Below are 57,545 nucleotides of genomic sequence, written 5' to 3'. Positions count from 1 at the left end.
GATTCAGGCCAAAATCCTCGACGGTATAGCCGTCGCGATCAACATGGCGCGGCGGATCATTACGTTGCGCCACAGCCAGGCGCTGTACCAACGAATCCGCCTCATCCACATAGGCCCATACCGGCTTGGCCAGCGCCGTGGCATAGCCGACCTCAAACGCCGTCCCCGAATCGGGTTCGGCGCCGCGAAACGCATTCAGATTCGCCATCACCGCATCGGCCTGGCGAATCAGCACGACATTGGCCTCATAAATCCACTGTGCCAAAGCCCGTCCCGAGAGATCGGCCGGCGCCTGGTTATCCAGGGGGTACGACCCCTCAAAGCCATGCTGGCGGCATTGCTGTTTCAACCATGCACCGTGAGCCAGCGAGTCCGCACGAAACACATCAAAACCCGCCAGATAGATCTTCTTCATCGGTTACCTTATCGGTGTCCACACCCCACGCCGCCCAGGCCCGCGCAGCCTACACGCTCGCTGCGCGCTGTGCCTGATAGACCTGCAGATGGGTATAAGCCACTCGCAGATACGGCACGTCCAGCTGCAATACGCCAGCACGCCGCACCATATCGCCAATGATGTGATCGGCCTCGACCGGGCCATTCAAGCTCAGGTCGCGGAACATGGATGCCGTCATGGGTGACTGGCGGTCCGTCAGGATCTTCAGTGCCGACTCGTCCGCCTCGGCACGCACGGCATGCCCGGACGCCGCAGCCACCTGCTGGCATTCCCCGAGCAAGCTGCGCAGAATGTCCTCTCCCGAATCCGTCGACGCGATCTGTCCGATAGGCCCGCGCATCAAACACGTCGCCGACGCCATGGTGGTCAGGAAAACGTACTTTTCCCAAACGTCCTGCTGTATCTCCGCACTCAGTCGGCTGGTGAACGCCGCATCGGCCAATGCGGCCTCCAGTGCAGTACAACGCGCACTGCGCGGCTCGCCGGCGCGTTCGCCATACACAAACACTGCATGTTGTCCCAGATGCTTGACCTGACCCTGCGCCCCCAGCGTCGCATTGATCTGACAGAGCCCGCCCAATACGCGCGATGCGCCAAACGCCGCGTCCAGGGCATCGTATTGCAGCACCCCATTCATGATCGGCAAGATCGCCGTATCCGGCCCGACCGCAGGGCGAATTGCCTCGATCGCACTGGTCAGGTCATAAGCCTTGCAGCTGACCACCACCACGTCATAGGCCGCGGTCAATTCGTCCGCCGTGACCAACTGCGGCTGCACGACGGCATCGCCACGCGGACTTTCGATTTTCAACCCCTCTGCCCGCAGCTTTTGGGCGCGCGCCTCTCGTACCAGAAACGTCACATCGGCGCCCGCTTGTGCGGCTCGCCCGCCGAAATAGCCGCCAGTACCGCCCGCGCCTAGGAACAACAATCTCATGTGTTTCTCCAGTGAATGCTGCGCACCGCTTCAGGCCGGGCGCGTAATCTGAAATTATGCACCCATGCAGGCCTCACACCGGGCACAAGCTGCCTATAATCATCGCTACGCGCAGTAACGACACACGACAGCGCCAGCCCGTCATGTTGCACTGCGTGACTTATGCGCATGGTGCGATCTTATGCCGCAATGTTACTGGGCGATCAGGAACCTCACCCATGACTATTGGTGCTTCTTTGCCAACAACCGAACAAACCCGACGACGCGCGCTACTGCAGCTCGGCGCAGCCGTGGGCGCGATCCTGATAGCAGGAAAACTCCAGGCGCAAACCGGCGTCAAGATCAAGGTCGCCGCCGTCTACACCGTTCCGATAGTGCAGCCTTGGGTATCACGCGTGCACACAGCATTGGTGCTGGCGCGGTCGCGCGGTGAGATCGACTACCTCTATTCGGAAAACGTCGTTCCCGAAAAGTACGAGGCAACAATGCGCAAATACGCCCAGCAGGGCGTACAACTCATCATCGGTGAAGCCTTCGCAGGCGAGTCCGGCATATATCGGGTTGCCAAAGACTATCCAAATATCGCATTCCTGGTCGGCTCGACCAACCGTCCACAGCAACCCAACCTCTCGGTTTTCAATAACTACATCCAGGAACCCGTCTATCTGGCCGGCATGATTGCCGGCGGCATGAGCCAATCCGGCACCATCGGCCTGGTTGCCTGCGACCCCATCCCGGGTATCAACCGTTTGTTGCATGCCTTTATGGACGGCGTACGCGAAATCAACCCTGACGCAAAATTTCTCGTCACGTTCATCCACTCACGCTTTGATCCACTCAAAGCCAAACAAGCGGCCTTTGCTCAAATCGACCAGGGTGCCGATGTCCTTTACGCAGAACATGTCGGCGCAGCCGAGGCTGCCGAACAACGCGGCAAGCTGATCATCAGTAACACCGTGGATATGCAGGCTCAATATCCCGATACCGTTGTCGCATCGGCCATATGGGACATGGTACCCACCATCGAACGCGCGTTGACCATGGTCAGGCGAGGCACGTTCAAAGCAGACGACTACGGCAAATACTCGCAAATGCGCTATCAGGGCGCGATGCTGGCGCCGCTAGGGACCTTTCAAGACAAAGTCCCCAGCGCACTGATCGCTCGCGTAGAGGCTCGCCAGCAAACCATGCTCGATGGGCGCTTCACCATCAAACTCAACGACGCGCCACTGCCCCCGGCCGGCCACTCACCGACTCAGGCGAGCGGCAAATAAATACGCGTTTTTAGATCCGAAGCAGGGGTTGTCTTCGGATCATTGACGTATTCTTCCCACATGGGAAAATCCCGCGTTTCGTAGCCGCTATCCGGCAGCCATTGCCCGAATAACCAGTTATACGCCGACTCCAGCTCACTGTACGGTCCCGTATATTCCAATACGGCGCAACGCGTGGCAGGCAACGCAAATGGTTCAAACACCGCATCCACGACCGCCCCATCGGGCAACGTAAAACCCGCTAGCGCGCGTAACTGATCAGCCGGCACCTGTTGCGGATCGTCGAAATACACGCCAAACGACCGTGTCGCGGGCTCGATCAGCTCCCGGCTGGACGCCAACAAGAACAGGCGATCGAACGTGGTTCCGATGTGTTGATAATCGCCATGATGTGCCAGCGTTGCCAACGATGCGCCCGCGAAAGTTTCGATGCTAGTGGGATACATACCAAGCTCCTGAGGATTAAAGGGCCTGGAGCGCGCATGCCGGTAACGCCCCGGCGGTACGCCGAACGTTGTCCCGAAAGCCCGGTTGAACGCCGCTTGCGATGTATATCCCGCACGTTGCGCCACCTGCTGCATGGACCGGTCCCCCGCGAGATCTGTCGACGCACGATGCATACGCAAGCGCGACATCGTGGCGTTCACCGTCTCCCCCATCAACGCGCGATAGACACGGTGAAAATGATAAGGCGACAGGCACGCCAAGTCGGCCAGCAGGTACAAGTCCGGCGTCGCATCAGGATGCGACGCCAACCACTGCAACACGGGTTCCAGCCGCTTGGCGTAATGAATGCGGGTTTTGGCTTTCATTCGTTCTCCAGTGCTTGCACTGTAACGAGGACCCATTTGCAGATTTTGCGGTTTTGCGAGGCCTGGAGGGTGCTACGTGGGATACGTCCCCGGCAGCAACATGCTTCGATCGCCCGGCGTCAACGACTTGCGCCCGCACAGCGCCATCGTCACGTCCAGCTCCTTGTAGAGGATTTCCAGGGCGCGGGTCACGCCCGCTTTTCCATATGCCCCCAGGCCATACAAAAAAGCACGCCCGATCATGGTGCCGCTCGCGCCCAGGGACACGGCCTTCAGCACATCCTGGCCCGATCGAATGCCGCCGTCCATCCAGACCTCGATCCGTGATCCCACCGCCTCCGCAATAGCGGGCAACGCCGCGATTGACGACATCGCGCCATCCAATTGACGCCCGCCATGATTACTGACAATCAATGCGTCAGCGCCGCTATCGGCGGCCAAACGCGCATCCTCAACGTCCAGCACGCCTTTCAGAATCAGTTTCCCGCCCCAGCGCTGCTTGATCCACTCGACATCGTCCCAGCTCAAGCAAGGGTCAAATTGCTCTGCCGTCCACGACGCGAGCGACGACATATCGGCGACGCCTTTGGCATGACCAACGATATTGCCGAACGTACGGCGTGGCGTGCCCAGCATTCCCAGGCACCAGCGCGGTTTGGTCGCCAGGTTGATCAGATTCGCCAAGGTCGGCTTGGGCGGCGTCGACAGACCATTGCGAATATCTTTGTGGCGCTGCCCCATGATCTGCAAATCCAGCGTCAACACTAGCGCCGAGCAATTCGCCGCCTTGGCGCGATCAATCAGATTCCCGACAAAATCGCGATCACGCATCACATACAACTGAAACCAGAACGGCTTGCCCGTCGCGCGCGCCACGTCTTCGAGCGAGCAGATGCTCATCGTCGACAGCGTAAAAGGCACACCGAACTCGGCCGCCGCCTGCGCCGCCAGCATTTCGCCGTCCGCGTGCTGCATGCCTGTCAAGCCCGTAGGCGCGATCGCCACCGGCATGATGGCATCGGCGCCCGCCATCGTGGTGCGCAATGAACGGCCTTCCATATTGACGGCGACCCGCTGGCGCAGCTTGATTTTCTGAAAATCAGTTTCGTTGGCACGATACGTGCTCTCGGTCCATGCCCCCGAATCGGCATAGTCATAGAACATGCGTGGCACGCGTTTCTGCGCCAATACACGCAGGTCTTCGATGCAGGTCATCTTGGCAAGATTCTGGGTCATAGGACACTATTGCAAAATAGAGGGCTCCGAAAGTATACGCGTCGCTCCCGCAGCCTCGACACCAGATCAACCAGGTATCAAAGGATTCTCATGCAAGTCCCTCAACACGAAACCGTACACGCCATCATCAAGGGGGTCGTACAAGGCGTGGGCTACCGGCACGCCACCGTGCGCCGCGCCCATATGCTGGGTGTCACCGGATGGGTGCAAAACATGGAAGACGGCACCGTACAAGCCATGGTGCAAGGCAGCCCTGATCAGGTCGATCACATGCTGGAATGGCTGCGCCGCGGCCCGCCCGCTGCTCTCGTACGTGAGCTGATTACCGAACGCATCTACGCCGACAAACGCTACGTCCGCTTTGAACAGCTGTAGCCGGCAATCGCCCCCGATCTGGATTCACCAAGCCACGGCGGGCAAAGATCAATCGTCAGGCAACACCGCAAAATGATCGGCCATGAAATCGATCAGCGCCCTGACCGCCGGCAGTTGCCCACGCCTGGAAGCGAACACCGCGTGCACGATCTCGCGGCGTGGCGCCCAATCAGGCAATATCGTCACCAGCTCGCCGCGCTCGAATTGCCCGCGCAGCAACATGGTGGGCAATTGCACAATTCCCACGCCTGCTACCGCTGCAGCCCGCAGCGCCAGCATGCCGCGCGTAATCAAGCGTGGTTGATGACGGATGGCGGCATGTGCACCATTCGGCCCGAATAAATTCCACACATGCTCGCTCTGCGGTAAACCCAGCCCCAGGCTGGGCAGATTCGTCAGATCCGCAGGCGCGGCGGGCTTGCCGACACGCTGCAGCAGCGCCGGGCTGGCGACCAGGCACTGCCCCCGCTCGCAAAACACCCGCATGATCAGATCGCTGTCTTCCAATGGTGGCGGCCGCACGCGGATCGCGACATCGATGCCTTCGGCTACCACATCCACACGGCGATTCGTTTCCTCCAGGTGAATCTGGACCAGGGGATACTGCACCATAAAAGCCGCCAGCATCTCGGCCACCTGCGCGTCCAACAGCGCCACGGGACAAGTCACCCGGACCGTACCGCGCGGCTCGGCCTGCGTGAGCGCCACGGCTTCCTGCGCTGCCTCCGCCTCGACCAGCATCGCTTTGCAATGGGTATAGAACGTCTGACCGATCTCCGTCACCGCAAAATGGCGGGTCGTACGCATCAGCAATCGCGTATCCAGCCTGGCTTCCAACAAAGCAATACGCCGGCTCAGTTTGGACTTGGGCACGCCCAGTGCACGTCCGGCGGGTGCAAAGCCCCCGTAATCCACCACCTGTACAAAGTAATAGAGATCGTTCAAATCCTGCATGGTGGCTCCTCACTCCTGGCCCAGTGTTCTCATAATAGAACAGTGATAACGAATTTTGCCTACTACCGCCAAAATTGTCCCGAATCTATAGTTCTAGTCATGGCGCTGCGACACATAGCTCGCAGCCGGCACTGGAGAAAGATGATGAAGAAAGTCCTCGGCGTTTACAGCGCTCCGCGTCCCCACTGGGTTGGCGACGGCTTTCCGGTTCGTTCGATGTTCGGCTACGACAGCCACGGCAAGCATCTCAGCCCGTTTCTGCTGCTGGACTACGCCGGCCCGGCGCAATTCGCGCCAGCCGCCCGTCCCCGTGGCGTAGGCCAGCATCCGCATCGCGGCTTTGAAACCGTCACCATCGTGTACCAGGGCGAAGTCGACCACCGCGACTCCACCGGCGCCGGCGGCCACATCGGTCCGGGCGACGTTCAATGGATGACGGCGGCCGGCGGCATTCTGCACGAGGAATTTCATTCCGAAGCGTTCACCCGCCAAGGTGGCGCACTGGAAATGGTGCAACTCTGGGTCAATCTGCCAGCACGCGACAAAATGTCCGCGCCAGGCTATCAAACCCTGTTGAATCGCGACATTCCCTCGGTAGCGCTGCCCGACGGTGCAGGCCAGGTCCGTGTCATTGCAGGCGAATTCGATGGCCATCGCGGCCCGGCACAGACCCATACCCCCATGAATGTCTGGGATGTGCGTCTGAACCAGCAAGGTGTCGCGACGTTTGACGTACCAGAAGGCCACACCCTGGCGTTGGTGGTGCTGCGCGGCACAGTGATGGTCAACGGCGCTGAAATCGTTCGCGAAGCGCAGCTGGTCCATCTCGAGCGCGATGGCACCCAAGTCCAGGTCGAGGCCAATAACGACGCCACGCTGCTGCTGCTCAGCGGCGAACCGATCGACGAGCCCATCGTGGGCTACGGTCCCTTCGTCATGAATAGCGACGCCGAAATCCGTCAGGCCATCGACGATTTCAACCGGGGCCGTTTTGGCCAGATGACGCATTAGTCTTGACCGATGCGCGCCGTCCTCGATCCGACGGCGTGCATCGCCTCCCCCTCGCCCATGCGAGCCATGCTTGACCCTGCCCACCCGGGCGCCACCTGAGTGCCATTGGAGACCATCATGACCAAACCCTACACCCGTCTGGACAAGAACAACGCTGCCGTTTTGCTGGTAGACCACCAAGCCGGTCTGCTGTCCCTGGTACGCGACATCGACCCTGACAAATTCAAGAACAACGTGCTGGCCTTGGCCGACATGGCCAAGTATTTCGAACTGCCCACGATTCTGACCACCAGCTTCGAGACCGGCCCGAACGGCCCGCTCGTACCCGAACTGAAGGCCCAGTTTCCCGATGCCCCATACATTGCGCGTCCCGGCCAAATCAACGCCTGGGACAACGAAGACTTCGTCAAAGCCATCAAGGCCACCGGTAAAAAGCAACTGATCATCGCCGGCGTCGTCACCGAAGTCTGCGTCGCATTCCCTGCGCTGTCAGCCCTGGAAGAAGGCTTCGAAGTATTCGTCATCACCGATGCATCCGGGACCTTTAACCCGCTCACCCGCGATGCCGCCTGGGACCGCATGAGCGCCGCGGGCGCCCAGCTGATGACCTGGTTCGGCGCAGCATGCGAACTGCATCGCGACTGGCGCAACGACATCGAAGGCCTGGCCGAATTGTTCTCGAACCACATTCCTGACTATCGCAACCTGATCACCAGCTACAACACGCTGACGCAGGCGAAATAATCAGCTTATTGCACCGCCCGGCGGGAACCCTCGGGCGGTGCGCTACCGACGATTCGCAACGGCTTCACGCCTCATCACCAGCAGGCGTCAACTGGTCACCCAACCACAATCTGGGCCCCGGTCCCTTGCGGCCAATACAGTCGGCGCGGTTGAACACATTGCAGACCTTCATCGACAAGCAACCGCATCCTATGCAGGACTCGAGGTTGCGGCGCAATTGCTTCAGCTCCCGTATGCGCTCGTCCACGCGGCTGATCCAGACAGGCGAGAGACGGCTCCATTCTTCACCGGTAGGAGCATGATGTTTGGGTAGCCCGTCGAGCTGCGCAGCGATTTCGTCCAGTTGAAACCCCAATCGCTGGGCAAACACGATATAGGCCACTCGCCGCAGCGTCGAGCGGCGATAGCGGCGATGACCGGATCCGCTGCGAGTGGACTCGATCAGGCCGAGCGATTCGTAATAGCGCAGGGCCGAGGCATTGACCCCGCTGCGCTGCGCGATAAACCCTATTGGAAGCAAGGCATCATCCCGCTCGTCCATGTCGCAAACTCCATTTTGTCACTTGACTTAAAGTTGACTTTAACTTTGAAAATACATTCCTTCAACGAGTAAATCGGGGCGCCTTGCCCCGTGTGGCCGTTGCGGCCACGCTCATTCCTGGAATGTGAAGATGACATCGACGATCAGCCAGCGCTGGTTTATGCGACTGGGTACAGCGGCCATGACCATGGCCGCACTATTGGGCTTGAGCGCTTGCGAACAGGCTGCCGGAGGCAAGGAGCAGGCCGCGGAACCTCCCCCCGCCCAGGTAACCGTCGAACCCGTGGAACAACGTCAAATACAACAATGGGACACGTTCAACGGCCGCATTGCCGCCATGGAAAGCGTGGAGATCCGCCCCCGCGTCAGCGGCTACATTGACGCCGTGAACTTCCAGGATGGGCAGCCGGTACGCAAAGGCCAACTCTTGTTCACGATCGACGCAAGACCCTATCAGGCCGCGCTTGCCAGCGCCCAGGCACAGCTGCAGCACGCCAAAGCGGCGGCGGCCTTGGCCCGCACACAGGACAAGCGTGCCCGTGCGCTATTACCGGATCGGGCGATCTCCGCAGAAGAAGCGGACAACCGTGCCAGCACCTTGGCGCAGGCCCTCGCCAACGTACAGGCCGCAGAGGCGGCCCTTGCCACCGCGCAGCTGGACCTGGACTTTACCGTAGTACGCGCGCCGATCGACGGTATGGTCGGTCGTGCAATGCTGACGGCCGGCAATCTGGCACAGGCCAATACGAGCGTCCTGACCACACTGGTGTCACAGGATCCCGTTTATGTTTATTTCGATGCGGACGAGCAAAGTCTGTTGCGTAATAAACAGATCGCCCGCACGGCCGGCAATCGCGGCACAAACGCCACACTCGTACGGATCGGCCTGGCAAACGAAGATCATTTTCCGCACCAAGGCGCGGTGAGCTTTACCGATAACCGCCTCGATCCGCAGACCGGCACCCTCCGCGTGCGCGCCACCCTTCCCAATCCTCGGGGCCTGTTCACGCCCGGCATGTTTGCACGTGTACAGATGCAGAGCCCTGCCAGATCCAACGCCATCCTGATCGACGACAAAGCCGTCTTGACGGACCAAGACCGCAAATATGCCTACGTGGTGGGTCAGGGCAACCGCGCTGAACGTCGCGAACTGCAACTGGGCCGTCTGTTCGAGGGCCGGCGCATTGTGGAATCAGGACTCCAGCCGGGAGACCAAGTGGTCGTCGCAGGCATGCAGCGGATCTACTACCCAGGCATGCCACTGGCGCCCACCACACGCAACGACAAAGAGCCAGAAAAACCCGCTTCGACAGATCGAGATCAAACGCGAAACTCCGTCGCGCAGTTAGACGTTACGCCGTACACAGAACAAACCGCCGCCGTGCATCGGCCGTAAATCGAGGCCGCCATGGATTTCTCAAAATTCTTCATCGATCGGCCGATCTTTGCGATCGTGTTGTCCATCATCATGTTCGCCGTGGGCTTGATTGCCATCCCGCTGCTGCCCTCTGGCGAATATCCCGAAGTCGTCCCACCCAGCGTCGTCGTGCGCGCCACCTATCCGGGCGCCAATCCCAAAGAAATCGCCGAATCCGTCGCCGTACCGTTAGAAGAAGCCATCAACGGTGTAGAAGGGCTGATGTATATGAAGTCCGTCGCGGCGTCGGACGGCACCTTGCAAGTAGTCTCCACCTTTCGCCCCGGCACTGATCCCGACGATGCCACCGTACGCGTACAAAACCGCGTCAGCCAGGCGCAAAGCCGCCTGCCAGAAGAAGTACGCCAGTTCGGTATCACGACACAAAAACAGACGGCAACGCCGCTGATGTATGTGGGATTGGCCTCTACCGATGAACGCCTGGATACCCTGTACCTGCGCAACTACATCACGCTCAAAGTCAAAGATGAGCTCGCTCGTATCCAGGGTGTTGGCGATGTCGGCGTCTATGGCTCGGGCGATTATGCAATGCGTGTGTGGTTGGACCCCGACAAAATCGCTGCCCGGCAACTCACCGCAAGCGAAGTGATTGCCGCCGTACGCGAGCAAAACGTGCAGGTCTCTGCCGGCCAGCTCGGCGCAGAGCCCAGCACCAAGAACACGGACAAACTCCTGTCCATCAACGTGCAAGGCCGATTGAAAACCGAACACGAATTCGGCGACATCATTCTGAAAACCGGCGCAGACGGACAAGTCGTGCGTCTGTCAGATGTAGCTCGCATCGAGCTGGGCGCGAGCGACTACACCTTGCGCGCCTCGTTGAATGGCCAGAATATGGCCGCAATTGGTATCTTCCTCACGCCCGGCGCCAATGCCCTGAAGGTGGCAGAAGAGGTGTACCAGACCTTGGATCGCTTATCTCGCGATCTGCCCCAGGCGGCCTCGTTCGAATACCTGTGGGACCCCACCGTGTTCGTACGCGAATCCATCACGGCGGTTCAGCATACCCTGATAGAGGCAGTCATCCTGGTCGTGTTGGTCGTCATCGTGTTTTTGCAGACATGGCGCGCATCGATCATCCCACTGTTGGCCGTGCCCGTGTCTATCGTAGGCACATTCGCGTGGCTGCTGCTGCTCGGCTATTCCATCAATACGTTGACCTTGTTCGGTCTGGTCCTGGCCATCGGTATCGTTGTCGACGACGCCATCGTTGTCGTGGAAAACGTAGAACGATTTATCGAAAAGGGTCACAGCCCGCGCGATGCAGCCCACCTGGCGATGAAAGAAGTGTCCGGTCCGATCATCGCCATTGCGTTGGTACTGTGCGCCGTATTTGTACCGATGGCCTTTCTGGACGGCATCACTGGGCAGTTCTACAAACAGTTTGCAGTCACGATTGCGATCTCCACCGTGATCTCCGCCATCAACTCTCTCACGCTGTCGCCAGCATTGGCCGCAAAGCTGCTGCAAGGCCACGGCGCACGCAAGGATCGACTGGCGCGCGTCATAGACTGGAGTCTGGGTTGGTTCTTCAAACGCTTCAACCGCGGGTTTGACCGCAGCGCGCAGGCCTATGAGCACACGGTTGGCCGTTCGTTCAAAAAACGAGGGATCGTATTTGCCGTATACATCGCGCTGCTCGCAGGCACAGCGGTACTTTTTAATAGCGTGCCCGGCGGGTTCATCCCGATGCAGGACAAGCTTTACCTGTTTGCAGGCGCCAAGCTACCCGAAGGTGCCTCGTTGCGCCGCACCGACGAAGTCACGCAAGAACTCACGCGTCGCGCATTTCAAATAGACGGTGTGCAATCCGTCTCGGCATTCGCAGGTCTGAACGCCCTGCAAACCACCAACACCCCGAATCTGACCAGCGCCTATGTCACCCTAAAACCATTTGGCGAGCGCAGCCGTGACGCCACGGAGATCAGTGCAGAACTCAACAGTGCATTGGCAGGAATGGAAGGCGGCTTCGGTTACGCGCTCATGCCGCCTCCCATACAAGGCCTGGGCAATGGATCGGGCTACTCCTTGTTTCTGGAGGACCGCGCAGGCCTGGGTTACGCGGCTTTGCAACAGGCGATGAATGCCTTTCAAGCCGAGATCGTCAAAACGCCAGGCATGAGCTACCCCGTTAGCGCCTATCAATCCAACATCCCTCAACTGGAAGTCAAAGTCGATCGCACCAAAGCGAAAGCACAAGGCGTAGCGCTCAACGATCTCTTTCAAACGTTGCAGACGTATCTGGGGTCCGTCTACGTCAACGACTTCAACGCTTTCGGGCGCGTCTATCGCGTGATGCTGCAAGCCGATGCCGACTACCGTCAGACCGCCGAAGACATCGGCAAACTGCAAACGCGCAACAGCGATGGGCAAATGGTGCCGATCGCGTCCATGGTGACCGTGGTTCCCGCCTACGGCCCCGATCCGGTCATGCGATACAACGGTTTTCCTGCGGCGGACCTGATAGGAGACGCCGATCCGCGGGTCCTGTCTTCGGCTGAAGTCCTGGCCAAGCTGCAAGACATTGCGCAGAGGACATTACCGCGCGGCATTGAGCTGGCGTGGACAGAAATGAGTTATCAACAGGTTGAACAAAGCGATGCGGCGGCCGTCGTATTCGCGCTGGCGGTGATGCTGGTCTTTCTCGTACTCGCCGCACTATACGAGAGCTGGACCATGCCGCTGGCTGTCATCCTCATTGTCCCTGTGTGCATCTGCGCAGCGCTTTTCGGTGTGTGGTTATCTGGGGGCGACAACAACATCTTTGTGCAAGTCGGCCTGGTCGTCCTCATGGGATTGGCGTGCAAGAACGCCATCTTGATCGTGGAGTTCGCGCGTGAACTGGAAATGCAGGGCGCCAGTATCTGGGATGCCGCCCGCACTGCCTGCCGCTTGCGCCTGCGCCCCATCGTCATGACCTCCATTGCCTTTATCGCTGGCGCAGTGCCGTTGCTGATCGGGCAAGGCGCAGGCGCCGAGGTTCGCGCGGCGACAGGCATCACCGTGTTCTCCGGCATGCTGGGCGTAACGCTCTTTGGTCTGTTTCTCACCCCCGTGTTCTATGTCACGCTACGCAAACTCAGCGGCACTCAGCTCAGGCCGCACGACAATGCCGCCACGCCAGGCGCAGCAACCCAACGCCATCATCCAGAATCACCGGAGCAAGCTCATGGCTAAGTCCCTAACGCTGCGCAGCCTGGCCGTCGCGTGCAGTCTCATCGTAACGGGCTGCGCAGTGGGGCCGGACTTCCATAGCCCGGCGGCCTCCGTGCCCACCTCGGCGCAGTTCGCACGCTACGAGGCCGGCGACGTCAAACCATCCGGCAGCTTGCACTTACCCGTCTTCGATGTGCGCGACGCGGACTTCTGGACTCAGTTCGGCGACGAGCAGCTGACCGCTCTCGTGCAACAAGCCTTGACCGGCAATCGCGACTTGCATGCAGCCTTCGCCCGCTTGCAAGGCGCCGATGCCATGTTGAACGAGGCCCGGCTGGATCGTTTTCCCACGGTGACCATGAACGGCGAAGCCGCTCAGCAAAAACTCAGTGAGGACCAACTCAGCCCTGGTCAGCCGCGCTCTGCACGCAACTACAACGCCCAGATTCAGGCAAGTTGGGAATTGGATCTGTATGGCCGCGTACGGCGTACGGTAGAGGCACAGCAGGCGCAGCAACAGATGACCCAAGCCGACTTGGCCGCATTGCAAGTCGTCATCGCCGCTCAAGTCGCAGATACCTATACACAGCTGCGCGGTACACAACTGCGCATGCAGATCGCGCTGTCGCACGCGCAGAACCAACGCGATACGGCACGTCTGGTAGATCGCCGGCTACATGCCGGAATGGGCACAGACCTGGACCAAAGTCGCGCACAGGCGCAATTACAAAGCACGCTGGCGCGCCTGCCCGCGTTGCAGGCACAAATATCCGTGCTGCAGCACCGGCTTGCAGTGTTGCTGGGCGAGTCCCCAGAGAGCCTCATTGCACACCTGGACGCGGTACGGCCCTTGCCACAAGTACCGTCCATGCTGGATCCAGGCACACCTGCCGAATTGCTGCGCCGCCGGCCTGATATTGCCGCGGCGGAAGCACGTCTGCACGCGGCCACCGCCCGCATCGGCATTGCCACTGCCGATCTCTTTCCGCGTTTATCGCTCGGAGGTCTGTTAGGCAGTTTCGCCTTGAGCGGACATAATCTGTTTAACGCCAGCACAGCGACCAGCAATGTTTTTCTGGGCGTAGATTGGTCATTTCTCGACATCGGCCGCGTGCGCGCCCGCATCGCTGCCAGCGAGGCGGGTGCTGCCGAGGCGCTGGCCAATTATCAACAAACCGTGCTGGGTGCGTTAGAGGAAACAGAAAACGCCCTCGTACGCTTGAATAGAAATAGAGACGAACTGCAAACGCTGCAGGCCGCTGTACAACAGCGCAACAAAGCAGAACATCTCGCTCAACGCATGTACCAGAGCGGCACCCTGGGTTTATTCGAAGTCCTCGATGCCCAACGCGAACAACTGGACGCACAAGACATCGCGGCTGAAAGCCAGATCAATGCCGTGCGTTCAAGCATCGCCCTCTATAAAGCGATGTCAGGCCGCTGGGATCAAGCGGCAGATCTACAGCGATATGCGAACAACTGACGATAAAAAGCCGCTGTCAGCGGCTCTTTTCACGGAATCTAGTGTTACGGAGAAAGCACTAGATTTTCATCGACAGCGTTCTCGTCTGTGGGGTGCATTTGCCTCTGGACTTACATAGAAGGATCGAATCATCCAATCAATTTACGAGCTTCCACACTGCTTATGTCATCAATGTGCCGGAATGCTGGCGCGACTTTCTCGATATCCTGCGAGCTCACGCCAAACTCGTCGAAGGCCACCTTCCATTCCCGAACGACGGCCCACACCTCCGCGACCAATTGACCCGCACGAGCCGGGTTGATGGAGAACTGACCAGCACCCGCCAAGGCGTTGTCGACCGTTGAAATTCGACCGTCAGGCCCGACTCCCAGATGCAGGTATCTATCGGTGGCAAGCGACGGTCTAGGCAGTACATCATACAAAGGACTAAGGCGCCATCCTGACAGAGTCGGATCCCAAATAAACCCATGATTGCGCAGGTGGTCGTCATCGTTGTTCACCATAACGTTGAACACCATGCGTTTGAATAACTCCTCACTGTCCTGGCGGATCACCGTTGGGTGACAATATTTTCGTACTGCCGCAGCCAAGTCCGAGTATGCCTTTGCATTGGACTCCGACTCATCACATCCGACTAGCGTCAGACCGCTTACGAATGCCATCCGACGCTCGGAACGACCGGCCTTCGGCGCCAGAGTGAGGTCAGTCTCGCCGTCCGGCATGACTCCCTTGTCGAGCCAATACCGGTCGAATCTGCGGATCATCATAATTCGTCGATCACCCAGCATCTGCGTCTGTACCGCCGGCACGCGGAGGCCCGCCGCCCCAGCCAACCGCAATGTCGCGGTCTCGACAGCAGGAATGTCAAAGGAGTCTTTCCTCGTAGCGAACTTCGCCAACATCAAACGACCCGATTCATCTCTCACTGTAGCTTTTGGCCTCGCGCCGCCCAACGCTGTACCTTGAATGAAAATTTGCTCGAGATGGGCCGGTACTGGCAGACCTTCGTCAATTCGCTCTGCGGCGTCCAGCAGATGCTCCAACTCGTGGACACCACCAGTCGAACCCTCTGCGGGCTCCGAGTCTCTCGTCAGTCGTACATCGAGGGCACCCACCCTGTTGCTGCCGGCATGGAGGAGATAGTCGGACTCGCGCAAGCTGTTTGCGGGTACCTTAAGTTTGGCCTCTATAACGCGCCGTCCCCAAGAGTCTGGCGCTGCATCTCTAATGCCGCCAAAGCTGGTTAACTCGTTCACGGGCAACAGGACTTTGCCTTTGACTGAGTCACCGTGCAAACCCAAGCTCACAGGGTCTACCTCCACAGCATTTAGTCTGTCGAGATACCTGGTCCCATAGGAGAAGCGCGAGGCAAGCAGAGTCGAACCTTCCTCCGTCATGGTTAACAGCCCACATGGCGCCCAACCTTCATCCAAATAGGCAAAGGCGACGACTTCCCGGTCTTTGGCCATCTGAAATAGTCCTTAGAAGTCGAGCTTTGCCAGCTCAGAAGAAGGTAGATCGCGAACGCGACGCGTAGCCTCGCGGGACGCAAGCGATTTGAGCGCCGGGTCAGACTCGGCCAAAAGGTCGGCCAGGGTAGCACCGGGAGAGATTGCATCCAGGTACCGGAGAATCTGTCCGAATGCTAGGCCTGGATCGCCTTTTTCCAGACGATAGGCTGTATTGCGGGAAAGACCCGCGCGCAACGCAGCATCCGCCTGCTTAATGTGCCGAGCCAAGCGCAGCCGAGCCAATAGATGTCCGACATGCCTTGATTGCTCGGCCAGCTCGGGAGAAATCGTAGAGGATTGAGAGATTTTCATGATCGGGAAATCACCTATAAGCCCCTTACAGTTCGATTTAAGATGCACTGTACAGCAAAAGATGCCGTAGGGGCTATATGCTCGTAAAATTGAGCGCATATGGCATAAAGATCGATTTTAGATGAGTCCGGTCGGCCGGATGAGCCGAGAGGAAGTCATGCCGCGAAGCCCGTTAATCCACTTGCACATCTCGACCCAGATCACAGACATGCGCCAGCAAGGCGCTTAGGCCGAAGTGCTGGATACCCACAGGCCGACGCGGTACTGCAGGCCCTCTAAAGAAATAAAGGGCTGCCTCATTCAGCAGCCCCTCATCGAAAAATCTAGGTCATCCGAGACAAATCTGACGCCCCACAAGACCCTAGAGCATCAAGCGTCAATATTCGATGCCGACAACGCATGCGTTTCAATGAACGCACGACGCGGTTCGACATCGTCGCCCATCAAGGTCGTAAACACCTCGTCGGCCGCGATCGCGTCTTCGATCTTCACACGCAGCAAACGACGGACTTTGGGATCCATCGTGGTTTCCCACAATTGCTCGGGGTTCATCTCGCCCAGGCCTTTATAGCGCTGCTTCGAAATACCGCGCTCGGCCTCGCTGCGCAGCCATTGCATGACCTCGCGGAAATCCGACACGAATTGCTCTTTGCGTTTGTCGCCTTCGCCACGCGCTACCAGTGCGCCCGCGCCGATCAAGCCCATGAAGGTCTTGGCCGACTTGGCCAGCACTGCATAATCCGCGCCCTGCACAAAGTCCGCATCGATGACGCTGACCCGCACATTACCGTGATGCATGCGACGCACCATCAGACGGTATTGCTCGTGCGCTTCGTCGAACTCGGCGACGACTTCCACACCGTTGCCTGCGACGGCGCCACGCAATGCTTCGGTCAAACGTTGTGCCGATGCGTTAGCGGCATCAGCCGAGGACAAATCGATTTCCACGCCTTCGGCCATCGCCGACAAGGCATCCACATCGAACAGGCGCGACAAGCGCGCGATCACCGCATCGGCCAACACGTATTGACGTGCGAGTTCAGCCAGGGCCTCTCCGGTGATAGGCGCGGCGTCTTGCGAGGGCGTTAGCTGCGCGTCTTTCAACGCCAGCTGCAGCATGAATTGCGCTTCTTCCTGGTCGTCTTTCAGATAACGCTCTTCGCGGCCGACCTTGACCTTGTAGAGCGGCGGCTGCGCGATGTACACATAACCGCGCTCAAGCAGCTCGGGCATCTGACGATACAAGAGCGTCAACAACAGCGTACGAATGTGCGCACCGTCAACGTCCGCGTCAGTCATGATGATGAGACGGTGATAGCGCAGCTTTTCCGCATTGAAATCCGGCCCGATGCTGGTGCCCAATGCCGTGATCAAGGTCGCGATCTGTTCGCTGGCGATCAGGCGGTCAAAGCGCGCTTTTTCCACGTTCAACACCTTGCCGCGCAGCGGCAGGATAGCCTGGAATTTACGGTCGCGGCCTTGCTTGGCCGAGCCGCCTGCCGAGTCACCCTCGACGATGTACAGCTCGCACAATGCGGGGTCTTTTTCCTGGCAATCGGCGAGCTTGCCGGGTAGGCCGGCGCCCTCAAGCACACTCTTGCGGCGCGTCATTTCACGCGCTTTGCGGGCAGCCTCGCGAGCACGTGCAGCCTCGACGATCTTGGCGCAGAGGGCTTTTGCGTCATTGGGGTTTTCCAACAACCAGCTCTCCAGCGTACGCGCCACCGCGTCTTCGACGGCAGGGCGGACTTCGCTGGACACGAGCTTGTCTTTGGTCTGGCTGCTGAACTTGGGCTCGGGCACCTTGACCGACAACACGCAAGCCAGGCCTTCGCGCATATCATCGCCCGAGGTGTCGACCTTGGCTTTCTTGGCCAGCTCGTTGTCGGCGATGTACTTGTTGATGATGCGCGTCATGGCCGCGCGCAGACCCGTCATATGGGTACCGCCATCGCGCTGGGGGATGTTATTGGTAAAGCACAACACGGTTTCGCTATACGAATCGTTCCATTGCATGGCGACCTCGACAGTCACCGGCACGCCACCGGCGCTGGACTCGGCGCTCACCGCGAATACGTTCGGATGCAACACCGTCTTGGAACGATTGATGTATTCCACAAAGCCACGCACCCCGCCGGAAAACGCGAAGTTTTCCTCTTTGCCCTGGCGCTGGTCGACCAAACGGATCTTCACCCCGTTATTCAGGAACGACAACTCGCGCAAGCGCTTGGACAGGATCTCGTAGTGATATTCGATGTTGTTGAAGATGATCGGATCGGCCAGGAAACGGACTTCCGTTCCACGCTTGTCGGTCGTACCGGTCACCGCCAGGGGCGCGACGCGCTCACCTTGGCGAAACTCCATCTGATGCACTTCGCCATTGCGGCGAATCGTCAATCGCAACCACTCGGACAAGGCGTTCACGCACGACACACCCACACCGTGCAGGCCGCCGGACACTTTGTACGAGTTCTGGTCGAACTTACCGCCCGCGTGCAATTCGGTCATGACGATTTCGGCAGCGCTGCGGCCGAACTCATCGTCCTTATGGACGTCGGTAGGAATGCCACGACCGTTATCAGAGACGGAAATCGAGTTATCCGTATGGATGGTCACCACGATGTCGTCGCAATAACCCGCCAAGGCTTCGTCAATGGCGTTGTCCACCACCTCGAACACCATATGATGCAAGCCCGTGCCGTCGGAGGTATCGCCGATGTACATGCCCGGGCGTTTGCGTACGGCCTCCAGCCCTTTGAGCATCTTGATCGAATCGGCGCCATAGCCGGTGTTCTCGGGATTGCTGTTCTGCTGATCTGACATGTTTATATCGCTAACACTTCAAAAAACGGCCTCACGGCCAGAGCGCGGCGGACGGTAGAGCTACACGCCCCCACGGCATCAACCCATGGGCAAAAATTAAATCCGCATGGGCATGACGACGTACTTGAACTGGTCGTCATCGGGCAGGGTGAGCAACGCCGATGCATTGGCATCCGGCATCACCGACCACTGAATGTTTTCAGCCTTGACGTTGGACAACACGTCCAACAAGTAGCTGACGTTGAAACCGACATCCAAGGGCTCATGGCCGTAATCGATATCGAGTTCTTCCTGGGCTTCTTCTTGTTCCGCGTTGGAAGAAGAAATCTTCATCAGGTTTTGCGCCAACTGCAGGCGCACGCCCTTGAACTTGTCCGTCGTCAAAATCGCGGCACGTTGCAAGCTGCCTTGCAGCGCCTCGCGGCTGATGAGGAACTGGCGCGTGTAGTTCGATGGGATCACGCGCGTGAAATCGGGGAACTTGCCCTCGACCAGCTTGGACACGAGTTCGACTTCGCCGAAACGGAAACGAATCTGGCCCGGCGCCACGTCGATGGATACCGGCTCGTCCGAGTCCTCGAGCAAGCGCTGCATTTCCAGCACAGTCTTGCGCGGCACGATGACTTCGTGACGTTGGGCAATGCCTTCGGCCTCGGTCGCGCAATGCGCCAGACGGTGGCCATCGGTCGCCACAGCACGTACGCAGCCGGCTTCAAACACCAGCAACATGCCGTTCAGGTAATAGCGGATGTCCTGCTGCGCCATGGCAAAGTGCACCATGTTCAGCAAATGACGCAAGGTGCGTTGCGGCAGCGTCAGCGACACATCCCATTTCTCAGGTTGAGCCACGGTAGGAAACTCGCTGGCAGCCAGCGTTTGCAAAGCAAAACGGCTCTTTGCCGATTGCACCGACAGCTTGTTGCTGGCCAATGCCAGTTTTACCTCGCCCGTATCGGGCAGCGCCTTCAGGATGTCCAGCAGCTTACGCGCGGCCACCGTCGTGGACTCGTTATCCTCGCCCACACCAAAATCCGCGTGCGTGGTGATTTGCACTTCAAGATCGGTGGCAATGAAAGCAACCTTGCTGCCCTCTTTGCGCATGAGGATGTTCGCGAGGATGGGCAGGGTATGGCGTCTTTCGACGATTCCCGCCACTGTCGACAGCGGTTTCAGCAATGCATCGCGCGTGGTTTGTACGAGTTGCATGTTCATCCTTTTAGAGTTTGTTCCAACACGTGCAGGGTATGGTTCAGCTCTGCCTGCTTGGCGCGGGCATCAGAGATCTTGCGTACTGCGTGCAGCACGGTCGTGTGATCGCGGCCGCCGAATAGATCGCCGATTTCGGGCAGGCTCTTTTGGGTTAGCTCCTTGGCCAGGTACATCGCGACCTGACGGGGCAAAGCAATATTGGCCGGCCGCCGTTTCGAATACATGTCGGCGACCTTGATTTTGTAGAAATCCGCCACGGTTTTCTGGATATTTTCCACCGTGATCTGGCCATTCGATACGGACAACAGGTCTTTAAGCGCTTCTTTGCACACATCGACCGATACCACATCGCGCCCGTGAAAACGGGCGTAGGCCAGGACCTTGCGCAGGGCGCCTTCGAGCTCACGCACGTTGCTGCGCAAGTGTTTGGCGATAAAGAAGGCGACCTCTTCGGGCATCGGCACGCCTTCGGATTCGGCCTTGCGCAGCAGAATGGCCACGCGCATTTCCAGCTCGGGCGGCTCGATCGCCACCGTCAGGCCGGAATCAAAACGCGAAATCAAACGGCTGTCGATACCAGCGAGTTCTTTAGGGTAGGTGTCGCTGGTGATGATGATCTGCTTGCGCTGCGCCACCATCGCCTCGAACGCATAAAAGAATTCTTCCTGCGTGCGGCTTTTGCCCGAGAAAAACTGAATATCGTCGATCAGCAGCAGGTCCAGCGAGTGGTAATAGCGCTTGAAGTCGTCAAACGCCTTGCGCTGATAGGCCTTGACCACATCAGACACATATTGGTCCGCATGGACGTAGCGCACGCGCACACCCGTGCCCGCCGCCACCATGGCGTTGCCAATGGAGTGAATGAGGTGAGTCTTGCCCAGCCCCACGCCACCGTACAAAAACAGCGGGTTATAGGAAATGCCGGGATTTTCAGCCACCTGCAATGCCGCCGCGCGGGCCAATTGGTTGGCCTTGCCGGTGACAAAGTTTTCAAAGGTCAAATCGGTGTTCAGGCGCGAACGTTCGTACACCACGCCAGCGGCATCAGCCTGCATCGCCGCTGCCACATTGACTGCGGGTGCTGCAGGAACAGGCGCAACAGCCGCTGGGGCTGGCGGCGCCGCCGCGGCAAGCGCGGCGNCCGCGACTGGACCCGGCGGTGCGGCGCTGGGTACCGGCGCCCGTGGGGCCGTCGGAATACGGGCTGCAGCGCCATTGGCGGGCAACTCGAACGCCACCTGTACCGGCCGCTGAAACCATTCAGCGGCCAATGCCTCGATCTGGTGAGAAAAGTTCTTGCGCACCCAATCCAGCTTGAAGCGGTTGGGAGCGGCTACGCGCAACACTGCCTGCGTTTCGTCGTACGCAAGCGGTACCAGCGGCCGTATCCAGGCGCTGATTTGCTGAGGGGGGAGTTCCTGCTCTAGACGACTGACGCAGGTCTGCCAGAATTCTTTCATGTCGCTCTTATTCAAACCTCGATTCTACCTTGGTTAGGGGCAGGTTATCCACAGGCTATTCTGGTCCCTTCACGGCTCCTTTGCCGTAACTGTTTGACAAAGCAGAGAAAACTTGCTGAAATGATGGGCTTTTCCGAATTCTGTCTGTCAGAAGGTTCTTTTACTACTACGCCTGAGAGGCCCCGCGCCCCTTAGCCACTATGTAGGCCAACGCACAATGCACTGGCCAGGAACCCGTCGGGCAGGTCCCTTCTGACTCTTGTTCTTTTTGTGGATCGTCCATGAAACGCACCTACCAACCTTCAGTTACCCGCCGCAAGCGTACCCACGGCTTTCGCGTGCGCATGAAAACCCGCGGCGGCCGTGCCGTGCTGAACGCTCGCCGCGCCAAGGGCCGCAAGCGTCTGGCCGTCTAAGGTCAGCACCGGGTCTGTTGCGTTTCTCGCATCGACCGCTGGTTGTTCATGCCGCGCGCCACGCTTCCTCCAGAGGCGCGGCTGCATCGCCCCTCTGAGTTTGCTATCGGCCTGAAAGGCCGACGGCTGGCCCGAGGGGCTTTCTTCATTCTCAGTGCCGCCGCGCCCAGTGGCTTGCCCACGGGTCAAGCGGCTCAGGCACGTCTGGGCATGGTCATCGCCAAGCGCTTCGCCGCGCATGCGTCGACGCGCAACGCGCTCAAGCGGGTCATTCGCGAGGCCTTCCGGCATCGCCGGCTGCAGCTGCCCCCCCAGGACTACGTGTTGCGTTTGCACAGCAAGGTGGCACCCATGTCCTTGACGGCACTAAAACGGCTGGCTCGCGCCGAAGTGGACGCTCACTTTGCTCGCCTCAAGCCACGGGAATGACGCCATGCTCAAAGCCCTGCTCATTGCGCCCATCCGGTTTTACCGCTTTTTTCTCAGCCCCTGGCTGGGGCGGCAATGCCGGTTCACGCCGACCTGTTCGGCTTATGCAATCCAGGCGATTGAACAACATGGTGCCTGGCGTGGTCTATGGTTAGCGGCGCGCCGTATTGGCCGCTGTCACCCTTGGTCACCAGGCGGACACGACCCGGTACCGCCTTCGCATCACCCCGATGGGGCCTCATGCTGCGCGCATCATCGCCGCACTGATCCCAATTGACGCTAAACTTGCGGGTTTGCCGCTCCGATTTTGGCCGGCCCGCATACCTACCGTAGGCACCATGGATATCCGACGAACCATCCTGTGGATGATTTTTTCCTTCTCGCTGTTGCTTCTGTGGAACAACTGGCAAGTCCATAGCGGCAAACCGTCGCTTTTCGGGACGCCTCCCGCTTCCTCCAGCGCAGAATCATCCACCAACGGCGCGCAAGCCGGTGCCAACGGACAGGCTGCGACACCGTCGGTGCCCAACGCGCCTGCTGCCGCTGCGCCCAGCACGGTTCCCGGCGCAACGCCAGCACAGGCTCCCGCCCGCGCGGAGCAGGTCGTCATTACGACGGACGTGCTGCGTCTGACTTTCGATACGGCAGGCGCCCAGCTGGTCCGTGCCGAGTTGCTGAAATACCCGACCGCGGGCCAACCCAACAAGCCCACCGTGCTGCTCGATCGCTCTCCCGAGCTGACCTACGTCGTGCAGTCCGGCTTGGTGGGCGCGCCCAATGGCGAAAGCTTCCCCAATCACCAGACACCGTTCCGTCTGACCTCCACCGAGCGCGAGCTGTCGGGCGATGCCCTGAACGTCTCCTTCGAGGCCGAATCCGGTGGCCTGAAAGTCACCAAGACCTATACGCTGCACCGCGGCCGCTACGACATTGACGTCCAGCATGCCCTGAACAACGTCTCGGGCCAGGCGCTGGCGCCTTCGCTGTACCTGCAGCTCGAGCGCGACGGCAATGATCCGGCCGATACCTCCAGTTTCTATCACACGTTCACTGGCGTCGCGGTCTACTCCGAACAAGACAAATTCCAAAAAGTCACCTTCTCGGATATCGCCAAACAAAAGGGCACCTATATCAAGCAGGCCGACAATGGCTGGCTGGCGATTGTTCAGCATTACTTTGCCACCGCCTGGATTCCGCCGGAAGGCAAGGCCCGTACGAACGAACTGCTGCAGGTCCAACCCAACCTGTACGCGGCCCGCAGCATCGAAGCCGTCGGTACGGTGCAGCCCGGCGCGACGACCCAGGTCGACTCGCACCTGTGGGTCGGTCCTCAGGACCAAAAAGCCATGGCCGCGCTGGCGCCCGGACTCGACACAGTGGTCGACTATGGCTGGCTGAGCATCATCGCCAAGCCGCTGTTCTCGCTGTTGACCTGGCTGCACGGCCTGCTGGGCAACTGGGGCTGGGCCATCGTCGCGCTGACCGTCATCATCAAAGCGGTGTTCTTCCCGCTGGCCGCTGCCAGCTACCGCTCGATGGCACGGATGAAACAAGTCGCGCCCCGTCTGCAGGCCCTGAAAGAAAAGTTTGGCGACGATCGCCAGAAACTCAATCAGGCCATGATGGAGATGTATCGCACCGAAAAGATCAACCCCTTGGGCGGCTGCCTGCCCATGGTGGTACAGATCCCGGTGTTCATCGCCTTGTACTGGGTGCTGTTGGCCAGCGTCGAAATGCGCGGTGCGCCGTGGATCATGTGGGTACATGACCTGTCGGTACGTGATCCGTACTTCATCCTGCCGGCAGTGATGATGGCTACGATGTTCCTGCAGATCAGGCTGAACCCCACGCCGCCGGATCCCATCCAGGCCAAGGTCATGATGATCATGCCTCTGGTGTTCGGCGGGATGATGTTCTTCTTCCCGGCGGGCCTGGTGTTGTACTGGTGCGTCAACAACACGCTGTCGATCGCACAGCAGTGGACTATTACGCGCGGTATCGAGCGCAAAGCCGCTGAGGCGGCCAGCCGCTAACGTCCGGCGTCGCCAGGCGAAAGCCCCCGCGTTGCTGCCCAGCACCGGGGGCTTTTGTCATGAGCCCGCATTATTTCGAATCCTTGAGCTTGCGCGCGGCCATGGCCAGCCGGCGATACCGTTCGGCAATCTCGTTGATTTCGTCTTCTTCCATGTCCTCGATATCGACCAATTGGTCGCTGGCACCCTTTAGCGCCATCAGCAACTCATCCAGCTTGACGTGTAAGGCACGGCTATCCTTGTTCTGATTCTGCTGGATCAAAAAGACCATCAGAAAAGTAATGATGGTCGTGCCCGTATTGACGACCAATTGCCACACTTCGGAAAACCCGGTCCACGGGCCAGCCAGCGCCCACAACAGAATGATCAATACAGCGCAGCCAAAGGCCAGGGGAGAACCCGTGGCCCGGGCAACGGCGCTGGCGAAATGATCGAACAGGCGGGCCATCCTCGATTGAGAGGATCCGGTCTGCTGATGTCTATGCTCTCGAGCCGCGGTGCTGCCCGTTAAACGATCGGCCGCGGTATCACGCTGTCGCGCCTTATTGATTTTGTGGTTCATGGCATGCTCCTCTGCAGTGAGGGAAAACCGGAGCCCGCCAAGGTTTCTGCTACAAACCCAAGGCGGACAGCATCAAGAACGTAGCGAATAAAGCGAAATGCGTCATGCCTTCGATGGCATTGGTCTGGCCGTCGTTCAGATTGATGGCGGTCACCACCAGCGTAACCAGCACCATCATGGTCTGGATCGGCGTCATGGCCATCTCGAAGGGTTGGCCGGTATAGAGCGCCAGCGCTTCCATCAGCGGCACGGTAAGAATGACCGTCGACAACGACGCCCCCAGGGCGATGTTCACGACCGACTGCATGCGATTGGCCAATGCCGCCCGCAACGCAGTCAGAATTTCCGGGCTGGCCGAGATCAGCGCGACCACGAGGGCAGGAAACGCCGGCGGAACATCGACATGTTCGAGCGAGACATTCAGCGACTGGGCCATGACCTCCGACAGGGCGCCGATGATCACCACACCTACCACCAACAACCCCACCGACCATAACGTATCGGGGCCACGAGACGGCGGCGTAGCTGCTCGACGCCGTTTTTCGGGATAGGCATAACTGAAAAAATAACTGTGCGGTCCCGTCTGCATACGCAGAAACACCGCATACAGCATGATCATGATGAAAATCGTAAAGCCGGAATAAAGATGCCAGCGATCGCGCGGAACGAACTCGGGCACGATCATGGAAATCGCCATGGCCGTGAGTATCATCACGGTATAGACGCGGCCCGAGTCGTCGTTGTATGACTGTTCGCCATGCTTGATGCCGCCCATCAGCGCCGCCAGGCCGAGAATGCCGTTGATATCGAGCATGACCGCCGCATAGATGGTGTCGCGTACCAAGGTGGGCGAGGTGTCGTGCGACATCACAATACCCAGTACAACCACCTCGACCAACACGGCCGACAACGTCAGCACCATCGTCCCATATGGGTCGCCGAGTCGATGCGCCAGTTGCTCGGCATGAAAGGCCACCCGCTGCGATGCGCAAATGATGGCTATCACCAACAGTGCCGTCGCGACGGCAGCAGTGATAGCGCCGTGAACGGTCAAGCGGTCGCCTGCCGCGTAGGCAATAACCACGGCGACGACAGCCAGCAGCAGCAGTTTTTCCTGCTTCAGTAGTGCTTGCATGAAATTTTCCCGGGTTGGTACGGCAGCTTACTCCCGGGATAGTATTGTGCTCAATCATGACTGCCCACAGCAAATCGCATGCCTGGGGCGTCCGCAAACTGATTGATCTAGCGTTGCATGCCCCAACGCCGTACCGTGACGCGTTCCAACGTATTGAACACGAGATTCTCCACGGCCAGCCCTATCAGTACCACCGCGGCCAAGCCCGCAAACACGCGATCGGTATAGAGCTCATTGCGGTTCTGGAATATGTACCAGCCCAGTCCGCCTTTGCCGCTAGAAGCACCAAACACCAGTTCCGCCGCAATCAGCGTGCGCCAGGCAAAGGCCCAACCGATGCGCAATCCAGCCAGAATCGCAGGCAGCGCCGCAGGAATCAGAATACCCAGGACATACCTCGGTCCCTTCAGGCCATAATTGCGCCCGGCCATGCGCAAGGTTTCTGGCACCGCCTGAAATCCCGAATAAATATTCAATGCCAGCGCCCACAGCACGGAATGAATCAGCACGAACACCAGGCTGCCTTCGCCCAGGCCAAACCACAACAAGGCCAGAGGCAGCAAGGCAATCGCAGGCAAAGGATTAAACATGGCCGTCAGGGTCGACAAGATATCCCGTCCAACGCGCGTCGACACGGCCAACGTGGTCAGCAGGAATGCCAACACAATGCCTGCAACATAGCCCTTTAAAAGCACGGCCAGCGATTGAAACGCACGGGCCGGCAACTCACCATCGATCATGCCCTGTGCAAAGGCCTGAGCCGTCTGCCACGCGCCTGGCAACAGCAAATCATTGTCGGTATAGCGCGCAGCAGCCTCCCATACCAAGGCCAACACCAATAAGATCAGCGTCTTGCGAAACGCCGCATGTTGTCGCAGCCGCTCAAACCAGGACAGGGGGGTTTCTGCCGTTAAACCCGGCAGAGGAGGCAAGACATATTCAACTTCGGGGCGCACCACGGCGCCATCCGCACGAAGCGTCATGGCAGATTCCTTTTATCCAATAAAGGCGCGAGGCCCATCAGCGCTGGGATGCGACGCCTCGCAACCGACAACCCGCCGACACCACCTCGTGGATCAAGCGGCACGCCGCTGCGCTTGATGCTCGGCATGCTGAGGTGAGGGCACATCAAACAACAAATCGTGAATACGCCTCGTGGCTGTTTGAAATGCCGCCGAACCTTGGCTATGCAACGCAAATTGATGGGCGTTCAGTTCCGCGCGCACGCGCCCCGGATGCGGTGACAACAGCAGTATCCGATTGCCCAGCACCAGCGCTTCTTCGATGGAGTGCGTCACGAACAACAGCGTGAAATTTGCTTCTTCCCAGAGTCCCTGCAGTTCTTCTTGCATCTTGCGGCGCGTCAACGCATCGAGCGCAGCAAAGGGTTCATCCATCAACAGAACACGCGGCTGCATGGCCAGCGCACGGGCAATGGCCACGCGCTGCTTCATCCCGCCCGACAGCGTATGCGGATAGGCATCGGCAAACGCCGTCAAACCTACCTTGTCCAAGTAATGCAACGCGCGCTCGCGCGCCTCTGCGCGGCCCAGTTTGCGCGTGGCGACCAACGGAAACGCGACGTTGTGCAACACCGTCTTCCAGGGAGGTAATTGATCGAACTCCTGGAACACAACGATGCGATCAGGTCCCGGACCAGAGACAGCCTTGCCATCCAGCAATATCTGTCCGGCTGCAGGCGGTACAAAGCCAGCAATCGCCTTGAGCAATGTCGATTTCCCACACCCCGATGCGCCCAGCAAAATGTAGCGATCGCCGTCATACACATCGAAACTGACTTCGTGCGTAGCGCGCACGCGGCGCTGCGGCGTCTTGTATTCCAGCGTCAGATCGCGAACCTGCAGCAACGGAGCGTGGGCGGTAGACATTCAGCTTCCCTCGCCAATGGCGGGATCTTCGAAGAAATAATCACGCCAGCTCACAGGCGCATTCTTGATCGCACCGATCTGATGCATGAACTTTGCCAGGCCCAGCGTATTGTTCGGCTGCAGCGTGAATTTCACGTCGGGATTGGTAATGACCTTGATCAGGAAATCGCGATCCAGCTTGGCACCCGTGACACGGATATAGGTGTCGGCCGCCTCTTGAGGGTGAGCCGTCACGTACGTCGCTGCCTCTTGCAAAGCTTGCAGAAAGGCACGATACGTCTTGGGGCTGTCGTTGCGGAATTTTTCCGTAGCGAACAACACTGTTGATGATGCCGGGCCGCCCAATACGTCGTATGAGTTCAGCACGATATGCGCCTTCGGATTTTCAGCCAGCTCCTGGTCTTGAAAAGGCGGATTGCCAAAATGGGCAGAGATCTCCGTTCCGCCGGAGATGATGGCCGCCGTCGCATCAGGATGTGGCACGGCGACCGAGATCGCATCCAGCTTGGCGTATTGGTCATTACCCCATTGCTTGGCCGAAGCCAGCTGCAAGACTCGCGATTGCACTGACACACCCACCGCGGGGACCGCGATACGGTCCTTGTCGGTAAAGTCTGCGATAGTTTTTACGGCCGGGTTGTTCGACACCAGGTAATACGGAAAATTACCCAGCGACGCCACGCCCTTGACGTTCTGCCGGCCATGCGTGCGATCCCAGATCGTCAGCAACGGACCCACGCCCGCTGCAGCAATATCCACACCGCCCGAGAGCAGTGCATCGTTGACCGCCGCACCGCCCGATAATTTGACCCAATCGACTTTGATGTCTACACCGGCTGCCTTGCCGTGCTTCTCAATCAGTTGCTGATCACGTGCGACATTCAACAGCAAATACACCACGCCATACTGCTCGGCAATCCGCAGGCGGCCTTCTTCCGCCACCGCAGGCGTGGGCGAAACGAGCGCCATGATCGCGATCGCGACGGCAAGCAAGCCTGCACCGACGGCGCGGCCCACACGTTGTTTAAGAATATGAGTCATGGCCATGGTCAGAACGGCGTGTCGCCTTCAATAGTGGTTCGGTAGAGTTTGCGGCGCAGATGCGTCGGGGTGCCTGCCGCCAAATGGATCAGCGACCGGTTATCCCAGAACACCAGATCATGTTCGCGCCACTGATGGCGATAAATATGTTCGGGCTTGACGCTGTGGGCAAAGAGTTCTGCCAGGATCTGTTGGCTTTCGTCCTCAGGCAGCCCCTCGATGCGGGTAGTGAAGCCTTCGCTGACGAATAGCGCTTTGCGCCCCGTTTCAGGATGCGTACGCACTACGGGATGCGCGACTTCCTTGACCTGTGCGAGCTGCTCTGGGCTGAGCGTCGGTCGCCAATTTGCCTCTTTCTGCATCTGGCCGTACTTGGCCAGATACGAATGCACCGCTTGACGGCCATCGATAGCGTCGCGCAAGTGCGCAGGCAGCGAGTCGTAGGCCACGTGCATATCGGCAAAGAGCGTATCGCCGCCCTCGGACGGCAACTCTTGCGCATGCAGCAGCGAGCCCAGGCTGGGCAGCGGCTTGTACGAGATATCGGAATGCCAGTATTTGCCGGCATCACCCAAGCCCACCGGTTTGCCGTCTTCGACGATGTTCGAGACGATCAGGATCTCGGGATGCCCGGACAAGTGAAACTGATGCAGTACATGAATCATCAGCTTGCCAAAACGGCGGCTGAAATCGATGTGCTGCTGGGGAGTAATGCGTTGATCGCGAAACACCACCAGATGGTGATCCAGATGGGCGCGATGCACACGCGCAAAGTCGCTGGCGTTCAGCGTGCAGCCTAGATCAATGCCAACGATCTCCGCGCCGATCCCGCCGGGCAGAGGCCGAACCTCGAATGCCTGCGCAGCGTCGTCGACTTCATCAAGGCGTGCCGCGTTGCTACGTGTAGACATGGATTGCTCCGGTATTCAGAGCAATCCATTATGCAAAAGGCTTATTCAAACCCAAACGACGTTATCGGAGTTTAATCAGATCACTTTGTCATATGGGTTTGGAGTTATTAACTTATGCCTTTGCCAAAAATTTCTCGACCAGCTTGACCCAATACGTTGCACCGACCGGCAGCAATGCATCGTTAAAGTCGTAGTTGGGGTTATGCAACTGGCATGGACCCATGCCGTGATAGCTGGCGATCCGGTGGTCCCCATCGCCATTGCCTAGAAACAGGTAGCAGCCCGGGACTTTTTCCAGATAAAAAGAAAAATCCTCGGCGCCCATGAACGCCGGAATATCGCAGTTGACCTGCTCGTCGCCAAACACCTCGCGTGCGAGGTCTGCGGCAAACTTGGTTTCTTTTTCCCAATTCACCAGCGGCGGATATGCGCGCACGAAATCCAGCTCGCCGGTGGCGCCATATACCTGGGGCAGCGTCGTCGCGATGCGGCGCATTCCGTCTTCGATTTTGTCGAGCACATCCACGGTATAGGTGCGCACGGTGCCCCGCAATACGGCATCGCCGGGGATTACGTTATACGCGTCTCCGGCGTGAATCTGCGTGATCGTCAGCACCGCCGATTCCAAAGGATCCTTGCTGCGCGAAATCAAGGTCTGCAAAGCGTGCACCATGTCGGCCGCGATGATGATGGGATCTACCGCGTTATGCGGCTGTGCGGCATGGCCGCCCACCCCACGGATCGTGATATCCCAGCGGTTGCTCGACGCCATGGCCGGTCCGCTGCGAAAACCGAACTGATTGACCGGCATGCCCGGCATATTGTGCAAACCAAACACGGCGTCACACGGAAAACGGTCAAAAAGACCGTCTTCCATCATGGCGCGCGCGCCGGCGTTGCCGCCTTCTTCGGCCGGCTGAAAAATAAAATGTACCGTGCCGTCGAAATTACGATGCTTGGACAAATACTCCGCCGCTCCCAGCAACATCGTCGTATGCCCATCGTGGCCACAGCCATGCATGCGGCCTGCGATCGTCGATTTATGCTCAAAGCGGTTGTGCTCCGGCATCGGCAAGGCGTCCATATCGGCGCGCAACCCCAATGTCTTGCCGCTGTTGCCTGATTTCAGCACGCCCACCAGACCCGTTTTGCCCAAGCCCGTATGCACCTCGATCCCAAAGCTGCGCAGGCGCTCGGCAACCAGTGCCGAGGTCCGCGTTTCCTGGAAAGCCAATTCCGGATGCGCATGGATATCACGTCGCAAAGCGGTCAGGTCAGCATGGGCACGTTCGATTTCGTCTAGAGTTTTCATGGCAGAAGGTAAACAAAATAAAAGGGGTTAGATCCCGTAGGAATCCGCATCCGATATCAAATTTTCAGCACGGCGGGCATACTGCGACCGGAGGCCAGCCATCATCCCGACGGCAAATGGCCCGCTGGCGCGTCATTCAAATGGCAGGCGCTGGCGTGACCTGGCGCCACCGCACGCAACAGCGGCCGCTCCGTGCTGCAACGCGGCATCGCATGCGGGCACCGGGGATGAAAGGCGCACCCAGCCGGAGGCGCCAGCGGCGAGGGTAGTTCGCCCTTGATCGGCCGGTAATCGCGCCGGCCGGGCCGCAAATCCGGCAGTTCTTTCAGCAACGCCTGCGTATAGGGGTGATTCGCCCGGGAAAACACCGCGTCGGTCGAAGCAATCTCGACGATACGCCCCAGATACATAATGGCCACGCGATCCGAGATATGGCTCACCACACTCAGATTATGGCTGATAAACAGATAGGTCAAATCCAGCTCGTGGCGCAATTGGGCGAACAGATTCAACACCTGGGCTTGAATCGACACATCCAGGGCCGCCACGGCCTCGTCACACACGATCACCGACGGCTTTAACGCCAACGCCCGCGCAATGCCGATACGCTGGCGCTGTCCTCCGGAAAACTGGTGTGGATAACGCTGAGCATAAGTCGGGTCCAGCCCCACCTGGCTCATCAGGCCCGCGACATAGCTGGCCTTCTCTCCCGAGCGGATCAGGCCATGCGCCACAGGTGCCTCGCCGATGATGTCGACCACCCGCATACGGGGGTTCAACGAGGCGTACGGATCCTGAAAAATCATCTGCACGCTTAATTCGTACGCACGCCGTTGCGCCGCCGACATCTGCGTCACAGGGGTTCCCTGGTAATCGATCTGTCCCCCTGTCGGCCGCAAAATTCCCGCCACCATCCGGCCCAAGGTCGACTTACCGCAGCCGGACTCGCCCACGATGCCGATCACCTCGCCTGGATAAACATCCAGATCCACCCCAGCGACCGCCTGTACCACCAGCGTTTTCAGGCCTGCGCCAAACAAGTTCGCAATACGGCCCGCCAGGTCGACCGGCTGGACAAAGTGCTGCTCGACCTGCCGCAACGACAAAATAGGCACGGTATTGGCGACAGACACGCTGGAATCCGGTGGCACGAGTTCAACAGTCTGCACTAGCGTTCTCCTGCATGCCAGCAACGTGCCCAATGCCCGGGCCGATGTTCCACCGCCTCGGGCGCCTGCGTACAGGCATCGGTCGCGCGATGACAGCGCGTGCGAAAGGCACAGCCTTGCGGCAGATTCAATAACGAGGGCGTCATGCCAGGTATCGGGTCCAGGGGCTGGCCGCGCGTGTTCGGTGTGGGGATAGACGCAATCAAGCCATGCGTATAGGGGTGCAGGGCATGGCTGATCACGGCCTCGGTCGTTCCGGTTTCTACGACACGGCCCGCATACATGACCGCCACACGGTCTGCCAATCCTGCCACGACGGCCAGATCGTGAGTAATCCAGATCAGTCCTGTCCCCGTCTCGCGGCACAGCTTCTGCATCTCATACAGGATCTGTCCTTGAATCGTCACATCCAGTGCGGTGGTCGGCTCGTCCGCGATAATCAGGCGAGGCTCATTCAACAACGCAATCGCGATCGCCACCCGCTGCCGCATACCGCCCGACAATTGATGAGGATAGGCACGCAATCGTTCCTGAGGCGAGGGGATGCCGACTTTGGTCAAGACCTCCAATGCACGGGCCTGTGCTTGCGTGCGGCTGACGCGCCGATGCGCCAGCACCGTTTCTATCATCTGCGTATCTACGCGCAATACGGGATTCAGCGTCATCATCGGATCTTGAAAGATCATCGCGATATCGTTGCCGCGCAGCTCGCGCCAGCGTTGTGCCGATGCCTGACGCAAGTCTTCGCCGTTGAAACGGATCTCGCCTTCGACGACCCGGCCAGGCGCATCAACCAGACCCAACAAGGAAAAACCCGTGATGCTCTTGCCCGAACCGGACTCCCCGACCAATCCCAGAATCTCACCCGCTCCCACCGACAGATCCACACCGTCGACGGCCTTGACCACTCCCGCGCGGGTGAAGAAATGCGTTTTCAGTCCACGCACCTCCAACACCGTCCTGCCGTCACGGTTCGCAGCACTCACAGGGGCCGCTATGGGAGCACTATCGCGATGGTCAATGGTCGTTTGAGAGCTCATAGTCGTCCGCTGCTCAAGCCGCGTTATGCGGATTCAATACATCACGCAGATGATCGCCCACCAGATTGATGCCGATAATCGCAATGGCCAGGGCGATGCCGGGAAAGAAAGAAATCCAATACAGTCCCGACAGCAGATATTCAAAGCCATTGGAAATCAACATCCCCAGCGAGGGTTCCGTCACCGGCACGCCTACGCCCAGAAACGACAGCGTGGCTTCCAGGGCAATGGCATGCGCCAAATCGATCGTCGCAATCACAATGAGCGGCGGCATGCAGTTGGGCAACACGTGGCGAAACAACACGCGCCCCCAACCCAATGACATGCAACGGGCGGCCTCGACATATTCCTTGCCGCGTTCGACCAGCGCGGCTCCGCGCGCTGCGCGTGCAAAGTAGGCCCACTGCACCACCACCAGCGCAATGATGACCTTATCCACACCCTTGCCCAGGATAGCCAGCAAAATCAAGGCCACCAGAATCGCCGGAAACGACAACTGGATATCCACAGCCCGCATCAAGAATGCATCGATGCGGCCGCCAAAGTATGCAGCGATCAAGCCGACCGTAGCGCCGATCGCAAATGCCGCCAGCACGGAAATCGAACCGACCATCAGGCTCGTGCGCATGCCATACAGAATCGCCGAGAACACATCCCGCGCCTGACCGTCGGTACCCAACCAATAGGTCATGCTGCCATCGCCACTCACGCTGCCGGGCGGCAATTTGGAATCGAGGATATCCAACGTGGCAATATCAAAGGGATTCTGCGGTGCGATCCATGGCGCGAATATCGCTGCGCCTACCGTCAACAGCAGCAGCACGACGCCGAACAGCGCCAATTTACTGGCACAGAAGTCCGCCAGAAACCGGCGCAGCGGCGTTTCCACCCGCGCGACGGGCGCAGATGTTGTCGTTGTCTCGACAGGGGAAACCGGCGTCGTCATGTTCGACGCTCCAGACGTACGCGCGGATCCAGCACGGTATAGATAATGTCCACCACCAGATTCAGGATAACCAGGAAAAATACAATCAACATCAGATAGGCCACCACCACAGGGCGATCCAGATTGATGATGGAATCAATCAGCAGCTTGCCCATGCCTGGCCAGGAAAATACCGTTTCTGTCACGACAGCAAACGCCACGACCTGCCCAAACTCCAGCCCCGCAACGGTGACGATCGGAATCAGGATGTTCTTGAGCAAATGCACGCCTAGCACACGCTTTTCCGCGAGCCCTTTGGCACGCGCAAACTTGATGTAGTCCATGGGCAGCGCCTCGCGCGTGGCCGCCCGTGTGACGCGCACAATCATGGCGCATTTGGCCAATGCAATCGTGGACGCCGGCAAGATCAGGCTCGCCCATCCATCCAGCGTCAACACGCTCAGCGGCACGCCCAACACCGACACCGTGTCGCCGCGCCCGCTCGCCGGCAGCCACCCCAGCGTGACGGCAAAGAGCATGATCAACATCAAGCCGACCCAGAAATTAGGCAGGGAAAATCCCAGCACCGAGCCCGTCATGATGGCGCGAGAACCTACCGCCTTGGGCCGCAAGCCCGCGACGATGCCTAGTGGCACACCGATCAGCACAGACATCAGCATGGCCACACAGGCCAGCTCGAGCGTGGCCGGCATGCGCTCCAGGATCAGGCGCATCGCCGGCTCGCCCGTCAAAAAGCTATTGCCAAAATTGCCCTGCACAGCATGACCGATGAACACCAGATACTGCATCCACAACGGCTTGTCCAAGCCCAGCGATACGCGGATTGCTTCACGCTGCGCATCGGTCGCCTCGGGGCTGGCCAACATCGAAATCGGATCGCCCACCAGATAAATCCCGGTGAACACCAACGCCGACATGACCAGCAGCACGATCAGCGTCTGCAACAGCCTGCGAATAATAGTGGCCAGCACGTCGATGCGACTCCTGGCTTACTTCTTTACGGTCGCGTATTGCACCAAGGTAGTCTGATCCGGCCGGCCCTGGTAACGGACATCGTCCTTCATCGCCCATACGGACAGCTCAAAGTGCAAGGGCAGCAGGGCATAGTCATCCATCGCCATATTGCTGGCCTGTTGCAGTAATGCCGAACGCTTGGCGTCATCCATCGTCCCGGCGGCCTCACGCGCCAACTTATCCATCTCCGGGTTCGAGTAACGCCCGCGGTTGGTCGTACCCTCGCCCGCATCGGGATTACGCGTCATCAGCAACGAGGCCAAGGGGTTCAACATCTCGCCACTGGTTACCGACCAGCCCGCCAGATAGGCGCTGAATTCATAGCTGTCGCGCTTCTTGAAAAACACCGAGGGCGCCAAGGCTTCGACGTTGGTTTTGACGCCAATGCGCGACCACATGGACGCCACGGCCTGCGCGACCTTGGAGTCATTCACGTAGCGGCCCGACGGCGCACCCAAGGTGATCGCAAACCCATCGGGATAACCGGCCTCTTTCAACAGGGCCTTGGCTTTCTCTACATCCGCCTTCGGCGCCTCGGCATGCTCTTTAGACGAACCGAACATGGGATAGGGCAGCATATTGCCCGCGGCCTTGGCCACACCGCCCATCACGCGATCGACGATGGCATCGCGATTGATGGCCAGCGACAGCGCCTCGCGCACACGCTTGTCTTTCAGCGGATTTTTCTGCAGGCCCGGGATGCCCGGCGTAGGTTCGGCGAATTGATCCATCGCCACATACATCACGCGCACCGATGGCGTTTCTTCGATGTACAGCTTCTTGTTCTTTTTCAGATTGGCCAGATCATCCGTTGGAGGATCTTCGATCAAGTCCACATCCCCGGCCAACAACGCCGCCACCCGGCCCGCCGCGTTGGACATCGGGCGATAGATCACCCGATCCCATGCAGGCGCAGGGCCCCAGTAATTTTCATTGCGGGCGAAGACCAGCTCAGCACCACGCTTCCACGACACGAATTTATAAGGGCCCGTCCCCGCCAGCCCGTTGCCGCCGTTGAGTTCTGTCGTGGTTTTACCTTCGGGAGCGGGTCCGGATGCCGCCGTCTTGGACAGAATCGGCAACTGCGCCAAGTTGATCAGCAGATTTGGCGCAGGTGACTTCGTCGTGATGCGCAGCGTCAGCGGATCCACCGCTTCGGTCTTGGCCACCGAGCCCAAATACAAAGTAAACGGCGACGGACTATTCGGAACCTTTGGGATGCGATCATAGCTAAACACGACATCGTCGGCCGTAAACGGCGAGCCGTCCGAGAACTTGACGTTCGGGCGCAGCTTGAAGGTCCAGACGTTCCCGTCTACCGTCCAGGACTCTGCCAAAGCAGGGATCGGCTGCAGCTTGGAATCCGAGCGCACCAGAGGATCGAACAGCGTTTGAGAGATCTGCGTATTGGGCGTCAACGCATGGTATTGCGGATCCATCGAGCTGGGCTCGGTCTTGAGTGCCACCACCAGATCGCGCGCAACAGCGGAACTCATCGCCCCCAGTGCCATTACAGCCGTCAATGTCCCGCCCGCCAATAAACGTAACCAATGTGACGCCATCGTGCTCTCCCTAGCCTGTGCTGTAGGTTGGACTGCCTAGGGCACATTAACCAGCAAACAGGCGCGTGCGCAACAGTTATATTCCCTTATTGCCGTCTTGAATGAATCCCCCCATGTCCTTATCCACACAGGTCCCCATCGCTGCCATCGCCACCGCGCCAGGCCGCGGCGGCATTGGCGTTGTCCGGGTTTCCGGCCCCGATTTATCGGCCCTGGCACGCCGCCTGTTCAACCGCGAACTCACACCGCGTCACGCCCATTATTTGCCCTTCACCGCAGAAACCGGCGAACACCTGGACGAAGGCATTGCTATCTATTTCCGCGCTCCCCAGTCTTATACGGGCGAGGACGTACTGGAGCTGCAAGGCCACGGCGGGCCGGCCGTATTGCGGCGCATCCTCGATCGCTGCCTGCAGGCGGGCGCGGACATGGGCGTGCGTTTGGCCGAGCCTGGCGAATTCACTCGCCGCGCCTTTCTGAACGATCGCATGGATCTGGCCCAGGCCGAGGCTGTTGCCGATTTGATTGATGCCTCATCAGTAGCCGCGGCGCGCGGCGCCATGGCCTCGCTGTCAGGGGAATTCTCGGCGCAGGTCAATGCACTATCGGATCGGATCATTCACCTGCGCATGCTGGTCGAAGCCACACTGGATTTCCCCGAAGAGGAAATCGATTTTCTAGAGAAATACCAGGCACGTCCCACGCTGGAGGCGCTGGCGGCAGACCTCGCCACATTGATCGCGCAGGCGCGCCAAGGCGTCATCCTGCGCGAAGGGCTGCACGTCGTACTGGCGGGCAAGCCCAATGTGGGCAAGTCCAGCCTGCTCAACGCGTTGGCCGGCGACGACATCGCCATCGTCACGCCGATCGCCGGCACCACCCGCGACAAGGTCGTGCAGGAAATCCATATCGATGGCGTGCCCCTGCACATCGTCGATACGGCCGGCCTGCGCGAGACCGACGACACCGTCGAGAGCATCGGCATCGCCCGCACCTGGAAAGAAATCGAACGCGCCGACGTCATCCTGCATTTGCAGGATGCAACCCAACCGGCCGACGAACTCGACGCGCAAATCGTCGCCCGCCTGCCGGCACGCACACCCTTGTTGACGGTATTCAACAAGGTGGACCTGCTCGATACGCCTTTCGTGGCGGGCCCTCAGCAGTTAGGTATCTCTGCCCGCGAAGGGGTAGGGCTGGACGCGCTACGCGACAAGCTGCTGGCCTTGGCCGGCTGGAACCCCGGCGCAGAATCCCCCTGGTTGGCCCGAGAACGCCACGTACGCGCATTACAGGACGCGGCCGAACACTTGACCACTGCCACCGAACACGCGGCCCAGGATGACCGCGTATTGGATTTGTTCGCCGAGGAGTTGCGCCTGGCGCATGACAGCCTGAGCAGTATTACGGGACGGTTTACCAGCGATGATTTGTTAGGTGAGATTTTTTCCAGTTTTTGTATTGGAAAGTGATTCGCCTTTCCGGCCGGTCGAATCGAATCTCGCTCTCCATCGCGGGCTCGGCTACCTTTCCCTGGCGAAACAAATCTCCCGCTGCAGCGGGAGATCGCGTAAACCGTTCAAGATCATGTCCTGATGCTTTGCCACCGCGCTGCCTTGCTCGGTGGCCCGCCGGCTCCAATGAATCGCCTCACACAGACCGCCCGAAATCGAATCCCCATACAACACCGGTCCCGCCAACAACACGCTAGCTAACATTTCCTGGGCAGGCAGGTCTCCGGCATAGCCTGCTTGTCGCAGCAATATCAACATCGCAGGGTAATCCCCCACACTCCTAGCTTCCAGGGCGAGCTGGTAGGCCTGCTCTGGTGTAACGGATGTATGCTCGGCCGCTTGCGCGTGCGTTCCGGCGTACAAGGCGAGACTCGCCGCCAAGCACCATTGCATCAACGCGTGGACTCGACGCGATCGGCTGTCACGTGCAGTCCGATTGAGAAACGATACTGAGATCATGGAAATCTCCTTGTCGAAAATTAGACTTAGCAGATCACGGCGCAAACCGCATGTCACCGATCAAAAGAACGGCCGCGATGCCAACTCGAACCCCAGCACCGCCAAGAACATCAAGAAGCATTGTTTAAACCGCTTGGGACTGATCCGTGCCCGAACTTTCTGCCCAGCCCACATGCCTATCAGCGCCGGAACGATCGCCAACGTGGAAACCCCGAGTTGGTTCAGATGAAATGCGCCATGCACCATCAGGCCAGCCGCCAAAGCCATGGTGGACACGGTGAAGGACAGCCCCAGGGCCTGAACCAATTCGTCTTTATCCAAACCAAGTGCCTGTAAATAGGGCACCGCCGGCATGACGAACACTCCGGTCGCGCCGGTAATCGCTCCCGTTACAACGCCGATCACGGGCGACAACCAGGGTTCTGCCCGCACAGAGACAGACAGGGCAGGGCCGAGCAGGGCGTATAACGCATAGACGATCAACGCCACACCCAGAGAGAATGCGGACCACAATGGGTCGACCCGCACCAATAGCGCAGCGCCGCCCACTGTCCCCACCACAATCGCCAGCATCATCGGCCACAACCGGCGCAGCAAGCGTGCCGTTGCCGGACCGGACAATAATTGCCAGACATTGGTCACAAATGATGGGATGACCAATATCGCGGCGGCTGCCGCAGGCGGCATAACGGTGCCCAACAAGCCCATCGCTACGGTAGGCAGTCCCATGCCTGTAACACCCTTGACCAGCCCAGCCGCCAAAAAGGTCAACGTGAACCAAAAATAGAAATTCGCAGATTCATTCATGCTCCTATTGGAGTCTCACTCGCAACTTGGCACAATGCGGTTTTCGGGTACTTGCCTTCGGATTATCCGAAGGCAAAAAGACAGCAGGAGACACCATGCGGCTCGATCTGGCGGATCTTCATCTATTCCTTTGCATCGTGGATGCGGGCAGCATTACCCGAGGCGCCGCACACGCCAATCTGGCGCTGGCCTCTGCCAGTGAACGGCTGCGCAACATAGAGGCCGATGCGGAGGTCCCCTTGCTGCAGCGCCATTCACGCGGTGTGATCACCACCGAAGCAGGCGAAGCGCTGGCTCATCACGCCCGCCTGATCCTGCGCCAACAAAATCTGCTCAAAACCGAGCTGAAAGACTTTTCCACAGGCGCGCGCGGCACCTTGCATCTCTATGCCAACACGGCCGCGCTCACCGAATTCCTGCCACCACGGCTCGCCCCCTGGCTCGCCGCACGTCCTCGATTGCATATCGACCTGAAAGAACGCACCAGCACCGAAATCATCACCGCCATTACTGCCGGTCTCGCCGAGGCGGGCATCGTATCCGACGCCGTAGACGCCCCCGGCCTGCAACGGCAACCCATCGCAAAAGACCACCTCGTTCTGATCATGCCTGCCGGACATCGCCTGGCACACCAGCGCAATCTCCGCTTGACGGACATTCTGCATGAATCTTTTGTCGGACTGGCTCCAGGCAACGCACTGCAAGACCACATCAACCAATATGCCCAGGCGGCAGGTAAACCCCTGAACCTGCGGATCCGTATGAAAACCTTTGAGGGGCTCTGCGAGATGGTGGCTCATGGTGTCGGCATGGGCATCGTTCCGCAGACGATTGCGCAACGCTATCGTCGCAAACACGACTATCGCACCGTCGTGCTAGCCGAAGACTGGGCGTGCCGGCAGCTGTGTGCGTGCTTTCGGGACTGGCGCGAATTGTCTGCGCCGATGCGAAGCCTCCTCGCTCATCTGGGTGCAGTCCCGAACTCGCCTCACATCGGTGCATCGTGATGCACCATTTGTGGTCCTGCGCACCACATTGAGGAATGCCTTCAGACAAGGTCTTTTGTGACATTGGTTCTTCGATAGCCGGGATGAATTCCGTCGCACTGGCACGCTTGTTGCTTGATCTCTGACGCCGAATACCGTTTGGCATCACGGCTTGTTCCTATCCCAAGCAATAGCACCTTGGCCTTTGCGGTCCGAGCATGCTTCTTAAACGACAGAATCCGTTTGTCCGCTACAGGAAACCAATATGTCCTATCTGGCTCCTTCAGAGTTCGTCACCAAGATGGTGGATGCAGGCGAATCGAAGATCTACATGGCAACGCGCGACGCCTTGATCCGCGCCTGCATGGCAGGCGCCATCCTCGCCATTGCTGCGGTATTCGCCGTGACGATCAATGTGCAAACCGGTTCTCCCCTGCTGGGAGCTGCCATGTTTCCCGTGGGCTTTTGCATGTTGTATTTAATGGGATTCGATCTGCTGACGGGCGTCTTCATGCTCACCCCGCTGGCTTGGTTGGAAAAGCGTCCCGGGGTGACTCCCGGCGTCATCCTGAAACACTGGGGCGTCGTCTTCATTGGCAACTTCATCGGCGCACTGACCGTCGCCGTCCTCATGGCCATTATTTTTACTTATGGGTTTTCCATTCCTGCCGGTAAGGTCGGTGAAGTCATCTCGCACATCGGTGAAAACCGCACACTGGGCTACAAGGAATACGGCGCGGCCGGCATGTTGACGATTTTCATCCGTGGGATCCTGTGCAACTGGATGGTGTCGCTGGGCGTGGTTGGCGCCATGATCTCTACCAGCGTCAGCGGCAAGGTCATCGCCATGTGGATGCCCATCATGCTGTTTTTCTATATGGGTTTCGAACACTCGGTGGTCAACATGTTCTTGTTCCCATCAGCGTTGATCCTGGGTGGAAATTTCTCTGTCATGGATTATCTGATCTGGAACGAAATTCCGGTGGTGCTGGGTAACCTGGTCGGCGGGATTTCGTTGACTGGGCTGACGCTATACACCACCCACATGAGAACCGCCCCCAAACGCCGTTTTGATTGATCGCAATACCGATAATCGCGTCATCGTCAAAGATACCGGCTCACCGCCCATGGATCGCGCGAACACAGGTCCTGCCGTCACCCAATTGCAGGTGACGACAGGCCAATATTCGGATCGTGGCCGCAAATCCGGTAACCAGGATTTCCACAGCCTCTGTATTCCGGATCGGCCCTTGCTGCACACCAAGGGCATTGCGGTCGCTCTGGCCGATGGCATCAGCAGCAGCGACGTCAGCCATATCGCCAGCGAAACCGCTGTCTCCAGTTTCATCGAAGACTACTACTGCACACCGGAAACCTGGTCTGTCAAAAAATCCGCCCAGCGCGTTTTACACGCATCGAACGCCTGGCTGCATGCACAGACGCGTCAAAGTCAGCATCGTCACGATCAGGATCGCGGCTACGTATGCGCGATGAGCGTACTGATACTGAAATCCACAACCGCGCATCTATTTCATATCGGCGATGCTCGTATTCTTCGCTTGCGCCATGGCGCCGTCGAACAACTCACAGAGGATCATCGAATCTGGGTCGCACACGACAAGAGCTATCTCAGCCGTGCACTCGGCATGTCTCCCCATGTGGAGATCGACTATCACACACAGCGTCTCGAAATAGGGGATGTGTTTGTCCTGGCCACAGATGGTGTCTACGAACATATCCACAGCGACAACATCATCAACGCCATCACGACCCACCCCGATGCCCTGGATAACGCTGCCCAAGCGCTGGCAGAACTCGCCTATGCCTGCGGCAGTGTGGATAACTTGACGGTCCAAATCGTACGGATAGATGCGCTGCCCGCGGCCGATGCCAGCGAAATGGCTTCTCAGGCCAGGACCTTGCCCTGTCCGCCTCTATTGACGGCAGGCATGCTATTCGAGGGCTTTCGCATCATTGAAGAGTTACACGCCAGCAGCCGCAGCCACGTCTATCGTGCCATAGATCTCGATACCGAAAACCACGTCGCCATCAAGATACCCTCGTTAGACTTGCGTCACGATCCCGTTTATCTGGAACGGCTGCTGATGGAGGAATGGATCGCCCGGCGTATCGATAGCCGCCACGTGGTCAAAGCCTGGCCACAAACGCATCCGCGTCAACACCTGTATACCGTCTGTGAATATCTGCACGGCATCACGTTGACGCAATGGATGGCAAACCACCCCGAACCCGCGCTCGAACAAGTTATCCACATCGTTGAACAGATCGCCAAAGGCCTGCAGGCCTTTCATCGGCAGGAAATGGTGCATCAGGATCTGCGTCCTGAAAACATACTCATCGACGAACAGGACACCGCCCGAATCATTGATTTCGGTTCGACGCAGGTTGCCGGTATCGCGGAAATCGCCACGCTCAACGATACGCCTCACATATTGGGTACTGCTCAATACACTGCGCCTGAATACTTTGTGGGAGAGTCCGGCTCGACAGTTTCCGACATTTATTCCCTGGGTGTGATTACTTATCAAATGCTGACGGGCCGTCTACCCTACGGCACACAAATCGCCAAAACCCGGACGCGCGCGGCACAACGCTATTTACGGTATGACTCCGCGCTGGACGAGCACCGCGCCATTCCCACCTGGGTAGATCGCGTTCTCAGCAAAGCAGTCCACCCCGACCCACAATCGCGTTATCAGGAATTGTCAGAGTTCGTCTATGCCTTGCAACACCCGCATGCCAGCATCGACAACACGTATGTCCCTTTGCTTGAACGCAATCCGCTGGCGTTCTGGAAAGGCCTGAGCCTGATGCTGGCGATCGTGATCATCGCGTTGTTGGCGTTACGCTGAACCACCGTGGATCACGATCGCCAGTGCATTCAATGTGTCGACTCTTTGGACTGATTATTCAGCAATAAAGCACGCCCTGCGAATAGTCCGCCGTTGACTTCCAGTTGGAAACGTTCGGCATCGCGTTTACGGATTTCATCCGCAATTTCTTCTGCGGCTTCAGGTGTCGCGCCCAAAGCCTGCGTGGCCTGCCTGCCCAACACCATTGCAGACTCAAACGTTTCGCGGACCTGAAAATCTACATCCACTTTATGCAGATCCAGTGCGTGCTCACGATCAAAAGCACGCGCCAACACCACAGAATGCGGACACATGGCCTTGATGCGTTCGACCATTTGTGTCACCGTGTCCTTGCCGTCCGCGCAGATCAAGATCGCTTGCGCGTTCTTTGCTCCAGCAGCATGCAATACATCGGTACGCGTGCCGTCACCGTAATACACCTTGAACCCGAACGTGGCGGCGCTACGTATCATTTCCGGGTCATTGTCGATGATGGTGATTTCAGCCCCCATCGCCAACATATGTTGGCTGGCAATTTGTCCCACACGGCCAAACCCGATCACCAGGGCATTCCCGATCTGGTCCTCTGGCGCCTCCAGATCGTCAGTGGATAGATTCGTACGCGGCATCCAGCGTTTGTGGATCAACACCACCAACGGCGTCAGCGCCATCGACAGCACCACGATGGCCGTCATATTGGCATTGACGATGGGATCGATGACACCATTGGCCAATGCGGCGGCAAACAAGACAAAAGCAAATTCGCCCCCTTGTGCCATCAATATGGCGCGATCTATTGCCTCTGCACGAGTGCTTTTAGCCAATCGCGCGGTCCAATAAATACACAATGCTTTGACCAGCATCATGGACAGCACCCCGGCCACGATCAGCGGGGCATTCTGCGCCACGACCGTGAGGTCCAGCGACATGCCCACACCCAGGAAAAACAGACCTAGCAGCAGGCCGCGGAAAGGTTCGATATCCGCTTCCAGTTGATGACGGAAAGTCGATTCCGACAACAAGACGCCGGCGAGAAATGCCCCCATCGCCATGGATAGGCCACCCCATTGCATCAGCAATGCAGCGCCCAGCACCACGAGCAATGCCGCCGCGGTCATGACCTCTCGAGCTTTGGCACGCGCCAGCAAGCGAAACAGCGGATTCAACAACCATATGCCCGCGACGACCAATGCCGCGACGGAACCAACCCCTATCCCGATATCGATCCAGCGCGATTCGGCTGTCGCGACTTCTTGATGCGCACCGGGCGGCGCAATAAACGCCACCAATGCCAGCAATGGCACGATCAGTAAATCTTCCAGTAGCAGGATGGAGACGATTTTTTGCCCACGAGGTTTTGCGATATCACCACGCTCACCGAGCAACTGCATCACGATGGCGGTAGAGGTCAAGACAAACCCCATGGCACTGATGAACGCCACGGCCAGCGGAAACCCGAACGCGACCCCTACGCCTGTCAACAGCAAGCCGCAAATCAATACCTGCAGACTGCCCAGACCAAATATCTCATTGCGCAGCCCCCACAAGTGCGATGGACGCATCTCCAGACCGATGATGAACAGAAACATCACGACGCCTAATTCAGCCGTGTGCAATATCGTGTGGGGATCCCGAAACAGACCCAGGCCAAACGGACCGATCACCAGGCCGGCTGCCAGATAGCCCAAGACCGATCCTAAACCCAAACGCCTAAAGATCGGTACCGCCACGACTGCCGCGCCCAGCAGCACGACCACCTTGGCCAGTTCGCTTGCGTCGCCTTCTACTGCCATGAAATCCCCTTGTCCGGTTGACCGGACGCTTCGCCCGTATGCACCAATTTACCTTCGGCTGCCTGCCGAATGGCAGCCACCAATGTGGTGGCATCAATATTTTTGATTAAAAAACCACGCGCACCATCCCGCAACGCCTGCGCCAGTTCGTCTGCTTCTTCGGATACGGTCAGTATCAGCACGGCAGCATCTGGCACATCCTGGACCAATAGCTTCAGCGTTTCCAAACCCGACAGCCCAGGCATATTCAGATCGAGCAGAATCACGTTGGGCTGAAACGCTTTGGCGCGCTTGACTCCCTCGATGCCATCGGCCGCCTCTGCGACGACATCGAAATCGGGCTGCCGTTGCAAAAGCAATCGCACGCCCGATCGAAACAGGGCATGATCGTCAATCAAGATAATACGGATAGTCATAATGTCGCAGATTCAGACCACTGAACGTTCGGAATGCGGCAATACCAGCCGCACGGTGGTTCCTGCTCCCGGTTGGGATGAGATCTCCAGCTCAGCATGCAACCGCGCAGCTCTCTCACGCATGATATTCAATCCAATGTGATTTTCGTCACCGTGATGGATATCATCCATAAGAAAGCCTACGCCATTGTCGGCAATATTCATTGCAAAATCACAGGCATTGCGTAATGTCACGTGCACGTGGTCCGCCTGAGCATGTTTGCGAACGTTCGATAAGGCTTCTTGCAAGATGAACAATACTTGCAACTGTTGCTCGGGCGATAACGGACGTCCCCGTTTGTACTGCGTATCCAGATCGATCACAATGCCGGTCTGCCGTTTAAATCGTTCGATCGTATCTTCGATGGCAACCGACAATTCGACCTGATCGAGCTTGGTACGAAAGTTCACCAACAGCTCACGCACATCCTGATAACTTTCATCGACTCCAGTGCGTAGCAACGGCACGATCTGCTGCAGATCTGCGTAATCTGCGCGCTGCATGGCGTCTTCGAGCAATTGCAATTGCAGCTTCAGAAAATTCAGACCCTGCGCAATACTGTCGTGCAAGCCCTGCGCCATCAGACTGCGCTCACGAATCACTGCCAATTGCCGGGCTTTGGCCTCCAGGCGGCGATTATCCAAGGCAACGCCCAGATGTTGACCGAGGGTCTCCAACAATTGAGTTTCACTGGGCAGCAACTCGCGCTCAGCGTCAAAGTACAACGTAAACGATCCCAGGTTCTCGTCACGGGCGATGATGTGAAACGTCGCAATACTTCGCGCATCAGTGCGATAAACCGCCAAGTCGGCATGCGCGCTGATCGTGTCGGACACAAGTTCGTCGCCGTCTGAGGCAATACCCTCGGACACAACCACATGTGCATGCTCGTTGGGCCGTTCAATCAGGCGGACCGTTCCGCCGGCAGCAGCAAACTCTCTGATTACCCGTTGCAAGAAACCCTGGCAAATTGACTCGATGTCGTTAGGCAGGTTCAGAAAGGCCGTCACGACATACAAAGAGGCAATCTCGCGATTGCGCTTTTCGAGTTCGGCGGTTTTGGTGCGTACGCCGTTTTCCAGCTCCAGGTACAGATGCTCCAACTTGTCTGCCATCAAGTTGAACCCGTGGGCCAGCACGCCGAATTCATCACGTGTTTTAACGGGTAATCGCGTATTGAACTGTCCCGCCGTCAACCGATGCAACCCTTCCCGCAAACGCAGCATCGGTTGGATGATCCAGACGTACAACAGATAAATAGCCAGACCCGTACCGACACTGCCAATCACTGCAATGACGCCTTGAAAAAAACGCAGCAGCGTTCTTTTCTTGTCGTTGTCCATTTCAATCATGCCTGCCAGCCGATCTGTCTCTGTCATGAACGCCGGCAGGCTGTCCAGATAAGTATTCGTCTCGCCGTTTTTTTCAGCCTCGGCAACAGCCGGTTTGAGATGTTGGGTCCATAGTCGGGAAACGGTGGTCAGTTGCTCGCGAATATGTGCGACATACGGCAATCGTAGCGGTTTGGAGGGGCTCCCGCTGGCCAAGAGCATTAGAGCCTGATCTTGCACATGCAACGCTTGATCCAATGCGGCATGTTGGTCCGCATCGGGGCGGATGAGCGCGATAGCAATTTGATTTGCCATCATGCGCAGATTGCCTATCTCTTTCGTCGCAGCATCGGCGCGTTCCAGCCCGCGCGATAGCGACAGCATCCACGCTAACAACATCAAGACCACGACCAGAGAAAACAACAGGCTCGCGATCACCCGGGTAGGCAGGCGATCTCGCAATGTGGGCAACCCGTCTAGACCCACGAAAAATTCTGAAGGCGTCATGGTGTGCTGTCAGCGAAAGAGGCGGGCAGTGTATCTGCTTTCGTCTAGAACATAAAAACTGAAATAGCCGGCTTCATTCGCCTATTTCAGCCGTCTGCGATTCGCGATGCAACAGTTCACGCTTGCGCGCCACGCCCCAGCGATATCCCGAAATGTCCCCATCACGTCTGACGACACGGTGGCAGGGAATTGCCACGGCCAATTGATTGGCGCCACACGCCTGCGCCACCGCGCGCACAGCCTTGGGAGCGCCGATACGCTCGGCGATTTCCGCATAGCTCACCGTAGCGCCCGGCACGAGGTCCCGCAGCGCTTGCCAAACACGTTGTTGAAATGCCGTTCCACGAACATCAAGCGGCAAATTCAACCCCAGGCTGGGTGCTTCTACCAATCCCACCACTTGCGCTACCCACTGTTCAAACACAGGGTCATCGCCGCTTATTTGGGCAAATGGAAAACGGTCCTGCAGATCCCGTACCAATTGGTCAGGGTCGTCGCCCAGCCAGATCGCGCAGATGCCTCGCTGGCTACGAGCCACCAGGATAGCCCCAAGTGAGCATTCACCAACGGCAAAACGTATGCCTGTATTGGCTCCGCCAGACTTATAGTCTTTGGGGCGCATCCCCAACAGATGGTCGGATGCTGCGTAGAAACGGCTATTGGAATTGAATCCAGCATCGTAAATGGCCTGGGTGATGGTTGGCGCGCCCGCCAATTCGTCGCGTAGTCGCCTGGCACGAAGCGCGTCCGCATAAGCCTTTGGACTGAGGCCGGTTTCAGCCTTGAACAAGCGATGAAAGTGAAAAACGCTGACACCAGCCTGCATGGCCAACGCTTCCAGCTTAGGAGGTGTTTCCGCTAGTTCTATCTGGCGACAGGCTTGGGCAACGAGTTCTGCCCTACGGCTGGCGGCCGTAGTGCGATCTGCGCTTGCTCGCCGGCTGGGGCGAAAACCTGCCGCTTCGGCTGCTTCGGGCGTATCAAAAAACAGCACGTTCTCACGGCGCGGCAAACGCGCCGAACTACTGGGCCGGCAATACACCCCAGTGGTGCGTACGGCATAGACGAAATATGCATCCGCCACGGGGTCCCGGTTCTGTACTGCCAGCCAACGCGCCTGGTCAGTCGTGTATGAGCCTGTATCGCATGGGTCTGCCGAATTCGACATGATTCACCTGGAAAAAGCGCCATTCAAAGCAATGGATTTCACTGTAAACCCGAATTCAAGCGCAAGACATCTCATTCTTGCGCTTGAATTTTTTAGTGGCCAAGAATTCGTGAAAGTAAGTATTCACACCATATCCACAGAAGCCCATTCGACCCAAAAACGCCCTGTGGATAACCTCTAGAAAGCAGGACTGTGCACAGCGTGTGGACGTAAATTGAACAAACCGGCTTTTTTGGCCGGGACCAAAAAGTTGTTCAACTTGGTCCGCAGCGCTAAACAGAACTGCTACACAGCCAAAAACCGCTACAAGCTCATGAAATAGAATGGCTTTTTTGAGTTGATGCAGTTATCCACAGACTCTATTAATCATTAGTCTTTATATAAAGAAAAAGAAAAGAGAAAAACAAACATGCACTCCCACCAGGCCCAAGCGGTGCAAAAATAAGCTATGCGTATCCTCCTCATAGAAGACGAATCCGAATTGGCTCGGTGGTTATCCCGCAGCCTGGCCCGGCATGCCGGTTTTGTTGTTGAATGGGCTGACGATGGCCTGGTGGCCGAAAGACGATTGGCTGTGGAAGAGTTCGATGCAGTCATTTTGGATTTGGGCTTGCCCGGTATGGACGGCCATACCCTGCTGGCGAAAATCCGGGCTCGCGACGACCGGACTCCTGTTCTGGTACTGACTGCACGCGACTCTCTGGCCGAACGTGTCGATACCTTGCATGAGGGGGCCGATGATTTTTTGCCCAAGCCCTTTGTGCTCGAGGAGCTCGAAGCACGATTGATCGCGTTGATCCGCCGCAGCCGTGGGCGGGAACATCCGCGGCTGGCACTGGGTGATCTGGTGCTGGATACTTCTGCACAGCGATTTACCGTGCGCGGTCAGCCGTTACAGTTATCGCCCCGTGAACATGCTGTGCTGCGCGTACTTATCCAACGCAGTGGCGAACCGATCAACAAACAGCAAATCCTGGATCGCATTCAGACAGATGACTCAGATATCAACCTGGAAGCCATCGAAGTACTTGTACACAGGCTGCGAAAAAAACTCGCCGATACGGGCGTGCAAATTGTGACGCTGAGAGGAATGGGATACTGCCTGGAGGCGATTCTTGAAACTTAGGCCTCGCCATCGCACCCTGAAATCATTGTTGTTGTGGTGGCTGATTCCGGCCCTGGTTTTCATCATGTTGATAGCTTTGTGGCTGTCAAATTATCAACTGCGCAACCAGGTGGATCAGGCATATGACCGTGCCCTTGCGGGAGCACTGCGTTCTATCGATCACAACATATCCACAGCCAGCGGTGGACTAAGTCTCGAGCAGCCGTATTTGATGCTCGAATTTTTCGAGCTCACTGCCAACGGCAACGTGTATTACCGCATTGCCACGGAAGACGGTTTGGCAGAAATCGGCAACCAGGACCTGCCTTTGCCGGGCAAGCCCTTGATTTCAGGGCAACCGCAGTTTTTTGACGCGCAATACCAAGGCCTATCGTTGCGTGTCGCGGCCTTGGCCCGGCCGATGGATCCCCCGCTGTACAACAACCGCGGTGGCCGGGTCATCGTGCAGGTTGCCGAATCACTGGAAACCCGTGAAAATTTTCTGAATCAGTCGTTATTACGTGCGCTCGAGCGCGACATCGTGGTGATACTGATTGTGGTGCTGGTGGTGGTCTGGAGCGTTTTTCGGGCGGTGCGTCCTCTCGAGCGGTTACGCCAGGATGTGGAAAAGCGCTCAGCAGACGATTTAAGCCCCGTAGACGCGCCGGACATCCCAAGTGAGGTCGCCCCCTTGGTCGATGCCGTAAATCTGCACATGAGCCGTTTTACGGCTCAGGCGAGGGTCCAGCGGCAGTTCCTGGACGACGCTTCGCACCAATTGCGCACGCCCTTGTCCGTTTTGCGGACCCAGACGGCTTATGCACTGCGGGAAACCGACCCGACCGAAATACGTACAGCGCTGCTTGCCATGCAAGAGGGCCTGGATCGAGCGGTGCGCACCACGAACCAGATGCTGGCGCTGGCACGCGCCAAAAATGCGTCGCTGAGCGAAGCCGGCTTGGTCCCCGAAGACGTCGACCTGGTGGATATCGCCCAGAACGTCATTCGCACATTGCTGCCCGCTGCACGAGCACGCCACCTTGATCTGGGACTTGAGGCCTCGAGTCTGCCCGTTCGCATCCAAGGTGTTGATTGGTTGCTGCGTGAAGCCCTCAGCAATCTGGTGGACAACGCAATCCGCTATACGGCACCCGCAAGCCAGGTCACCGTACGGGTCTACGCGGACGAGCGCTATGCCCGGGTGACCGTTGAAGACTCCGGGCCAGGCATGTCATCAGCAGACATTTCCCAAGCCAGCGTACGTTTCCGCCGTGGTGCCGCCGGCAAAAACAAGCCTGGGGCCGGTTTGGGGTTGGCTATCGTCGGAACGATTGTGGAAATTCATGGTGGCCGATTCGTGCTGGAGAACCGGCAACCGCAGCCAGGACTGCGTGCGGCATTAGTGTTTACCCTAGGTTCGTTCCCGAATGCTGCACTGCGGCACGAAATTGCGGGAAATTGAAAGGTTCCGGAAAGGCCGGATTGAGTACGGTTGCGATCCGTTGGCCATGGTCCCGTTTTGTGGGCATGGTCGGCTCACGATGACATCTAAAAAGCGATTCACGGAGACCGCAAGATGCAACTCTTTCTGAAAGCCCGCCTGGCCGCAGCATTTGGGGCATGTGCCCTGGCTTTGGGTATGGCAACTGCCCACGCTGCCGACGAACCCCGTCGGCCCGAATGTATTGCTCCCGCTCAGCCTGGCGGCGGCTTTGACCTGACCTGCCGTTTGGCCACCGAAGGCCTCAAGCAAAGCGGCGCACTGAAATCCGCCATGCGGATTGTCTACATGCCCGGCGGCATTGGCGCGGTGGCGTACAACAACATCGTTGCACAACATCCTGACGAGCCTGGCAGCATCGTGGCGTTCTCGGGCGGTTCGCTGTTGAACCTGGCGCAAGGCAAGTTCGGCAAGTACAACGTCAATGACGTGCGTTGGTTGGCAGGCATCGGTACCGACTACGGCGTGGCCGTGGTGCGCGATGACTCCCCCTACAAAGATCTGAAGAGCCTGATGGAAGCCTTCAAGCAGGATCCGACCAAGATCGTGCTGGGCGCAGGCGGTACGGTAGGCAGCCAGGATTGGATGAAAGCCGCCCTGACAGCCAAAGCCGCGGGTGTGGATTTCCGCAAAATGCGTTTCGTTGCCTTCGAAGGCGGTGGCGAAGCCGTAACGGCATTGCGCGGCGGCCATATTCAGGCATACATGGGTGACGCTGCCGAGGCTTTCACCATGCTCGAAGGCGGTGCGCCGATCCGCGTGCTGGCGGTGTTTAACGACGAACGTTTGCCTGGCAAACTCAATACTGTTCCTACGGCGAAAGAGCAGGGCTACGACATTACCTGGCCCATCATCCGTGGCTTCTATGTCGGTCCGAAAGTCTCGGACAAGGACTACCAGTTCTGGGTCGATGCTTTCAACAAGACGATGGCCGCGCCGGAATACGCCAAGCTGCGCGATCAACAGGGCTTGTTTCCGTTCCAAAAGACGGGGCCTGAGCTCGATGCCTACGTCAAAGAACAAGTACAAAAATACCAAGAGCTGGCTGATAGCTTCGGCCTGATCAAAAAGTAAAACGCAATTTGTAGGTTTTGCCGCCAAGCGCCCGAGGCAGCAGCAAGCCGAGGGCGTAGCGTGGCGACCTTTTTTGGGGGCGTCAGCATCCGACGCCCTGTTTTGCGCCGCCTTGGTCGCCATGCATGCACCGCGTGAACCCCGGCGCGCCGATTTCAGGACAAGAGATCATGACTGATCGAACTCTGGGCATTTGTGCCCTGCTCTTGGCTGCCTTCATGACATGGGCCGGCTGGGGTATCGAAGCACCTTTCGCTTACGAGCCTGTCGGGCCGCGCGCCTTCCCGATGCTGATCGCCTTGATGATCGGGTTGTGCGGGCTGCGTCTGGCAATCAAGGGCGGCAACCCCGTCGAGGGGAATCCTCCCGGCGCCAATTCGCGTATTGCGTTGATGGTGTTGGGCGCGGCGGCTTATGCGTTTCTGTTTCAGTGGTTGGGCTTCATCATTGCGACCGCGTTGATGACGGTTTACGTTGGCCGCTTGTTTGGCGGCGCGTGGCTGAAATGCGTGACCGGCGGCGTGATTATGGGCGTTTTCTTCTTTTTCTTGTTTGACAGAGCGCTGGATGTTGTCTTGCCCGCCGGTCTGCTGGGAGATCTGCTATGAGCGGCATCGTCGATCATTTATCCATTGGTTTTGGCGTCGCATTTTCGCTGACAAATCTGTTGGTTGCGGCGATCGGTTCTTTTATCGGCACGATGGTGGGGGTCTTGCCAGGCCTGGGTCCTATCAACGGCGTGGCCATGCTCATTCCGATTGCATTCGCGATGAACCTGCCGCCTGAAACCGCTTTGATCCTGCTGGCCGCGGTGTATGTCGGAGCCGAATACGGCGGACGTATTACATCGATTCTGTTGAATGTGCCTGGCGAAGCCAGCGCCATCATGACGACATTGGATGGTTATCCACTGGCGCGTCAAGGATTGGCTAACGTCGCATTGTCGTTGTCTGCATGTTCGGCGTTTGTCGGCGCGATCGTGTCCGTGACGGGCATCATTTTGCTGGCCCCGATGCTGGCCAAGTGGGCATTGGCGTTTGGTCCTGCCGAATACTTTGTGCTGATGGTTTTCGCGTTCTGCTGCCTGACGAGTCTGTTGGGTAAACAACCCATCAAGGGCGTACTGGCTGCGATGATAGGTTTGGGCATTGCAGTGATCGGCGTGGATTCCAACTCGGGTGTGTATCGCTACACCTTCGATTCGGTGCACCTGGCCGATGGTATCGACTTCGTGGTGGTGGTGATCGCGCTGTTTGCCGTGGCCGAGATGCTGGAGATGCTGGAAAAGGTCGTGGCCGGACACAGCGTCGAGGTCAAGTCCAGCGGTCGCAAGCTATTCAACCTGAAAGAGTTGGCGTTCACGTGGTGGAGCATCGTGCGCAGCTCGCTGGTAGGGTTCGGCGTAGGGGTATTGCCTGGCGCTGGCGCCAGCGTTGCCGCAGCCGTGGCTTACTCCCAGGAAAAACGCATCATCGAAAGCAAAGATCCCAATGCCAAGTTTGGCAAAGGCGATATGCGTGGACTGGTTGCACCGGAATCCGCCGCGACGGCGTCGGCGATTGGTTCTTTTGTGCCGATGTTGACGCTGGGTGTTCCGGGATCGGGTACGACGGCCGTCATGATGGGCGCGCTGACGCTCTACAACATCACGCCGGGCCCGGTATTGTTCGATACCAAGCCCGAGCTGGTGTGGGGCCTGATTGCTTCGTTGTTCATTGCGAACGTCCTGTTGTTCGTGATGAACGTACCGATGGTTCGTGTGTTCTCCAAGGTACTGTCCGTACCTGGTTGGCTGATGGTGCCAGGTATCCTCAGCATCAGCTTCATCGGTGTCTATGCGATCAACTCCGGTACGTTTGACCTGTTGATGGTGGTCGGTATCGGTACGATTGGTTATTTCTTGCGCAAGTTCGGCGTGCCCATGGCGCCATTGGTCCTCGGGGTCGTCCTCGGCGACATGATGGAACAGAACCTGCGCCGTGCGTTGTCGATCACGAACGGCGATGTGGCCGTGCTGTATCAAAGCCCCGTGTCGATCGGCCTGTGGATTGCCGCGATTGCTGTGGTGGTGGTTCCGCAGTCGCTACGCAAATTGCGTGAGCGCCGCAAGGTAGAACAAGCCAGCGCCTGACGCGGGAAGTAAAATGGGGTCGGAAGGCACTGTGTCTTCCGACCCCATTTATTTTGGGCGGCGATATAACCATCGCCACATCCGCCACTTTGCCAATGGCGGCTAAACCGATTTAAACGCCCGCTAAGCGTTCAATCGCCTGATCTAGGGTTGCGTCCTTCTTGGCGAAACAAAAACGCACCAGGTGGTGATTAGAGGCCTCTGCGTCGGGATGTTGATAAAAGGCAGATAGCGGGATGACGGTGACGCCGTGTTGCACCGTCAGATCTCGAGCGAAGTCTGCCTCGGATTGCCTGGAGATCTCGCTGTAGTCGGCCAACATGAAAAATGTCCCGGGGCTGGGCAAAGGTCTGAAGCGGGTATTGGCCAGCCCGGCGGTCAACCGGTCCCGTTTGGCTTGGTAAAACGATGGCAGTTCGGTATAGGGCTTGGGATCCTGCATGAATTCCGCCAATGCAAACTGCATGGGCGACGACACGGTAAAGACCATGAATTGGTGGACTTTGCGCAACTCGGCACTGAGTTGACGCGGGGCGCAGCAATAGCCGATCTTCCAGCCCGTGGTGTGATAGGTCTTGCCAAACGAGGAAATGACAAACGCATGTTCCGCCAGCAACGGCCGAGTGGCCAGGCTGGCGTGCGGTTTTCCGTCGAACACGATGTGTTCATAGACTTCGTCTGATAGCAGCAAGATACCGGTATCTCGAACAATGCTCTCGAGGGCATCCAGATCGCTTTCCTCGAGCACGACGCCTGTGGGGTTGTGCGGGAAATTCAACATCAACAACCGGGTGCGGGACGTGATCGCATCGCGCACGCGTTGCCAGTCAATGCGGTAATACGGGTCTGCCTCAGTTGGTGCACGCAAGGGCACCGGTACGGCCGTGCCGCCGGCCAGACGGATAGCTGGCAAGTACGAGTCATAGCAGGGCTCGATGACAACGACTTCATCACCGCTGTTGACCGCCGCCAATACGGTGGCCATCAGGGCCTCAGTGGCACCGCTCGTGACGGTAATCTCGGTTTCCGGATCGTAGCGGTGACCATAAAGGGCCAGGGTCTTTTCCGCAATGGCCTGGCGCAATGGTGCTACCCCAGGCATATAGGGGTACTGATTATGTCCTGCGGCCATGGCACGCGATACCAAATCACATAAACGGGCATCCGGGTCAAAATCAGGAAAACCCTGTCCGAGATTAATGGCTTGATGTTCGATAGCCAAACGGCTCATGACGGTGAAAATGGTGGTGCCCACATCAGGCAGTTTGGATCGGATCATGGCAATAATGCAGCTAGGGGTGAAATAAAAAGCGAACGGGCAAGTATCCCATTAACTCGAGAATGCGGTTTTGATTAGTCCCGATTTATGACCGATATATTGCCTCAAAGCAGATATGGAAAAAATGCGACATACGGGTAAACAACTATTTGTTTCGTCAAAGATGCGTGAGTATGCTAAGTCTCGCAGTTGATTCAAGCGTTGTACGAGCCTATTTCTAGTCGGCGTCCTTGATTCACTAGCATTCATTTTTATTATCGGGACGCTACACAAATGGTTCAGAAGGGCAAAGTCAAATGGTTCAACGCCGATAAGGGTTTCGGCTTTATTACGCCGGACGCCGGCGGTACGGACGTATTCGCACATTTCTCGGCCATTCAGGGACGCGGTTATCGCAGCCTGAACGAAGGCCAGGAAGTGGAGTTCGAAGTCAAGGATGGTCCGAAAGGACCTCAAGCGGCCGAAATTCGCCCGCTTTAATTCGGGAAATCCCGCTTTTCCCGTGAGCCAGGTTCTACCTGGCTGCAACGCCCCGTGGCTGTATGGCTCCGGGGCGTTGTCGCATTTGTATGTGTGAACTTGATGCGCTCGCAATCTGACCGGCAGGGATAACGGGGTAAATGTCACCCTGTGGATAATGTTGGGAATAAGTTTGTGGATAAGGCTCGCATCTGGCGGTGGGGCGAGTTTCGGGCTAGAGGGCGCCTCGGTGGCGTGAAACCTGGGTTTTGCACAGAAATACTATATAGATATCTTGGCCCATAGTGCTCAAGCTATCGAGGCTGATTGTTATTCTGTTTATCCGAGCTCAGGCATTTTTTCGTGGTTTTTCAAGGCTTAAGGCGGCAAGCCTGTGACGAGTTCGCAGGAAAGGTTCCATCAGAATCAATATTTTCTGTGCTTGTGTGCCGAGGATTCGGGCGCCGAAAGCTCAGTTGTTCACAAAGATATCCCCAGGGGTTATTTGGGGGGTTTCTGTGTGGTTTTGGGCTTTATAAGGGGCGAGATTATTTGTGGATAGATTTGTGATTATCAGTGCCGGAACGATGGGTCGGGTGTTTTGATGAGAGGTTGTTTTCGAATAAGGGGCCGAGTTATTCAACTCGGCTTTTTTATTCTTTGATGTCGCAAAGATATCCACTGGGTTGATAAGGCGGGCTGAACGTGGAGGTTGGAGTTTGTGGACAAGTTGTGGTGGCAAGTTTCAGGTGAAACAGGGCGTGAGTGGTGGGGGCTTCTTGTGGGTGGAGGGTTTGTGGATAACGTTTGGTGAGTGTGGTTTTGGGAGGCAGGGTGTGGATAGGTTGGTTTGGCAGGCTCTGGGGGAGTAAGGGGGGTGCTGGCTGTGGATAAGAGTTCTTTTGGCGTT

The 57,545-nt window shown here is 58.1% G+C and carries 51 protein-coding genes and 2 pseudogenes (1 of these 53 only partly in view); 21 read left to right on the top strand and 32 right to left on the bottom strand.

What is annotated here, in order from left to right; translation table 11 throughout:
• Positions 1–415, bottom strand: the 5' portion of a protein-coding gene (locus ACNA0J_RS16330) for a nucleoside 2-deoxyribosyltransferase (protein WP_415819921.1). It extends 101 nt beyond the left edge of the window; the window shows 415 of its 516 coding nt (coding positions 1–415); its start codon is at positions 413–415; the stop codon falls past the left edge of the window.
• Between the two features lie 49 nt (positions 416–464).
• On the bottom strand, positions 465–1,394 hold the full coding sequence (gene panE / locus ACNA0J_RS16325) for a 2-dehydropantoate 2-reductase (RefSeq protein ID WP_415819920.1): 930 nt from the start codon (positions 1,392–1,394) through the stop codon (positions 465–467).
• A 218-nt stretch (positions 1,395–1,612) separates the two neighbouring features.
• Here panE and ACNA0J_RS16320 point away from each other — a divergent pair, with 218 nt between their 5' ends.
• On the top strand, positions 1,613–2,668 hold the full coding sequence (locus ACNA0J_RS16320) for a BMP family protein (RefSeq protein ID WP_415819919.1): 1,056 nt from the start codon (positions 1,613–1,615) through the stop codon (positions 2,666–2,668).
• On the opposite strand, the gene ACNA0J_RS16315 is transcribed toward ACNA0J_RS16320, so the two are convergent.
• On the bottom strand, positions 2,650–3,480 hold the full coding sequence (locus ACNA0J_RS16315; RefSeq protein WP_415819918.1) for an AraC family transcriptional regulator: 831 nt from the start codon (positions 3,478–3,480) through the stop codon (positions 2,650–2,652). The genes ACNA0J_RS16320 and ACNA0J_RS16315 overlap by 19 nt on opposite strands.
• Positions 3,481–3,552: 72 nt before the next feature.
• Complete coding sequence (locus tag ACNA0J_RS16310) at positions 3,553–4,716, bottom strand: alpha-hydroxy acid oxidase (protein WP_415819917.1); 1,164 nt, start codon at positions 4,714–4,716, stop codon at positions 3,553–3,555.
• 90 nt (positions 4,717–4,806) lie between these two features.
• Between ACNA0J_RS16310 and ACNA0J_RS16305 the strand changes: the two genes are divergently transcribed.
• On the top strand, positions 4,807–5,091 hold the full coding sequence (locus tag ACNA0J_RS16305; RefSeq protein WP_415819916.1) for an acylphosphatase: 285 nt from the start codon (positions 4,807–4,809) through the stop codon (positions 5,089–5,091).
• 48 nt (positions 5,092–5,139) lie between these two features.
• Here the strand turns inward: ACNA0J_RS16305 and ACNA0J_RS16300 are convergent, their stop codons facing one another.
• Entirely contained in the window at positions 5,140–6,045 is a 906-nt protein-coding gene (locus ACNA0J_RS16300) for a LysR family transcriptional regulator (protein ID WP_415819915.1), read from the bottom strand.
• 144 nt (positions 6,046–6,189) lie between these two features.
• Between ACNA0J_RS16300 and ACNA0J_RS16295 the strand changes: the two genes are divergently transcribed.
• Together ACNA0J_RS16295 and ycaC are read left to right on the top strand one after the other, a co-directional pair.
• A complete protein-coding gene (locus tag ACNA0J_RS16295) occupies positions 6,190–7,056 on the top strand; it encodes a pirin family protein (protein WP_094823990.1) in 867 nt (288 codons plus the stop codon).
• A 117-nt stretch (positions 7,057–7,173) separates the two neighbouring features.
• On the top strand, positions 7,174–7,800 hold the full coding sequence (ycaC, locus tag ACNA0J_RS16290; RefSeq protein ID WP_415819914.1) for an isochorismate family cysteine hydrolase YcaC: 627 nt from the start codon (positions 7,174–7,176) through the stop codon (positions 7,798–7,800).
• 64 nt (positions 7,801–7,864) lie between these two features.
• Here the strand turns inward: ycaC and soxR are convergent, their stop codons facing one another.
• On the bottom strand, positions 7,865–8,341 hold the full coding sequence (gene soxR / locus ACNA0J_RS16285; protein WP_415819913.1) for a redox-sensitive transcriptional activator SoxR: 477 nt from the start codon (positions 8,339–8,341) through the stop codon (positions 7,865–7,867).
• A 160-nt stretch (positions 8,342–8,501) separates the two neighbouring features.
• On the opposite strand from soxR, the gene ACNA0J_RS16280 reads away from it, so the two are divergent.
• The 3 genes from ACNA0J_RS16280 to ACNA0J_RS16270 are packed head-to-tail and all read left to right on the top strand — an operon-like array spanning position 8,502 to position 14,418.
• Entirely contained in the window at positions 8,502–9,737 is a 1,236-nt protein-coding gene (locus ACNA0J_RS16280) for an efflux RND transporter periplasmic adaptor subunit (RefSeq protein WP_415819928.1), read from the top strand.
• A 12-nt stretch (positions 9,738–9,749) separates the two neighbouring features.
• Positions 9,750–12,956, top strand: a complete 3,207-nt coding sequence (locus ACNA0J_RS16275; RefSeq protein ID WP_415819912.1) for an efflux RND transporter permease subunit — start codon at positions 9,750–9,752, stop codon at positions 12,954–12,956.
• On the top strand, positions 12,949–14,418 hold the full coding sequence (locus tag ACNA0J_RS16270) for an efflux transporter outer membrane subunit (RefSeq protein WP_415819911.1): 1,470 nt from the start codon (positions 12,949–12,951) through the stop codon (positions 14,416–14,418). Before ACNA0J_RS16275 ends, ACNA0J_RS16270 begins: the two co-directional genes overlap by 8 nt.
• A 128-nt stretch (positions 14,419–14,546) precedes the next feature.
• On the opposite strand, the gene ACNA0J_RS16265 is transcribed toward ACNA0J_RS16270, so the two are convergent.
• From ACNA0J_RS16265 to ACNA0J_RS16240, 6 genes and pseudogenes are all read right to left on the bottom strand, one after another.
• The gene (locus ACNA0J_RS16265; protein WP_415819910.1) at positions 14,547–15,887 is read right to left on the bottom strand and encodes a type II toxin-antitoxin system HipA family toxin; all 1,341 of its coding nucleotides are present in this window, start codon (positions 15,885–15,887) and stop codon (positions 14,547–14,549) included.
• 12 nt (positions 15,888–15,899) lie between these two features.
• A complete protein-coding gene (locus ACNA0J_RS16260; protein ID WP_415819909.1) occupies positions 15,900–16,241 on the bottom strand; it encodes a helix-turn-helix domain-containing protein in 342 nt (113 codons plus the stop codon).
• Between the two features lie 369 nt (positions 16,242–16,610).
• On the bottom strand, positions 16,611–19,064 hold the full coding sequence (gyrB, locus tag ACNA0J_RS16255; protein WP_415819908.1) for a DNA topoisomerase (ATP-hydrolyzing) subunit B: 2,454 nt from the start codon (positions 19,062–19,064) through the stop codon (positions 16,611–16,613).
• Positions 19,065–19,160: 96 nt separating this feature from the next.
• A complete protein-coding gene (gene dnaN / locus ACNA0J_RS16250) occupies positions 19,161–20,270 on the bottom strand; it encodes a DNA polymerase III subunit beta (RefSeq protein ID WP_415819907.1) in 1,110 nt (369 codons plus the stop codon).
• Between the two features lie 2 nt (positions 20,271–20,272).
• A pseudogene (gene dnaA, locus ACNA0J_RS16245) lies at positions 20,273–21,413 on the bottom strand (chromosomal replication initiator protein DnaA); the annotation flags it as partial.
• Between the two features lies 1 nt (position 21,414).
• Positions 21,415–21,733 (bottom strand): DnaA N-terminal domain-containing protein (locus ACNA0J_RS16240; protein ID WP_415819906.1); only part of this gene is annotated, 319 nt, incomplete at its 3' end.
• A gap of 281 nt (positions 21,734–22,014) precedes the next feature.
• Between ACNA0J_RS16240 and rpmH the strand changes: the two genes are divergently transcribed.
• The 4 genes from rpmH (at position 22,015) to yidC (ending at position 24,611) form a co-directional block, all read left to right on the top strand.
• Positions 22,015–22,149, top strand: coding sequence for a 50S ribosomal protein L34 (gene rpmH / locus ACNA0J_RS16235; protein ID WP_003800771.1), 135 nt, complete (start codon positions 22,015–22,017; stop codon positions 22,147–22,149).
• A gap of 48 nt (positions 22,150–22,197) precedes the next feature.
• The gene (locus ACNA0J_RS16230) at positions 22,198–22,578 is read left to right on the top strand and encodes a ribonuclease P protein component (protein WP_415819905.1); all 381 of its coding nucleotides are present in this window, start codon (positions 22,198–22,200) and stop codon (positions 22,576–22,578) included.
• Positions 22,579–22,582: 4 nt separating this feature from the next.
• Positions 22,583–22,855 carry a membrane protein insertion efficiency factor YidD gene (yidD, locus tag ACNA0J_RS16225; protein WP_415808211.1) on the top strand — a complete coding sequence of 91 codons (273 nt, stop codon included), beginning with the start codon at positions 22,583–22,585 and terminating at the stop codon, positions 22,853–22,855.
• A 61-nt stretch (positions 22,856–22,916) separates the two neighbouring features.
• Positions 22,917–24,611 (top strand): membrane protein insertase YidC, encoded by a 1,695-nt coding sequence (gene yidC / locus ACNA0J_RS16220; RefSeq protein ID WP_415819904.1) that lies wholly within the window; start codon positions 22,917–22,919, stop codon positions 24,609–24,611.
• Positions 24,612–24,681: 70 nt separating this feature from the next.
• Here the strand turns inward: yidC and ACNA0J_RS16215 are convergent, their stop codons facing one another.
• The 12 genes from ACNA0J_RS16215 to ACNA0J_RS16160 all read right to left on the bottom strand — a co-directional run bounded on the left by ACNA0J_RS16215 (position 24,682) and on the right by ACNA0J_RS16160 (position 37,192).
• Positions 24,682–25,173: a low affinity iron permease family protein gene (locus ACNA0J_RS16215; RefSeq protein ID WP_415819903.1), complete on the bottom strand. Its 492-nt coding sequence runs from the start codon at positions 25,171–25,173 to the stop codon at positions 24,682–24,684.
• A 49-nt stretch (positions 25,174–25,222) separates the two neighbouring features.
• Complete coding sequence (locus tag ACNA0J_RS16210) at positions 25,223–26,308, bottom strand: calcium:cation antiporter (protein ID WP_415819902.1); 1,086 nt, start codon at positions 26,306–26,308, stop codon at positions 25,223–25,225.
• Positions 26,309–26,415: 107 nt separating this feature from the next.
• On the bottom strand, positions 26,416–27,291 hold the full coding sequence (locus tag ACNA0J_RS16205; RefSeq protein ID WP_415819901.1) for an ABC transporter permease: 876 nt from the start codon (positions 27,289–27,291) through the stop codon (positions 26,416–26,418).
• Between the two features lie 93 nt (positions 27,292–27,384).
• Positions 27,385–28,197: an ABC transporter ATP-binding protein gene (locus ACNA0J_RS16200; protein WP_415819900.1), complete on the bottom strand. Its 813-nt coding sequence runs from the start codon at positions 28,195–28,197 to the stop codon at positions 27,385–27,387.
• Positions 28,198–29,244, bottom strand: coding sequence for an ABC transporter substrate-binding protein (locus tag ACNA0J_RS16195; RefSeq protein WP_415819899.1), 1,047 nt, complete (start codon positions 29,242–29,244; stop codon positions 28,198–28,200).
• Between the two features lie 2 nt (positions 29,245–29,246).
• On the bottom strand, positions 29,247–30,149 hold the full coding sequence (locus ACNA0J_RS16190) for a TauD/TfdA dioxygenase family protein (protein ID WP_415819898.1): 903 nt from the start codon (positions 30,147–30,149) through the stop codon (positions 29,247–29,249).
• A 112-nt stretch (positions 30,150–30,261) separates the two neighbouring features.
• On the bottom strand, positions 30,262–31,461 hold the full coding sequence (locus ACNA0J_RS16185) for a M20 aminoacylase family protein (RefSeq protein WP_415819897.1): 1,200 nt from the start codon (positions 31,459–31,461) through the stop codon (positions 30,262–30,264).
• A gap of 101 nt (positions 31,462–31,562) precedes the next feature.
• The gene (locus tag ACNA0J_RS16180; protein ID WP_415819896.1) at positions 31,563–32,630 is read right to left on the bottom strand and encodes an ABC transporter ATP-binding protein; all 1,068 of its coding nucleotides are present in this window, start codon (positions 32,628–32,630) and stop codon (positions 31,563–31,565) included.
• Positions 32,630–33,670: an ABC transporter ATP-binding protein gene (locus ACNA0J_RS16175; protein ID WP_415819895.1), complete on the bottom strand. Its 1,041-nt coding sequence runs from the start codon at positions 33,668–33,670 to the stop codon at positions 32,630–32,632. Before ACNA0J_RS16175 ends, ACNA0J_RS16180 begins: the two co-directional genes overlap by 1 nt.
• 13 nt (positions 33,671–33,683) lie before the next feature.
• Entirely contained in the window at positions 33,684–34,616 is a 933-nt protein-coding gene (locus tag ACNA0J_RS16170; protein ID WP_415819894.1) for an ABC transporter permease, read from the bottom strand.
• A complete protein-coding gene (locus tag ACNA0J_RS16165) occupies positions 34,613–35,587 on the bottom strand; it encodes an ABC transporter permease (RefSeq protein WP_415819893.1) in 975 nt (324 codons plus the stop codon). Before ACNA0J_RS16165 ends, ACNA0J_RS16170 begins: the two co-directional genes overlap by 4 nt.
• Positions 35,588–35,605: 18 nt before the next feature.
• Positions 35,606–37,192 (bottom strand): ABC transporter substrate-binding protein, encoded by a 1,587-nt coding sequence (locus tag ACNA0J_RS16160; RefSeq protein WP_415819892.1) that lies wholly within the window; start codon positions 37,190–37,192, stop codon positions 35,606–35,608.
• A 113-nt stretch (positions 37,193–37,305) separates the two neighbouring features.
• Here ACNA0J_RS16160 and mnmE point away from each other — a divergent pair, with 113 nt between their 5' ends.
• Positions 37,306–38,664, top strand: coding sequence for a tRNA uridine-5-carboxymethylaminomethyl(34) synthesis GTPase MnmE (gene mnmE, locus ACNA0J_RS16155; protein ID WP_415819891.1), 1,359 nt, complete (start codon positions 37,306–37,308; stop codon positions 38,662–38,664).
• A 51-nt stretch (positions 38,665–38,715) separates the two neighbouring features.
• Here mnmE and ACNA0J_RS16150 read toward each other — a convergent pair whose 3' ends face one another.
• Positions 38,716–39,165, bottom strand: coding sequence for a sel1 repeat family protein (locus tag ACNA0J_RS16150; RefSeq protein WP_415819890.1), 450 nt, complete (start codon positions 39,163–39,165; stop codon positions 38,716–38,718).
• A gap of 60 nt (positions 39,166–39,225) precedes the next feature.
• Positions 39,226–39,972, bottom strand: coding sequence for a sulfite exporter TauE/SafE family protein (locus tag ACNA0J_RS16145; RefSeq protein WP_415819889.1), 747 nt, complete (start codon positions 39,970–39,972; stop codon positions 39,226–39,228).
• A 95-nt stretch (positions 39,973–40,067) separates the two neighbouring features.
• Between ACNA0J_RS16145 and ACNA0J_RS16140 the strand changes: the two genes are divergently transcribed.
• The 3 genes from ACNA0J_RS16140 to ACNA0J_RS16130 all read left to right on the top strand — a co-directional run bounded on the left by ACNA0J_RS16140 (position 40,068) and on the right by ACNA0J_RS16130 (position 43,831).
• Entirely contained in the window at positions 40,068–40,979 is a 912-nt protein-coding gene (locus tag ACNA0J_RS16140) for a LysR family transcriptional regulator (RefSeq protein WP_415819888.1), read from the top strand.
• Positions 40,980–41,223: 244 nt separating this feature from the next.
• Entirely contained in the window at positions 41,224–42,036 is an 813-nt protein-coding gene (locus ACNA0J_RS16135; RefSeq protein ID WP_415819887.1) for a formate/nitrite transporter family protein, read from the top strand.
• Positions 42,037–42,085: 49 nt separating this feature from the next.
• Entirely contained in the window at positions 42,086–43,831 is a 1,746-nt protein-coding gene (locus tag ACNA0J_RS16130; protein ID WP_415819886.1) for a protein kinase domain-containing protein, read from the top strand.
• Between the two features lie 29 nt (positions 43,832–43,860).
• Here ACNA0J_RS16130 and ACNA0J_RS16125 read toward each other — a convergent pair whose 3' ends face one another.
• From ACNA0J_RS16125 to ada, 4 genes and pseudogenes are all read right to left on the bottom strand, one after another.
• Positions 43,861–45,624 (bottom strand): monovalent cation:proton antiporter-2 (CPA2) family protein, encoded by a 1,764-nt coding sequence (locus tag ACNA0J_RS16125; protein ID WP_415819885.1) that lies wholly within the window; start codon positions 45,622–45,624, stop codon positions 43,861–43,863.
• Positions 45,625–45,665: 41 nt separating this feature from the next.
• Positions 45,666–46,040: pseudogene (locus ACNA0J_RS16120) on the bottom strand (response regulator); the annotation flags it as partial.
• A 12-nt stretch (positions 46,041–46,052) separates the two neighbouring features.
• The gene (locus ACNA0J_RS16115; RefSeq protein ID WP_415819884.1) at positions 46,053–47,918 is read right to left on the bottom strand and encodes a HAMP domain-containing protein; all 1,866 of its coding nucleotides are present in this window, start codon (positions 47,916–47,918) and stop codon (positions 46,053–46,055) included.
• 73 nt (positions 47,919–47,991) lie between these two features.
• Entirely contained in the window at positions 47,992–49,086 is a 1,095-nt protein-coding gene (gene ada, locus ACNA0J_RS16110; RefSeq protein WP_415819883.1) for a bifunctional DNA-binding transcriptional regulator/O6-methylguanine-DNA methyltransferase Ada, read from the bottom strand.
• Positions 49,087–49,534: 448 nt separating this feature from the next.
• On the opposite strand from ada, the gene ACNA0J_RS16105 reads away from it, so the two are divergent.
• The 5 genes from ACNA0J_RS16105 to ACNA0J_RS16085 all read left to right on the top strand — a co-directional run bounded on the left by ACNA0J_RS16105 (position 49,535) and on the right by ACNA0J_RS16085 (position 54,897).
• Entirely contained in the window at positions 49,535–50,212 is a 678-nt protein-coding gene (locus tag ACNA0J_RS16105; protein ID WP_415808232.1) for a response regulator, read from the top strand.
• Between the two features lie 25 nt (positions 50,213–50,237).
• Positions 50,238–51,653, top strand: a complete 1,416-nt coding sequence (locus ACNA0J_RS16100; RefSeq protein ID WP_415819927.1) for a sensor histidine kinase — start codon at positions 50,238–50,240, stop codon at positions 51,651–51,653.
• 114 nt (positions 51,654–51,767) lie between these two features.
• Positions 51,768–52,766: a Bug family tripartite tricarboxylate transporter substrate binding protein gene (locus tag ACNA0J_RS16095; RefSeq protein ID WP_415819882.1), complete on the top strand. Its 999-nt coding sequence runs from the start codon at positions 51,768–51,770 to the stop codon at positions 52,764–52,766.
• 170 nt (positions 52,767–52,936) lie between these two features.
• On the top strand, positions 52,937–53,374 hold the full coding sequence (locus ACNA0J_RS16090; RefSeq protein WP_415819881.1) for a tripartite tricarboxylate transporter TctB family protein: 438 nt from the start codon (positions 52,937–52,939) through the stop codon (positions 53,372–53,374).
• The gene (locus ACNA0J_RS16085) at positions 53,371–54,897 is read left to right on the top strand and encodes a tripartite tricarboxylate transporter permease (protein WP_415819880.1); all 1,527 of its coding nucleotides are present in this window, start codon (positions 53,371–53,373) and stop codon (positions 54,895–54,897) included. The genes ACNA0J_RS16090 and ACNA0J_RS16085 overlap by 4 nt, the downstream gene beginning before the upstream one ends.
• Positions 54,898–55,009: 112 nt before the next feature.
• Here the strand turns inward: ACNA0J_RS16085 and ACNA0J_RS16080 are convergent, their stop codons facing one another.
• Positions 55,010–56,176 carry a pyridoxal phosphate-dependent aminotransferase gene (locus tag ACNA0J_RS16080; RefSeq protein ID WP_415819879.1) on the bottom strand — a complete coding sequence of 389 codons (1,167 nt, stop codon included), beginning with the start codon at positions 56,174–56,176 and terminating at the stop codon, positions 55,010–55,012.
• A gap of 273 nt (positions 56,177–56,449) precedes the next feature.
• On the opposite strand from ACNA0J_RS16080, the gene ACNA0J_RS16075 reads away from it, so the two are divergent.
• Complete coding sequence (locus ACNA0J_RS16075; RefSeq protein WP_094823955.1) at positions 56,450–56,656, top strand: cold-shock protein; 207 nt, start codon at positions 56,450–56,452, stop codon at positions 56,654–56,656.
• 632 nt (positions 56,657–57,288) lie between these two features.
• Here the strand turns inward: ACNA0J_RS16075 and ACNA0J_RS16070 are convergent.
• On the bottom strand, positions 57,289–57,545 hold a 257-nt coding region (locus tag ACNA0J_RS16070; RefSeq protein WP_415819878.1), incomplete at its 5' end, for a hypothetical protein.

Origin of the sequence: Bordetella tumbae (assembly GCF_965139195.1) — a bacterium.
In the GTDB taxonomy this organism is placed as follows: domain Bacteria; phylum Pseudomonadota; class Gammaproteobacteria; order Burkholderiales; family Burkholderiaceae_B; genus Bordetella_A; species Bordetella_A tumbae.
The sequence above is the reverse complement of the archived record's forward strand: the minus strand, read 5'-3'. Positions and strand labels throughout refer to the sequence as shown.

What these genes read in the sequence shown, in the direction of transcription:
- ACNA0J_RS16275 (WP_415819912.1), top strand. Translation starts at nt 9,750, where the DNA reads ATGGATTTCTCAAAATTCTTCATCGATCGGCCGATCTTTGCGATCGTG.
- ACNA0J_RS16230 (WP_415819905.1), top strand. Translation starts at nt 22,198, where the DNA reads ATGCCGCGCGCCACGCTTCCTCCAGAGGCGCGGCTGCATCGCCCCTCT.
- ACNA0J_RS16305 (WP_415819916.1), top strand. Translation starts at nt 4,807, where the DNA reads ATGCAAGTCCCTCAACACGAAACCGTACACGCCATCATCAAGGGGGTC.
- ACNA0J_RS16185 (WP_415819897.1), bottom strand. Translation starts at nt 31,461, where the DNA reads ATGAAAACTCTAGACGAAATCGAACGTGCCCATGCTGACCTGACCGCT.
- ACNA0J_RS16080 (WP_415819879.1), bottom strand. Translation starts at nt 56,176, where the DNA reads ATGATCCGATCCAAACTGCCTGATGTGGGCACCACCATTTTCACCGTC.
- ACNA0J_RS16145 (WP_415819889.1), bottom strand. Translation starts at nt 39,972, where the DNA reads ATGAATGAATCTGCGAATTTCTATTTTTGGTTCACGTTGACCTTTTTG.
- mnmE (WP_415819891.1), top strand. Translation starts at nt 37,306, where the DNA reads ATGTCCTTATCCACACAGGTCCCCATCGCTGCCATCGCCACCGCGCCA.
- ACNA0J_RS16205 (WP_415819901.1), bottom strand. Translation starts at nt 27,291, where the DNA reads ATGACGCTTCGTGCGGATGGCGCCGTGGTGCGCCCCGAAGTTGAATAT.
- ACNA0J_RS16320 (WP_415819919.1), top strand. Translation starts at nt 1,613, where the DNA reads ATGACTATTGGTGCTTCTTTGCCAACAACCGAACAAACCCGACGACGC.
- ACNA0J_RS16125 (WP_415819885.1), bottom strand. Translation starts at nt 45,624, where the DNA reads ATGGCAGTAGAAGGCGACGCAAGCGAACTGGCCAAGGTGGTCGTGCTG.
- ACNA0J_RS16270 (WP_415819911.1), top strand. Translation starts at nt 12,949, where the DNA reads ATGGCTAAGTCCCTAACGCTGCGCAGCCTGGCCGTCGCGTGCAGTCTC.
- ACNA0J_RS16175 (WP_415819895.1), bottom strand. Translation starts at nt 33,670, where the DNA reads ATGAGCTCTCAAACGACCATTGACCATCGCGATAGTGCTCCCATAGCG.
- ACNA0J_RS16085 (WP_415819880.1), top strand. Translation starts at nt 53,371, where the DNA reads ATGAGCGGCATCGTCGATCATTTATCCATTGGTTTTGGCGTCGCATTT.
- ada (WP_415819883.1), bottom strand. Translation starts at nt 49,086, where the DNA reads ATGTCGAATTCGGCAGACCCATGCGATACAGGCTCATACACGACTGAC.
- ACNA0J_RS16215 (WP_415819903.1), bottom strand. Translation starts at nt 25,173, where the DNA reads ATGAACCACAAAATCAATAAGGCGCGACAGCGTGATACCGCGGCCGAT.
- yidC (WP_415819904.1), top strand. Translation starts at nt 22,917, where the DNA reads ATGGATATCCGACGAACCATCCTGTGGATGATTTTTTCCTTCTCGCTG.
- ACNA0J_RS16095 (WP_415819882.1), top strand. Translation starts at nt 51,768, where the DNA reads ATGCAACTCTTTCTGAAAGCCCGCCTGGCCGCAGCATTTGGGGCATGT.
- ACNA0J_RS16265 (WP_415819910.1), bottom strand. Translation starts at nt 15,887, where the DNA reads ATGGCCAAAGACCGGGAAGTCGTCGCCTTTGCCTATTTGGATGAAGGT.
- ACNA0J_RS16310 (WP_415819917.1), bottom strand. Translation starts at nt 4,716, where the DNA reads ATGACCCAGAATCTTGCCAAGATGACCTGCATCGAAGACCTGCGTGTA.
- ACNA0J_RS16115 (WP_415819884.1), bottom strand. Translation starts at nt 47,918, where the DNA reads ATGACGCCTTCAGAATTTTTCGTGGGTCTAGACGGGTTGCCCACATTG.
- ACNA0J_RS16090 (WP_415819881.1), top strand. Translation starts at nt 52,937, where the DNA reads ATGACTGATCGAACTCTGGGCATTTGTGCCCTGCTCTTGGCTGCCTTC.
- dnaN (WP_415819907.1), bottom strand. Translation starts at nt 20,270, where the DNA reads ATGCAACTCGTACAAACCACGCGCGATGCATTGCTGAAACCGCTGTCG.
- ACNA0J_RS16140 (WP_415819888.1), top strand. Translation starts at nt 40,068, where the DNA reads ATGCGGCTCGATCTGGCGGATCTTCATCTATTCCTTTGCATCGTGGAT.
- ACNA0J_RS16210 (WP_415819902.1), bottom strand. Translation starts at nt 26,308, where the DNA reads ATGCAAGCACTACTGAAGCAGGAAAAACTGCTGCTGCTGGCTGTCGTC.
- ACNA0J_RS16160 (WP_415819892.1), bottom strand. Translation starts at nt 37,192, where the DNA reads ATGGCGTCACATTGGTTACGTTTATTGGCGGGCGGGACATTGACGGCT.
- ACNA0J_RS16300 (WP_415819915.1), bottom strand. Translation starts at nt 6,045, where the DNA reads ATGCAGGATTTGAACGATCTCTATTACTTTGTACAGGTGGTGGATTAC.
- soxR (WP_415819913.1), bottom strand. Translation starts at nt 8,341, where the DNA reads ATGGACGAGCGGGATGATGCCTTGCTTCCAATAGGGTTTATCGCGCAG.
- ACNA0J_RS16105 (WP_415808232.1), top strand. Translation starts at nt 49,535, where the DNA reads ATGCGTATCCTCCTCATAGAAGACGAATCCGAATTGGCTCGGTGGTTA.
- ACNA0J_RS16130 (WP_415819886.1), top strand. Translation starts at nt 42,086, where the DNA reads ATGGATCGCGCGAACACAGGTCCTGCCGTCACCCAATTGCAGGTGACG.
- ACNA0J_RS16195 (WP_415819899.1), bottom strand. Translation starts at nt 29,244, where the DNA reads ATGGCCATGACTCATATTCTTAAACAACGTGTGGGCCGCGCCGTCGGT.
- ACNA0J_RS16315 (WP_415819918.1), bottom strand. Translation starts at nt 3,480, where the DNA reads ATGAAAGCCAAAACCCGCATTCATTACGCCAAGCGGCTGGAACCCGTG.
- gyrB (WP_415819908.1), bottom strand. Translation starts at nt 19,064, where the DNA reads ATGTCAGATCAGCAGAACAGCAATCCCGAGAACACCGGCTATGGCGCC.
- ACNA0J_RS16135 (WP_415819887.1), top strand. Translation starts at nt 41,224, where the DNA reads ATGTCCTATCTGGCTCCTTCAGAGTTCGTCACCAAGATGGTGGATGCA.
- ACNA0J_RS16190 (WP_415819898.1), bottom strand. Translation starts at nt 30,149, where the DNA reads ATGTCTACACGTAGCAACGCGGCACGCCTTGATGAAGTCGACGACGCT.
- ACNA0J_RS16075 (WP_094823955.1), top strand. Translation starts at nt 56,450, where the DNA reads ATGGTTCAGAAGGGCAAAGTCAAATGGTTCAACGCCGATAAGGGTTTC.
- ACNA0J_RS16170 (WP_415819894.1), bottom strand. Translation starts at nt 34,616, where the DNA reads ATGACGACGCCGGTTTCCCCTGTCGAGACAACGACAACATCTGCGCCC.
- ACNA0J_RS16295 (WP_094823990.1), top strand. Translation starts at nt 6,190, where the DNA reads ATGAAGAAAGTCCTCGGCGTTTACAGCGCTCCGCGTCCCCACTGGGTT.
- ycaC (WP_415819914.1), top strand. Translation starts at nt 7,174, where the DNA reads ATGACCAAACCCTACACCCGTCTGGACAAGAACAACGCTGCCGTTTTG.
- ACNA0J_RS16200 (WP_415819900.1), bottom strand. Translation starts at nt 28,197, where the DNA reads ATGTCTACCGCCCACGCTCCGTTGCTGCAGGTTCGCGATCTGACGCTG.
- rpmH (WP_003800771.1), top strand. Translation starts at nt 22,015, where the DNA reads ATGAAACGCACCTACCAACCTTCAGTTACCCGCCGCAAGCGTACCCAC.
- ACNA0J_RS16260 (WP_415819909.1), bottom strand. Translation starts at nt 16,241, where the DNA reads ATGAAAATCTCTCAATCCTCTACGATTTCTCCCGAGCTGGCCGAGCAA.
- yidD (WP_415808211.1), top strand. Translation starts at nt 22,583, where the DNA reads ATGCTCAAAGCCCTGCTCATTGCGCCCATCCGGTTTTACCGCTTTTTT.
- ACNA0J_RS16150 (WP_415819890.1), bottom strand. Translation starts at nt 39,165, where the DNA reads ATGATCTCAGTATCGTTTCTCAATCGGACTGCACGTGACAGCCGATCG.
- panE (WP_415819920.1), bottom strand. Translation starts at nt 1,394, where the DNA reads ATGAGATTGTTGTTCCTAGGCGCGGGCGGTACTGGCGGCTATTTCGGC.
- ACNA0J_RS16280 (WP_415819928.1), top strand. Translation starts at nt 8,502, where the DNA reads ATGCGACTGGGTACAGCGGCCATGACCATGGCCGCACTATTGGGCTTG.